Origin of the sequence: Paenibacillus sp. NPDC093718 (assembly GCF_050279985.1) — a bacterium.
Taxonomy (GTDB): domain Bacteria; phylum Bacillota; class Bacilli; order Paenibacillales; family Paenibacillaceae; genus Paenibacillus_AQ.
Genome location: NZ_JBNNUS010000004.1, coordinates 460,723 through 518,393 on the forward strand (window position 1 = coordinate 460,723; position 57,671 = coordinate 518,393).

General features: G+C 48.4%; 49 protein-coding genes and 2 pseudogenes (2 of these 51 only partly in view). 29 read left to right on the plus strand and 22 right to left on the minus strand.

What is annotated here, in order from left to right; genetic code table 11:
* The 4 genes from ACQKPA_RS14965 to ACQKPA_RS14980 all read left to right on the plus strand — a co-directional run.
* On the plus strand, nucleotides 1–20 hold the end of the coding sequence (locus ACQKPA_RS14965) for a glycerophosphodiester phosphodiesterase family protein (protein ID WP_427493414.1). Its footprint begins 967 nt before the window's first position; the window shows 20 of its 987 coding nt (coding positions 968–987); the start codon falls outside the window, past its left edge; the stop codon is at nucleotides 18–20.
* Nucleotides 21–243: 223 nt separating this feature from the next.
* The gene (locus ACQKPA_RS14970; protein WP_427493415.1) at nucleotides 244–984 is read left to right on the plus strand and encodes a hypothetical protein; all 741 of its coding nucleotides are present in this window, start codon (nucleotides 244–246) and stop codon (nucleotides 982–984) included.
* 38 nt (nucleotides 985–1,022) lie between these two features.
* The gene (locus ACQKPA_RS14975; RefSeq protein WP_427493416.1) at nucleotides 1,023–2,318 is read left to right on the plus strand and encodes a polysaccharide deacetylase family protein; all 1,296 of its coding nucleotides are present in this window, start codon (nucleotides 1,023–1,025) and stop codon (nucleotides 2,316–2,318) included.
* Nucleotides 2,319–2,485: 167 nt separating this feature from the next.
* A complete protein-coding gene (locus ACQKPA_RS14980; protein ID WP_427493417.1) occupies nucleotides 2,486–3,595 on the plus strand; it encodes a glycosyl hydrolase family 8 in 1,110 nt (369 codons plus the stop codon).
* Between the two features lie 28 nt (nucleotides 3,596–3,623).
* Here the strand turns inward: ACQKPA_RS14980 and ACQKPA_RS14985 are convergent, their stop codons facing one another.
* The 3 genes and pseudogenes from ACQKPA_RS14985 to ACQKPA_RS14995 all read right to left on the minus strand — a co-directional run bounded on the left by ACQKPA_RS14985 (nucleotide 3,624) and on the right by ACQKPA_RS14995 (nucleotide 5,279).
* A complete protein-coding gene (locus tag ACQKPA_RS14985; protein WP_194540150.1) occupies nucleotides 3,624–4,337 on the minus strand; it encodes a sulfite exporter TauE/SafE family protein in 714 nt (237 codons plus the stop codon).
* Between the two features lie 224 nt (nucleotides 4,338–4,561).
* Nucleotides 4,562–4,642 (minus strand): annotated as a pseudogene (locus ACQKPA_RS14990) (PhnA domain-containing protein); the annotation flags it as partial.
* A 43-nt stretch (nucleotides 4,643–4,685) separates the two neighbouring features.
* Complete coding sequence (locus ACQKPA_RS14995; RefSeq protein ID WP_427493418.1) at nucleotides 4,686–5,279, minus strand: TetR/AcrR family transcriptional regulator; 594 nt, start codon at nucleotides 5,277–5,279, stop codon at nucleotides 4,686–4,688.
* 163 nt (nucleotides 5,280–5,442) lie between these two features.
* Between ACQKPA_RS14995 and ACQKPA_RS15000 the strand changes: the two genes are divergently transcribed.
* Both ACQKPA_RS15000 and ACQKPA_RS15005 read left to right on the plus strand, forming a co-directional pair.
* Nucleotides 5,443–6,330 (plus strand): ABC transporter ATP-binding protein, encoded by an 888-nt coding sequence (locus ACQKPA_RS15000; RefSeq protein ID WP_427493419.1) that lies wholly within the window; start codon nucleotides 5,443–5,445, stop codon nucleotides 6,328–6,330.
* Complete coding sequence (locus ACQKPA_RS15005; RefSeq protein WP_427493420.1) at nucleotides 6,327–7,136, plus strand: ABC transporter permease subunit; 810 nt, start codon at nucleotides 6,327–6,329, stop codon at nucleotides 7,134–7,136. The genes ACQKPA_RS15000 and ACQKPA_RS15005 overlap by 4 nt, the downstream gene beginning before the upstream one ends.
* A gap of 91 nt (nucleotides 7,137–7,227) precedes the next feature.
* Here the strand turns inward: ACQKPA_RS15005 and ACQKPA_RS15010 are convergent, their stop codons facing one another.
* Nucleotides 7,228–8,244, minus strand: a complete 1,017-nt coding sequence (locus ACQKPA_RS15010; protein ID WP_427493421.1) for an SDR family oxidoreductase — start codon at nucleotides 8,242–8,244, stop codon at nucleotides 7,228–7,230.
* 152 nt (nucleotides 8,245–8,396) lie between these two features.
* Between ACQKPA_RS15010 and ACQKPA_RS15015 the strand changes: the two genes are divergently transcribed.
* Together ACQKPA_RS15015 and ACQKPA_RS15020 are read left to right on the plus strand one after the other, a co-directional pair.
* Nucleotides 8,397–8,675 carry a MerR family DNA-binding transcriptional regulator gene (locus tag ACQKPA_RS15015; protein ID WP_427493422.1) on the plus strand — a complete coding sequence of 93 codons (279 nt, stop codon included), beginning with the start codon at nucleotides 8,397–8,399 and terminating at the stop codon, nucleotides 8,673–8,675.
* On the plus strand, nucleotides 8,629–9,078 hold the full coding sequence (locus tag ACQKPA_RS15020) for an SRPBCC family protein (RefSeq protein WP_427493423.1): 450 nt from the start codon (nucleotides 8,629–8,631) through the stop codon (nucleotides 9,076–9,078). Before ACQKPA_RS15015 ends, ACQKPA_RS15020 begins: the two co-directional genes overlap by 47 nt.
* 13 nt (nucleotides 9,079–9,091) lie before the next feature.
* On the opposite strand, the gene ACQKPA_RS15025 is transcribed toward ACQKPA_RS15020, so the two are convergent.
* A complete protein-coding gene (locus ACQKPA_RS15025) occupies nucleotides 9,092–9,790 on the minus strand; it encodes a Crp/Fnr family transcriptional regulator (RefSeq protein WP_427493424.1) in 699 nt (232 codons plus the stop codon).
* Nucleotides 9,791–9,904: 114 nt separating this feature from the next.
* On the opposite strand from ACQKPA_RS15025, the gene ACQKPA_RS15030 reads away from it, so the two are divergent.
* Nucleotides 9,905–10,249 carry a DoxX family protein gene (locus ACQKPA_RS15030; RefSeq protein ID WP_427493425.1) on the plus strand — a complete coding sequence of 115 codons (345 nt, stop codon included), beginning with the start codon at nucleotides 9,905–9,907 and terminating at the stop codon, nucleotides 10,247–10,249.
* A 124-nt stretch (nucleotides 10,250–10,373) separates the two neighbouring features.
* On the opposite strand, the gene ACQKPA_RS15035 is transcribed toward ACQKPA_RS15030, so the two are convergent.
* From ACQKPA_RS15035 to ACQKPA_RS15060, 6 genes are all read right to left on the minus strand, one after another.
* Nucleotides 10,374–10,874, minus strand: coding sequence for a cupin domain-containing protein (locus ACQKPA_RS15035; RefSeq protein ID WP_427493426.1), 501 nt, complete (start codon nucleotides 10,872–10,874; stop codon nucleotides 10,374–10,376).
* A 101-nt stretch (nucleotides 10,875–10,975) separates the two neighbouring features.
* The gene (locus tag ACQKPA_RS15040) at nucleotides 10,976–11,188 is read right to left on the minus strand and encodes a hypothetical protein (protein ID WP_427493427.1); all 213 of its coding nucleotides are present in this window, start codon (nucleotides 11,186–11,188) and stop codon (nucleotides 10,976–10,978) included.
* A 14-nt stretch (nucleotides 11,189–11,202) separates the two neighbouring features.
* Entirely contained in the window at nucleotides 11,203–11,745 is a 543-nt protein-coding gene (locus ACQKPA_RS15045; protein WP_427493428.1) for a DinB family protein, read from the minus strand.
* A 63-nt stretch (nucleotides 11,746–11,808) separates the two neighbouring features.
* Nucleotides 11,809–12,756, minus strand: a complete 948-nt coding sequence (locus ACQKPA_RS15050) for a helix-turn-helix transcriptional regulator (RefSeq protein WP_427493429.1) — start codon at nucleotides 12,754–12,756, stop codon at nucleotides 11,809–11,811.
* A 79-nt stretch (nucleotides 12,757–12,835) separates the two neighbouring features.
* Nucleotides 12,836–13,585: a class I SAM-dependent methyltransferase gene (locus tag ACQKPA_RS15055; RefSeq protein WP_427493430.1), complete on the minus strand. Its 750-nt coding sequence runs from the start codon at nucleotides 13,583–13,585 to the stop codon at nucleotides 12,836–12,838.
* 337 nt (nucleotides 13,586–13,922) lie between these two features.
* A complete protein-coding gene (locus tag ACQKPA_RS15060; protein ID WP_427493431.1) occupies nucleotides 13,923–14,459 on the minus strand; it encodes a hypothetical protein in 537 nt (178 codons plus the stop codon).
* 106 nt (nucleotides 14,460–14,565) lie between these two features.
* Here ACQKPA_RS15060 and ACQKPA_RS15065 point away from each other — a divergent pair, with 106 nt between their 5' ends.
* From ACQKPA_RS15065 to ACQKPA_RS15080, 4 genes are all read left to right on the plus strand, one after another.
* Nucleotides 14,566–15,480 (plus strand): phosphatidate cytidylyltransferase, encoded by a 915-nt coding sequence (locus ACQKPA_RS15065; protein WP_071220583.1) that lies wholly within the window; start codon nucleotides 14,566–14,568, stop codon nucleotides 15,478–15,480.
* A 488-nt stretch (nucleotides 15,481–15,968) separates the two neighbouring features.
* On the plus strand, nucleotides 15,969–17,321 hold the full coding sequence (locus ACQKPA_RS15070) for a glycosyltransferase family 2 protein (protein ID WP_427493432.1): 1,353 nt from the start codon (nucleotides 15,969–15,971) through the stop codon (nucleotides 17,319–17,321).
* 30 nt (nucleotides 17,322–17,351) lie between these two features.
* Nucleotides 17,352–18,443: an acyltransferase gene (locus ACQKPA_RS15075; protein ID WP_427493433.1), complete on the plus strand. Its 1,092-nt coding sequence runs from the start codon at nucleotides 17,352–17,354 to the stop codon at nucleotides 18,441–18,443.
* A gap of 6 nt (nucleotides 18,444–18,449) precedes the next feature.
* Nucleotides 18,450–19,613, plus strand: a complete 1,164-nt coding sequence (locus tag ACQKPA_RS15080) for a glycoside hydrolase family 18 protein (protein ID WP_427493434.1) — start codon at nucleotides 18,450–18,452, stop codon at nucleotides 19,611–19,613.
* Between the two features lie 749 nt (nucleotides 19,614–20,362).
* On the opposite strand, the pseudogene ACQKPA_RS15085 reads toward ACQKPA_RS15080, so the two are convergent.
* Nucleotides 20,363–20,938 (minus strand): annotated as a pseudogene (locus tag ACQKPA_RS15085) (VanZ family protein); the annotation flags it as partial.
* A gap of 208 nt (nucleotides 20,939–21,146) precedes the next feature.
* Between ACQKPA_RS15085 and ACQKPA_RS15090 the strand changes: the two are divergent.
* Nucleotides 21,147–21,542 (plus strand): MerR family transcriptional regulator, encoded by a 396-nt coding sequence (locus ACQKPA_RS15090; RefSeq protein WP_427493435.1) that lies wholly within the window; start codon nucleotides 21,147–21,149, stop codon nucleotides 21,540–21,542.
* Between the two features lie 17 nt (nucleotides 21,543–21,559).
* Nucleotides 21,560–22,408, plus strand: a complete 849-nt coding sequence (locus tag ACQKPA_RS15095) for an SDR family NAD(P)-dependent oxidoreductase (protein WP_427493436.1) — start codon at nucleotides 21,560–21,562, stop codon at nucleotides 22,406–22,408.
* 52 nt (nucleotides 22,409–22,460) lie between these two features.
* On the opposite strand, the gene ACQKPA_RS15100 is transcribed toward ACQKPA_RS15095, so the two are convergent.
* The 4 genes from ACQKPA_RS15100 to ACQKPA_RS15115 all read right to left on the minus strand — a co-directional run bounded on the left by ACQKPA_RS15100 (nucleotide 22,461) and on the right by ACQKPA_RS15115 (nucleotide 26,589).
* A complete protein-coding gene (locus ACQKPA_RS15100; RefSeq protein ID WP_427493437.1) occupies nucleotides 22,461–23,447 on the minus strand; it encodes a phosphotransferase in 987 nt (328 codons plus the stop codon).
* A gap of 252 nt (nucleotides 23,448–23,699) precedes the next feature.
* Complete coding sequence (locus ACQKPA_RS15105) at nucleotides 23,700–25,178, minus strand: protein adenylyltransferase SelO (RefSeq protein WP_427493438.1); 1,479 nt, start codon at nucleotides 25,176–25,178, stop codon at nucleotides 23,700–23,702.
* Nucleotides 25,179–25,370: 192 nt separating this feature from the next.
* Nucleotides 25,371–26,111 carry a Bax inhibitor-1/YccA family protein gene (locus ACQKPA_RS15110; protein WP_100541234.1) on the minus strand — a complete coding sequence of 247 codons (741 nt, stop codon included), beginning with the start codon at nucleotides 26,109–26,111 and terminating at the stop codon, nucleotides 25,371–25,373.
* 115 nt (nucleotides 26,112–26,226) lie between these two features.
* Nucleotides 26,227–26,589: a hypothetical protein gene (locus ACQKPA_RS15115; RefSeq protein ID WP_427493439.1), complete on the minus strand. Its 363-nt coding sequence runs from the start codon at nucleotides 26,587–26,589 to the stop codon at nucleotides 26,227–26,229.
* A 160-nt stretch (nucleotides 26,590–26,749) separates the two neighbouring features.
* On the opposite strand from ACQKPA_RS15115, the gene ACQKPA_RS15120 reads away from it, so the two are divergent.
* Nucleotides 26,750–27,103 carry a helix-turn-helix domain-containing protein gene (locus tag ACQKPA_RS15120; protein ID WP_427493440.1) on the plus strand — a complete coding sequence of 118 codons (354 nt, stop codon included), beginning with the start codon at nucleotides 26,750–26,752 and terminating at the stop codon, nucleotides 27,101–27,103.
* Nucleotides 27,104–27,179: 76 nt separating this feature from the next.
* Here ACQKPA_RS15120 and ACQKPA_RS15125 read toward each other — a convergent pair whose 3' ends face one another.
* Nucleotides 27,180–28,052, minus strand: coding sequence for an SMI1/KNR4 family protein (locus tag ACQKPA_RS15125; RefSeq protein WP_427493441.1), 873 nt, complete (start codon nucleotides 28,050–28,052; stop codon nucleotides 27,180–27,182).
* Nucleotides 28,053–28,256: 204 nt separating this feature from the next.
* Nucleotides 28,257–28,610, minus strand: coding sequence for a helix-turn-helix domain-containing protein (locus tag ACQKPA_RS15130; protein WP_427493442.1), 354 nt, complete (start codon nucleotides 28,608–28,610; stop codon nucleotides 28,257–28,259).
* 141 nt (nucleotides 28,611–28,751) lie between these two features.
* Between ACQKPA_RS15130 and ACQKPA_RS15135 the strand changes: the two genes are divergently transcribed.
* The 5 genes from ACQKPA_RS15135 (at nucleotide 28,752) to ACQKPA_RS15155 (ending at nucleotide 32,473) form a co-directional block, all read left to right on the plus strand.
* Nucleotides 28,752–29,150 carry a HEPN domain-containing protein gene (locus ACQKPA_RS15135; RefSeq protein WP_427493443.1) on the plus strand — a complete coding sequence of 133 codons (399 nt, stop codon included), beginning with the start codon at nucleotides 28,752–28,754 and terminating at the stop codon, nucleotides 29,148–29,150.
* 75 nt (nucleotides 29,151–29,225) lie between these two features.
* Nucleotides 29,226–29,660: a VOC family protein gene (locus ACQKPA_RS15140; protein ID WP_427493577.1), complete on the plus strand. Its 435-nt coding sequence runs from the start codon at nucleotides 29,226–29,228 to the stop codon at nucleotides 29,658–29,660.
* A 259-nt stretch (nucleotides 29,661–29,919) separates the two neighbouring features.
* Nucleotides 29,920–31,365: a DEAD/DEAH box helicase gene (locus tag ACQKPA_RS15145; RefSeq protein WP_427493444.1), complete on the plus strand. Its 1,446-nt coding sequence runs from the start codon at nucleotides 29,920–29,922 to the stop codon at nucleotides 31,363–31,365.
* 106 nt (nucleotides 31,366–31,471) lie between these two features.
* Nucleotides 31,472–31,906, plus strand: coding sequence for a VOC family protein (locus ACQKPA_RS15150; RefSeq protein ID WP_427493578.1), 435 nt, complete (start codon nucleotides 31,472–31,474; stop codon nucleotides 31,904–31,906).
* 9 nt (nucleotides 31,907–31,915) lie between these two features.
* Nucleotides 31,916–32,473, plus strand: a complete 558-nt coding sequence (locus ACQKPA_RS15155) for a YdeI/OmpD-associated family protein (RefSeq protein ID WP_427493445.1) — start codon at nucleotides 31,916–31,918, stop codon at nucleotides 32,471–32,473.
* Between the two features lie 114 nt (nucleotides 32,474–32,587).
* On the opposite strand, the gene ACQKPA_RS15160 is transcribed toward ACQKPA_RS15155, so the two are convergent.
* The gene (locus ACQKPA_RS15160; protein WP_427493446.1) at nucleotides 32,588–34,690 is read right to left on the minus strand and encodes a TerD family protein; all 2,103 of its coding nucleotides are present in this window, start codon (nucleotides 34,688–34,690) and stop codon (nucleotides 32,588–32,590) included.
* A 720-nt stretch (nucleotides 34,691–35,410) separates the two neighbouring features.
* On the opposite strand from ACQKPA_RS15160, the gene ACQKPA_RS15165 reads away from it, so the two are divergent.
* The 3 genes from ACQKPA_RS15165 to ACQKPA_RS15175 are packed head-to-tail and all read left to right on the plus strand — an operon-like array spanning nucleotide 35,411 to nucleotide 38,289.
* Nucleotides 35,411–36,547, plus strand: a complete 1,137-nt coding sequence (locus ACQKPA_RS15165; protein ID WP_427493447.1) for a DUF418 domain-containing protein — start codon at nucleotides 35,411–35,413, stop codon at nucleotides 36,545–36,547.
* Nucleotides 36,548–36,565: 18 nt separating this feature from the next.
* Nucleotides 36,566–37,687, plus strand: a complete 1,122-nt coding sequence (locus ACQKPA_RS15170) for a sensor histidine kinase (RefSeq protein ID WP_427493448.1) — start codon at nucleotides 36,566–36,568, stop codon at nucleotides 37,685–37,687.
* Nucleotides 37,684–38,289: a response regulator transcription factor gene (locus ACQKPA_RS15175; protein WP_427493449.1), complete on the plus strand. Its 606-nt coding sequence runs from the start codon at nucleotides 37,684–37,686 to the stop codon at nucleotides 38,287–38,289. The genes ACQKPA_RS15170 and ACQKPA_RS15175 overlap by 4 nt, the downstream gene beginning before the upstream one ends.
* 196 nt (nucleotides 38,290–38,485) lie before the next feature.
* Here ACQKPA_RS15175 and ACQKPA_RS15180 read toward each other — a convergent pair whose 3' ends face one another.
* Complete coding sequence (locus ACQKPA_RS15180; protein WP_427493450.1) at nucleotides 38,486–39,109, minus strand: class D sortase; 624 nt, start codon at nucleotides 39,107–39,109, stop codon at nucleotides 38,486–38,488.
* 1,101 nt (nucleotides 39,110–40,210) lie between these two features.
* Here ACQKPA_RS15180 and ACQKPA_RS15185 point away from each other — a divergent pair.
* From ACQKPA_RS15185 to ACQKPA_RS15200, 4 genes are all read left to right on the plus strand, one after another.
* Nucleotides 40,211–43,990: an isopeptide-forming domain-containing fimbrial protein gene (locus ACQKPA_RS15185; protein WP_427493451.1), complete on the plus strand. Its 3,780-nt coding sequence runs from the start codon at nucleotides 40,211–40,213 to the stop codon at nucleotides 43,988–43,990.
* Between the two features lie 227 nt (nucleotides 43,991–44,217).
* The gene (locus ACQKPA_RS15190) at nucleotides 44,218–45,723 is read left to right on the plus strand and encodes a dienelactone hydrolase family protein (protein WP_427493452.1); all 1,506 of its coding nucleotides are present in this window, start codon (nucleotides 44,218–44,220) and stop codon (nucleotides 45,721–45,723) included.
* A gap of 274 nt (nucleotides 45,724–45,997) precedes the next feature.
* Nucleotides 45,998–49,417, plus strand: coding sequence for an S-layer homology domain-containing protein (locus tag ACQKPA_RS15195; protein ID WP_427493453.1), 3,420 nt, complete (start codon nucleotides 45,998–46,000; stop codon nucleotides 49,415–49,417).
* 253 nt (nucleotides 49,418–49,670) lie between these two features.
* A complete protein-coding gene (locus tag ACQKPA_RS15200) occupies nucleotides 49,671–50,366 on the plus strand; it encodes an MIP/aquaporin family protein (protein WP_427493454.1) in 696 nt (231 codons plus the stop codon).
* Between the two features lie 201 nt (nucleotides 50,367–50,567).
* Here ACQKPA_RS15200 and ACQKPA_RS15205 read toward each other — a convergent pair whose 3' ends face one another.
* Nucleotides 50,568–52,727, minus strand: a complete 2,160-nt coding sequence (locus tag ACQKPA_RS15205; protein WP_427493455.1) for a serine hydrolase domain-containing protein — start codon at nucleotides 52,725–52,727, stop codon at nucleotides 50,568–50,570.
* Nucleotides 52,728–53,018: 291 nt separating this feature from the next.
* Between ACQKPA_RS15205 and ACQKPA_RS15210 the strand changes: the two genes are divergently transcribed.
* Complete coding sequence (locus tag ACQKPA_RS15210) at nucleotides 53,019–54,812, plus strand: response regulator (protein WP_427493456.1); 1,794 nt, start codon at nucleotides 53,019–53,021, stop codon at nucleotides 54,810–54,812.
* 131 nt (nucleotides 54,813–54,943) lie between these two features.
* Here the strand turns inward: ACQKPA_RS15210 and ACQKPA_RS15215 are convergent, their stop codons facing one another.
* Nucleotides 54,944–57,671: the 3' portion of an isopeptide-forming domain-containing fimbrial protein gene (locus ACQKPA_RS15215; protein WP_427493457.1), read on the minus strand. Its footprint extends 515 nt past the window's final position; only the last 2,728 of its 3,243 coding nucleotides appear in the window; its start codon lies off the right edge, out of view; it ends in the stop codon at nucleotides 54,944–54,946.

Here is a 57,671-nt window from a genome sequence, read left to right on the forward strand (position 1 = left end):
CCATGAAGAAGAATGAATAATCGAAGTGGCCCTATGTCATTCAACTCATCCATAAGGGCATGTTGAAAACCCGCATAAACTGGAACATCCACCCGCTAAAAAGCTCCCGCCCCGCTGCGGGGCTTTTTTTATTTTCACGGGGTGTAGGGCAAAGTTTTTGGGACGTTTTTACCGATTACTATTAATAGGGGTCTTTTAGCCTAATTTCATAATAGAATCATTGAATATATAGGAGTTGATATTTTGGCCAGGGAAACAGAGAAAAAAGGAATGGCGTGGTTTAAGAGTACCCGCTCGAATCAGAACCAGCCCGAGAAGAACAGTACCGAACAAGAGGATATCGCTGTAACGGGAGAAGAAGAGGCGGCTTATTCCGCGGAGCCTGAACTGCCCCCTGCAGAAGGCAACAAACATCTATTCTCCAAGGATAATCAGGACAAGATCGGCCTCGATGTCATCGTTTCGATCGAGAACATGCTGAAGGAACGGCAGCTACTGACCTATAAGAATAGAGGACTGGAGGATCAGCTCTTTACAGCGAACGAGACGATCAACCGGTATAAGCATGAGCAGATCAAGAGAGATCAGCTGGTTCAGGAGAAGAACAAGGAAATCCGCGAACTCGAGAACGTGCTGACGAACAAACAGATGGCCTACGATCAGCTGCTGGAGGATTACAAGGAATACCAGTTAACGTCGAACCTGGCGTATGAGAAGCTCTCCAACCAGCTCGAAACCGAGACCGCCAAGTACAACAAGCTCTATGAGGAGTCTAACAACACCCAATATCAGAGCATGCTCAAGATCAACTCGCTTGAAGAGAAGGCCCGGGAGCTGGAGATTGCCAACCAGAAGTACGCGGAGCAATACCAGAACATCCTGGATGATAAAGCCAAGCTGATGCAGACCATCAATGATTTTACCGAGAAGATGTCCTTCTCCTTCTCACCGAAAACCACGGCTTCCAATACACCATCGGAATAATCTTACCCGCATAACAGCTAGAGAAAGGGGGGGCCATCATGTCAGAATCCTATGGCAGAATCATAGAGCTGCTGGCGATCGAGAGGGATACCGCAACATTCGGTCTACGAATCAAGCTATCCCTAATAGAATCGGCGGAGCTATTATGGCTAACCGATAACGAGAACATAGCGAATATAGCAGCCGTGGCGGAGTTCGACGGGGTTCATAAACACCGAATATCCTTACATACCGCATGGGATGCAAACAAACAGCAATACATAGGTTCCATTACGCGTACATATCGTGAACATAGTGAGCGGTTTTCATTTGCCTGCTCCGTTCCGTTCAGGAACGAATTAGAGTCAATCAAGAAGATCCGACATGTAGATGACTTGCCTACGTTGCCTTTCCTCTCCACGCATCGATCCGAAGCGGATCTGCCCAAAGAGATACCAGCCGCCGAAGGAGACCTGAAAACCAATCGTTTCGCAAGGAAACGGCACCATCTTCCGCTTAAGCTGGTAAGCGCCATCATGATGAGCTTGATTTTTGTTGTATTATTAAGTTCATTTAATTACTCGTATCCCGGTGACATTAAGCCTCACCCTGCAGTAACGGCCACTGCGGAAGCAGAGACCGTTATCCAGTTGCTTGCCGAGAACCGGAGCACCATGATCGCGAAACCCGTGGCAGCCTCAAAGGAGGAAGCAGCGGAGAGCAGACCGAAGGAGAGTAAACCGAAGGATAACAAACCCCCTGCTTCCCTTCCACAGCTGAAGCTGGAGGAGTTCATCTCGTTTAGCCTTCCCAAAGGGTATGTAGCCCTTACATTTGATGATGGCCCATCCAAGCACTCTATCGATATTATGAATGTATTAAAAAAACACGAGGTTGGCGGAACGTTCTTCTTTGTTGGCACCAATGTAAAAAAACATCCCGACTATGTCAGGGCCATCCATGCGAACGGATACCCTGTCGGCAGCCATTCCATGACTCATAGCCAGCTGACAAGCCTTACCTATGAACAGCAGCAGGCAGAGTTGACCCGCGTGTCCGACCTCATCGAGCATATTACTGACGAGAAGCTGGTACTCTTCCGTCCGCCCTACGGTGCCTTTGACGATCGGACCGAAGCGTTAAGCCAACAGCAAGGCAGTAAGATGGTGCTCTGGAACCGGGATCCCGAGGATTGGCTGACCCGCGACGAGGATAAAATCCTCGAGTATGTCCAGCACATCGAAGCTTCCGGCTCCATCATCCTCCTGCATGAATCGCAGGCGGTTGTGGACGCCTTGCCGAAGATTATTAAGCACCTGCAGGATCAGGGACTCACTATTGTCAGTTTGCAATAGCGAACCTACCCTTTAAGCGAATGCCGTATCCGTTGTTCTGCAAACATCGGGTACGGCATTTTTATGGATAAACACGAACGATGGGGCCGAGAAGCTACATTTATTCGTTCGGTCTTCTTAAAGGCTTTAGGAACGCAAGCGTAGAATAGTATGTTCGAGGTGAACCTATGACAACCCGGATTTCCCGCAAGAAAGCCATTCTTGCGATCATCGCCCTTCTTGCTCTAATCGGCGTCGTCTTCATCGCCTACGCTATCATCCATAGCAAGGAGAACCCCGACGTGACAGCAGCGTTTATCGAAGAGCATATGACCAACGATAACGGTACCATTGCTACCTATCTCAAGCCCGCTTCTTCTGAGAACCCGGACATCGTTGCCGGGAGAGAAGCGTTATCCGAGTCGCTCGGACTTTGGATGCAGTATGCTGTCTTATCCGGTGATCGAGCCCGGTTCGATGATAGCGCCCAGCTTCTTACAACCTACTTCCTCCATAATGGTCAGGAAACCTATATCCGGTGGAAGCTCAGACCAGACGGTCAATCCGAGGTAACGACCAATGCACTGGGCGATGATCTCCGAATCCTCGATGCCCTGCTGAAGGCGTACAAACTCTGGGACCGGGATGAACACCTTCAATTGGCGAAGGAGATCGGCTCATCATTGCAAGCAACTGCCCAAACCCAAGGATACTTCGTGGATTATCATGATTTTGAACGGAATGCATCGGCAGCCGTGTTAAGCCTGGTCTACGCTGACATATCGGCACTGCGCGAAATGCAGAATAACGGAATCCTGTCCCGCCAGGAGTATGAACAGTATCAGGACCTGCTCTCCCACATGCCTTCTGACGGTATCTTCTATCCCAAAACCTATCAAATCGGCTCCGGTCAATATGAGTATGACACATCGGTCAATCTAATCGACCAGCTGATCATTGGCATCCATCTGGCGGAGATGGATCATCCGCCGAAGGAGCTCATACAATTCTTGAAGGGAGAATTCCAGAAGAATCAGCAGTTGGCAGGGCGCTACAACCGGAAGACGCGTAAGCCTGACGCGGCATATGAGTCGCCTGCCGTTTACGGCCTGGCTATTATCCTGGCGCTAAAAATGAATGACCTCCCTTGGGCCCGGGAGCTGCATGATCGAATGATCGAATTCCGAGGCCAAGATCCCGCTTTTCCGGGAGGGTATGTGTTTGATGGGAATACGCATGCTTTTGATAACCTGTTTCCTCTGCTCGCGGAGACGCTGCTAGAACCAACCGTGAAATAATCCGTCGTTGCTGCAATCTTTGGTCTCATTACAGACTCTCGATGAGCATATACACACCCGTAAAGATCAAAATGATATAGGTGAATATCTGGAATACTCTCTGATTAATGACTATGAATAGTCGCTGTCCGATCAACAGCCCGACGAACACCAAGGGAAGCGCAATTCCACTCGATACCCAGACCGTCTTGCTCGTTCCCGCTACGATAACCTGAATGATCAAACTCAGGGAATAGATGAACAAATAGAAGGCGAGTGTCGTCCCTCTGAGCTTTGCCTTCTGCGTGTCGGTCCCCGAGAAATATAACAGCAGGGGCGGACCCGGCATTCCAATGCTGGTCGTTAGAGAGCCTGAGAGCCCTCCTACCGCCAGATCCCTGCCATGGCTCTGACGGATTCTGAATTTTAGCATCAGCATGACGGTTAATGCCAATATGATCAGACTAACGCCTAACTTCAGATAACGAATATCGATAAACGAAAAAATAACGATGCCGAGAGGGAGTCCAGCCGCACTTCCGATCACCAATCGCTTGAGGATGCCATAGTCGATGTCCTTGCGTATCCTCGCGATTAGAGCAGCCGAGATGACAAGAGAAAGAATCAAATTAATCTGAATAGCCTCGTTAGGCTGGAACAAGAGCAGCAGAAACGGCGTAGCCAGGATAGAGAACCCAAACCCGGTGCTGGTCTGAAGAATGGACGCCACGAAAATAATGACCGCAAACAGTATAATATCCACGCTGCACCTGCTTTCTTCACGTATTGCGGGAGACTCCTATTTGAGGGCAACCCCATCCTGTCATTGTAACATAATGGAATCATCGGGACGGGTAAGTTGCGTGCTTAATTTGTGCTTGTTGTGCACCAGATGTAAGACGCGTGCCTTGGTTAGATGAGAACAACCCTCCACGATTGGAGGGTTGTTGTTACCACGTATACACGATGATATGCAATAAACGCATCTTATATCTTTTTTACAAATTCCGATTTCAATTTCATAGCCCCGAATCCGTCGATTTTGCAATCAATATCGTGATCGCCATTAGAAACCTAAGCTGGCCAGTATCAATACTTCGGTTACCGAGGATTAAGCCTTTCCGCAGACACCGTAGAAGAACATATGAACCATTCCCTCCAGGAAGCCGTCCATATCATCACTTTGCTGGGCCATAGCCAGAATCGATTCATATTGATTCATGTACAGCTGGATAAAAGCCAGGACGTGCTCTGTCGATACCTCAGGTGAAATCTCACCGCTGGCCTTGCCCTCCTCAATAATCTGAATGGTGAGCGGAATGGCTTTGTTCCTGTACTGCTCCTCCATATAACGGGCCAATTCTTCGTCATCGATTAACAACTCTTTAATCAATCCTGGCGGAAAATCACTGTAGGATTCCTTCTCCAGAAAAATAATGTGCTCGATCTTCTCCTTCAAGGAGTGACCTTCGCTCATATATTCCTCAAAATCCCGAATCGCCTTATCAAAATAGTTGCGAAAAACCTCGCGCAGCAGCTCCTCCTTGCTGCCGAAGTAATTATAGATCGTCACCTGCGATACCTTGGCTGCCTTGGATATGTCGGCAATCCGAATCCGCTTCAGCTCCGAGGTGCGCACCAGTTCCAAGGTGGTTCTCATAATCTTCTCTTTGATCAGACTCGCTCTTTTCTCAAAACCGTTCATTTCCCTTCATCCTAACTCCTAAGATTAATTATGTAATTTATGAAATTTATACATAAATTAATTTCACTAAATCATTGACGATGCCACAAGCTAGGTATATCATAACATATGAAATATCCGATATATAATATTTCATTTCTTCAATTATTCCGGAGGTGGCGGTATGTTAACCGTTCAACATTTGACGAAGACATTTTCCAACGGAAGGGGCATCTTCGATGTATCGTTTTCGGTGGAGCCGGGCGAGGTTTTTGGTTTTTTAGGGCCGAATGGTGCCGGAAAATCAACGACCATCCGGCACATCATGGGTTTTATGAAGCCGGATCAGGGATACGTCAAGGTAAATGGGCTGGATACCTGGAGAGAACAAGGGAAGTTCCAATCGGATGTAGGTTATCTGCCAGGTGAAATTTCCTTTATCGAAGGGATGACCGGAAAGACCTTTTTGGATTTCATGGCCGACATGCAGGGAATTCGGGACTTGTCCAAGCGGAATCAATTGATCGATCGCCTGCAATTCGAGGTTCAGACCCCGATTCGTAAAATGTCCAAGGGAATGAAACAAAAGGTCGGGATCGTCGCTGCCTTCATGCATGATCCGAAAGTCATTATTCTGGATGAGCCCACTTCGGGACTCGATCCGCTGATGCAGAAGGTGTTTATTGAGATCGTTCTTGAGGAGAAAGCCCGCGGCACAACATTCTTGATGTCATCCCACAGCTTTCAGGAAATCGAGAGAACCTGTGACCGAGCCGCAATTATCAAGGACGGGGTCATCATTGCCGTCAAGGACATTCATGAATTGCAATCCATGCAGCGGAAGCTGTTCGAGGTCAACTTCGTGCATCCAAGCGATGCCGAGGCCTTCCGGAACTCAGGGCTGCTTATCGAATCTTATGAAGGCACTCGGGTGAGAGTAGCCGTCCAGGGCAATTACGATCAGTTTATCCAAGAGACGGGCAAATACCCTGTGCGCAGCATCGATGTCTTCACCCAGAACCTCGAGGATATTTTCATGAATTATTATGATCGGAAGGGGATATCGAAATGAATGTCACCTTATATAAACAGATGATGAAAGTAAATATGAAAAGCTTGATGAATTACGCATTCGGGTCCGCTTTCTATATCCTCCTGATGTTCTGGTTATATCCGAGCATCGCCAAGAACACAGAGGCCATCGACGACCTGGTCGCGTCGATGCCGGAGGGCGTCGGAAAAGCCTTCGAGCTCAATGGCTTCGGTACAGCGGAAGCTTTCATCTCCGGGGAATATTACGGATTAATTCTGGTGCTCATCCTGGCTATCGTCTGCGTTCAGCTGACGACCCAGCTAATGGCCAAATTGGTCGATCAAGGCTCGATGGCCTATTTGCTGTCGGCCCCGACGACAAGAGGGAAAGTGGCACTCACGCAAGCCATGGTGATGACGAGCGGGCTCTTCCTTATCCTGGCGGTCACGACGTTGGCCGGATTCGCCGGATACGCTTGGCTGCTGGGGGATTCTTACGAATTCAATACCGCTCGATTCATCCAGATGAACGTAGCGGCTTTCCTGCTCTTTTTTGCCATCTCCAGCATCTGTTTTCTCGTGTCCTCGCTATGCAATGACGAGAAGAAGGCACGGAGTATCTCCGGGTTGATTACATTCGGATTCTTCAGTCTGGATTTGATCAGTAAATTCAGCGATAAGATTGAATGGATACGCAACCTTACCCTCTTCTCCTTATATCAACCCGGGGAAATTGTAAATGGGACGGGAGATTTCATGGTAACCTCCCTTGTGCTTGCCGCCATCGGCGTGATCGCATTCGGCCTGGCCGTCGTGTTATTTCGAAAACGTGATTTGCCGTTGTAATTCATTCATGTTGTTAGCTAAGAAAACATAGAGGGCACCCGGATTGGGTGCCCTCTCTTATATATTCCATTCGTTCTCTTCCAAAACCCACCTACCCCGTTATGATCGACTTCGCCTTCTCCAACGCCGAAACAACCTTGTCACACCACACATCAAACTCTTCATCTTCCCGTTGATGCTCCGGATGGGATAGGATATAGTTCACCGTTTGCCTGATTCCTTGATCAGCCCGGGTGGTTGCCACAAATTCAGGGACAAGCCGCTTGAGCTTGGCGTTATCGAACACAACCGTATTCGCTTTGTCCCCCAACAAAGAACCTCTAAAGTCCTGCGTGCTGCTTGCATCCAAGAATTCCGAAGACACGTGCACCGCATTCAGCTGTACGCCCAGTGCATCCGCAATGATTTGGTAGATCTGATTCCAGGTGAGCGACTCGTCAGAGGTAATATGCACCGACTCCCCGATGGCATGAATGTTGCCCATCAGACCGATGAATCCTTTTGCAAAATCGCTGTTGTGCGTCAGCGTCCACAGTGACGTCCCGTCCCCATGAATAATGACCGGTTTATTCTCCAGCATCCGCTTCACGACCTGCCAGCTTCCCTGGCTGCCGTGCACGCCGAGTGGAATGGACCGCTCATCATACGTATGGCTAGGCCTTACGATGGTTACCGGGAAGCCATGTTCCCGATACTGCTTCATCAGATAGTCTTCGCAAGCTATTTTATTACGGGAATACTCCCAGTACGGATTGGATAAAGGTGTACCTTCCGTAATGCGATAATCGGATAATGGCGTCTGATAGGCGGAAGCGGAGCTGATAAAGATGAACTGCTTGGTTTTTCCGTTGAATAGACGATAATCTCTCTCCAAGTGGGCCGGTTCGAATGCTATAAAGTCGGCCACAATATCGAAATCGAGATGCTCAATAAGTTTCGCTACTCGGTCTTCGTCATGAATATCGGCCTGCAAAATATGTGCGCCCTCGGGCAATGTGTCGTTTCGGTTCCCTCGGTTGAGCAGGTATAACTCGTTTCCCTGTTCCAGCAGCTGCTTCGTAATCGCCGAGCTGATCGTTCCGGTTCCTCCAATAAACAACGCTTTCATAAACTGCACCTCCGCTAGCAATAATGAGAAGACCTGCAACTTTGACCTTCTATCCTTTACGATAGCATGGGCACGGTTGCCATTACAATTTCCAAAAAGAGTTGACCCTGTGGTGCACCCCACGGTTTATGATGACATCAGGGAGGAGAAGCATGTACAGAATCAGTGAGTTCTCTCAGATTACCGGATTAAGCAAAGAAACGTTACGTTATTATGCAGAAGTGAAGCTTCTGGAGCCCGCTTATATTGAACCATCAAACAACTATCGCTATTACGATGTTGGGAGCTACTTTTTTGCGAAAAAAGTTAAAGATAAATCGACGATCTACTTCAACAGACTAAGGAGATCGACGAATTCCTTGCATCGGGTAAGGAGCAGAAGCGATGATTCAATGGAAAGAAGATATCACGATTGCAGCTCATATCGATAAGGTATGGGAATTATTTTCAGATCAGCATATCCGGCGAATTATGCCTAAAGTGGAAGAACACGCGCTGATTGAAAAAAACGAAATGGAAGCCGGGGCTAAGCACCGGCAAACCTATCGCGAAGGCAAGCGAGCGGAAACTTATATCGTGGAAACGTTAGTTTACGAGGATCTTCAAGACAAGAAGCGAAAAAAGATCCGCTTTGTGCTGGGGAATGCTTTTGAAGTCACGCTTAGCTTCACCCTGCACAAGCTGGACCCTGCACACACCCAATTCATTTATGAAGGCCAGAATTTAGGGGTTAATTTTGTCGGCAGGGCCATGTTGAAGCTCGGCAGCCAGAAAAGCAACAATCAATCCGTACAGGATTTTCTGCAGAGGGTGGAGCAGGAAGCAATGAAGTAAACCGGGAAGCTGTTTATTTACAGTCCGCTAATGCAGCCTCCAAACGGCCCTTATGTATCGAGTAAGGTTTTCGTGCCCCTTCTTTACGCAATACGCCTTCAGACACCAGTTGACTGATGATCGGCGTTACAGTTTCCCGGATACTCCCTGCCATGCTTGCCAGCTCCTGATGGGTCAGTTCAATCTCTAGAGGTATCCAATCGTGCATACGCTGCGTACCCGACGGGAATTTGGCGGCCAGCTTACGGAACAGGAAAAGCAGCCGCTGCCGCACGCTCCCGTAAGCCATATAGCCTAACAGTTCTTCAACCTCCTTCAACCTGGCCGTTACGAGCTCAATGTACTTTAAGGCAAGGTCCGGCTTTTCACTGATGATCTTTCGGAATTGCCAACCCTCCATTTCACAAATGACGGAGTCTTCCATCGTGACAGCAAACATGGCAGCGCCCGCATGAAAGGATGTCATCTCCCCAAACAGATGACCCGCGCCCAAAATATCAAGCGTCAGCTCCTTCCCTTCTTCCGTCAGCTTGTAGAGACGCACCTTTCCTGATTTTACGATGTACAGCACTTTTGGCTCCATATGAGGAGAGGCCACCACGGTACCCTTGTTTCGAGTTTCGAGCGGCGTTACATGATTCAACTTCACCAGCTCTTCCTCGCTAAGCCCGTTAAACAGATCCATTCTGGATAAGTACTTTACCATCTCCATACCGCTTCCCCCTTTCCCTTTGTATTCTGGACTACATACTCCAGCGTTTCTTGGCGTGTAAACTAACCCTGAAGCGGCATCAGCCGCCAGAGAAAACAAAGGAGTGATGTTCAAATGGAGCCGCTATGGATCATTTTGCTACAATGTATATTGATCGGAATGTTTACCCTTTCCGCATCGTTTAAGTTTCTTCGTACCCGTTCGATGGTAGCGCACTGGACCGAATACCGGTATCCCTCTTGGGGTATGTTCGCTATTGCCGGTCTGGAAACAGCAGGGATCGTCCTAATGATATCAGCATTCTGGGTGCCAGAGTACAAGATTTATGCTGCTTCTCTATTTACGGTTCTGATGGTGGGGGCTATTCATGCCCATCTGGTGCGAGCCAAGCACAAACCCATCATGGCCCTGAATGCATTGCTCATGCTGGTGTTGTCTGTTATCCTTATTTTTCAATAGCGGTACGGTTGAATTATGAATACAGCCCCTTAGGCTTCTGTACATACGCCGACAAAAAAGAGGCTCCCCATCTGTTGTTACAGACGGTGAGCCTCTTGAGTTTCTTCTAATCGCTATCTTTATATTATTTCACCCATTTATGCAGAAGCGGCCCTTCCTCTCCAAAGACAGGATCCGTATCCGGAACAGGCACGCTTCGGATTTCGTTGATCGCCTGCGCGCGATCCGTCGGGTTCCGCTCCCTCATATTCGGCGTATTCCCTTCAGGATAGGCACCGATCACTTCAAAATCAGGGGTGCTCGTGAGTTTCATATGTGCAGTGCCTGCCGGCAAGACAATCACATCGCCTGTGGCAAGCTCCAGCCGTTCTCCCGCATCGCCGCCCACCAGGACGGTTGCGCTTCCGGACCGCACACCCAGGACTTCGTGCGTATTGCTGTGATAATGATGGTAATCGTATACGCCGCCTGCCCAGCTCCCGCTCCAGTGATGCCGGTTGAAGGCTGCCTCCAAGCCGCTCGGGTTATCCGCGAACACCCCATTGTATACAATGACCGGCAGATCGGGATTATTGGGAACCTCTCCATCGTCTTTCACGAAAAATGATCTGACATGTACCTCCACGGTCATCCGCTCCTTTCTACTCATTGATGCACTCGTAGTACCAGTACCCGGGGCGAGCCGTTTTCAAACCGAGTGTTCAAAAATAGTATTATGAAAGAAGGTTAAAGCGATTTGACCGTTCTTTGTTGTATCATGTCCGAGCCGCCCAGCATAGCCTCCGCAATCACCAGAAAATCCTCTCGTTTGATCTCAAAATGCCCATAACGAAAGGCATACCCCCAATTTCGATTCCCTCGCACATGGGATTCGGATACCACTCCAATCCAATAACGGGTCCGTTCTTCTGATTGATCAAGCATATCTTGATAGTCCATGTCCTGACGTCTCTTCATACACGCTGCTGCTCTAATGCCTGTTTCAGTCGGTCTAGCTGCCGGAGATGATGCCGATAGTGCATCTCGATAAGCAAAAACCACTCTTGTGCATGCAATCCTCCGAACCTCGGATGGGGGACAGTTAGCTGCAGGGATGCCTCTCCAAGCATCGGCTCAGTTTGTCTCATTCGTTGGATGACGGTATCCAAACCTTGCATCAACTGCTCTTTGGTTGCTGGCTGCTCCGGTGTATATTGGGGAGACGGCGGAACCTGAATGCGAATGGGCGGGAAACTGCCCTGTTCGAATATCGCCATACCTTGTTCCGTTTTTCCCGTTGGAGAGGCCGGAGCATCCCCAGTCGGGTTTAAACATAACTCAATATTTCGCAGATGCATGAATAGCGCCGATTGAATCAAGTGCTGATACATTTGCCCGATCGACCACTCGTCCTCTGCCTGTCTGTACTTTAATTCCTCTATGCTAAAGCCGTCCAGCTCCTGCACATAAACTCTTACCGTCTCTTCAAACCGGTGCAATGCTTCTGTTGTACTCATATCAACCACTCCCTTAAATCGTCTTTGTACCGAATATACAAAAACGCTACTGACAACGTCATGTCAGTAGCGTTTTAACATCTTTTCCGCTTCGTCGCGGACTCGATCACGGAACGAATCGGGTTCAAGGACAACGACATTCGATCCCCAGCCGAGCACCCATTGCATGATCTCCTCCGGCCGGCGAACACGAAAGCACACAAGCAGCCCGTCCTCGCATTCTTCCACTGTCTCCATATAATAACTTCCTGCTTCCTTAACTCGATCCGCAATCTCGGGATTTACCAGAATCCGAACCCGCAGGTTACGGTCATCCGGAGGTCGATAGTCCTCCAAGTCAAAATCGGGCGGCATCTCAAAACGCTCCTCAAGAACCCTCAGTTCCTTCATGCGGGACAGCCGAAAATGACGAATGCCTTGCCGAAGGTCACACCAGGCAACTAATGTCCATGAGCCTTGAAGAAATGCCAGTCCATAAGGAGCTGCCGAGCGAAAGCTCTTTCGGTCGCCTTGGGAATCGGACATTTTCTTCAAATAATGGAATTCTACCTTCCGCTCTTCCAGTATGGCTTGGCGAACCATTCCAACATAATCCTTCTCTTCTCCTGAAGTTGCCTTGTTACCGGGAGTTATCAGCCGCACGGTCTTCCGAACCCGGGAAGCATCTGCACGGACAGGCTCCGGTAGAATAGACTCTATCTTTTTACGGGAAGCCTGAGCTTTCAAACCATATCCTGCGTCAAAGCGTTGTTCGATGAAATCCGTTCCAATGAGCAGTGCCACGGCTTCCTCCGCCGTGAACATGACCGGTGGCAGAAAATACCCCGCCATTAACGAATACCCTTGCCCGGGAGCTCCCATCACGGGTACGCCCGCTTCGCTAAGGGCCTGAATATCCCGGTAGATGGTCCGGACGCTCGTCTCGAATATGGATGCCAAATCTTCTGCCCGCACAACCTTTCGCTGCTGCAGCTCAAGCACGATAGCCAGCATCCGATCTGTCTTGTTCATGCTGCTGTACCTCCCGTTCCATGATTAAAGCCGGTACTCTATTATTCTGCAAACAGCGCAACCGATCAAGATGGTCAGCTTACACCTCTCCCCAGTACACTTTCGTCTCATAATCAAAAAACACGCAGCCATCCTGCTCATTCCGTTCAAATATCGTGCGCAGCTCGTTCATCATCGGATCGTAGTTCGGATGCCCCGGCAGCGGAGCGTAAGAGGACGAGTGCAAACGGCCGCATAATCCCTCATAATCAAACGTCTGCCGATTGAAGAATTTCGCTTCCTTCATGTCCCCTCCCCGGAAAAAAGCAGCCAGCGTTTCACGCGAAATGTTCTTCTGATCTACTTCTTTATAATCGGTGCCATAGGTTAGGAGCAGCTGCTCATACGCTTCCAGAAACGGCGTTCCCTGCGTGAGCCTGGAATTCCATATCAGGGCAACCTTTCCGCCCGGTCTCAGGATCCGCCGGAACTCCGATTGGGCGGAAACACGGTCAAACCAATGAAAAGCCTGGGCGCTCACGATATGATCCACCGATTGATCAGGCAGTCCCGTCACTTCGGCTGAACCCGAGACTACTCGAAAGCCGGGCTCGCCTCCAAGGTCCGACTCGGCAGCTTCACGCATCGCCTGATTGGGCTCTACGGCCGTTACGCGGCTCCCCCGCTTCAGCAGCAGCTTCGTGAAGATCCCCGTCCCGGCGCCAATATCGGCTATCTCGCCGTCCAATCCTACCGTATCATACAAATAATCCATGACCTCTTGCGGATAACTCGGGCGATACTTCGTGTACGAATCGACGCGATTCGAAAACCGTTCCTTGCTGTTCATCCTAAACCACGCTCCCCTCCAAGATATAAGCGAAATCCAGACACGACGATTTTGGTTTCATTAGATGAAACCTAATTTCATTTTCAACTCCATTTTATAGCAACACTTGCTTATTAGCCAGCTTTTGTTGCCTAACACCTAACCAGATCGGCGAAACTTTCGTGCGGGCACTTGCGATACAGATAACCCCGCATTCGCCTGGGGAGGCAAACCGGGGTTATCTGGGATTGCAGGACTGGAACGGACGTCTGTCGAGCTGAGTCGTCATTGTCGTTGCCGCCACCTGCATTATATGTTACAACAAACAGGCTGCCGGAACCTGCCGGTGCAGTTGTATCTAAGGCTCATACTCGCTCAGCTTCCCTTCATAGATCAGTTGCAGGCGCTCGCTTTGGCGAAAATCGTCCGGCGTCACCAAGGCCGGAAGCTTATCCCAAAGCCTGACTCCGGACCGCTTCAGAATCTCCGCCACGAATTGCGAACAGAAGTAGGAATTGCTGAATTCGATCGGCTCCTTCAGCGCAATGCCCAGGACGCCCAATATATTATAAAAATACTTTTTGTCCTTTCGTATGAAAGCCTGCAGGACCCGCTTCATTTTCGCGATGTCGCGTTCTGATACCTGAAGCTCATAGATGACACACGTCGTGTTGGGATATTTGCTGAACGTTCCCGTCTTCAAATCCTCCTTCACGAACCCGCCGTTCAGAGGATTGTTCGGATTCTTTCTCCCGAAGCTATATAACTCCGACAGCTCCCGATTAAAGGAGATCGAAGCATGGTTGTAAGGCGCTCTCGTGTATCCCTGAATGACTTTCGTAAAGAGCGTTCCGGTATTGGTAAGCAATATAAAGACCGATTGATCCTCTACCATTTACGAAATTTCCCCTTATCCGTATTGAATTATTCCTTCATAATAACATATGATTCCTTTAGTAGAACAAGAATGATACCCGTGATAAGTTGGTGATGACAGGCATATGGACAGTTCGCTTTTAACCTTAATTCTAATATTCTCCGTCTTATCGGTCATCCAGCTGCTCTATTATGTCATGAGCAAGACGCAGCCGAATATCGACTATACGGAAGTCGGATTTCGCATCAAAACTTGGTGGGGCATGCTGGTCATCTTCTGCTTGGCCACACTTCTGAATCCCGTGGTTTCCCTGCTATCCCTTATGGTGTTAACCTTCTTTACGCTCAAAGAATATTTCTCGATGATCAAAACACGAAAAGCCGATCGTCGTTTGTTTCTATGGGCGTATTTAACCATACCGGTCCAATTCTATTGGATCTACATCGAATGGTACGGGATGTTTATCGTGTTTATTCCGATCTATGTATTCCTGGTGCTGCCGCTTCCGCGGTTGATTAACAAAGGCACCGTCGGCTTTATGCGCAGCGTCAGCTCCACCCAATGGGGTCTGATGCTCATGGTGTTCGGTCTCAGCCACCTGGCCTATTTCCAATTTGCCACGCCTCAGTATGGAGCAGGGCTGGTGCTGTTTCTCGTCGTCTTAACGCAGCTGAACGATGTGGTCCACACGATCGCCTCCCTTTATTTTGGCAAACGAAGAATCGTGCCCACCTCGAACCCGAATCTGACTTGGGAAGGCTTTGCCTGCGCGTTTATCGTAACCACCGCGAGCTCCTATCTCATCTATCCCTATCTGACGCCGCTCAGCCCTACATTTGGCCTTCTGTCCGGCATGCTGATCAGCCTCGCCGGCTTCTTCGGCAGCTTGACGGTTTCAGTGCTGAAGCGCGATTTGTTAATCGGGGATGACGGACGGTTCGATGCCTTGAAGAAAAGCTATCTAAGCCGGGTCGACAGCCTGACCTATACCTCACCGATCTTTTTTCATTTCATCCGTTACTTTTACGACTTTATGTAGAAGTGCCAGACAACCCCTCAGGTACAGCACGGGGCGATGCAACCTTTAGAAGCCATAACCATGCGAGCTAGGCTCAACTTGGTTATGGCTTTTTTCAATGCATGAAATCCTATTAGTTCGAATACCCTTGAATCCTCGCTCCAAAAACCGTGCTGCTACCATGCCAAGTCGCTTTAGCCGCCTAAAATATAGAAAGTCTAACCAAAACAGAGACTGCTCTCGAAAAGCATCTATGTATTCGTTTTCTTGCTACATAGAGCGGTTTTACATTTATGAGCCAATTACGATAGTTTATTACATAGAGTGTCATGTGGATTTATATGTAATTAAAGGTTTTAAATGGATGATATTATCCCTTAATGCCTTGATTTTATCCCTTGACATTGCTTGCTATAGAAAAAGCGCATACCTAATCCAAGTCCAATAGAGTAGGCGCACCATACTGGTCTTCATCACAAAGAGAGACAGAGAAGTGAGGAGTGAGGAGTTTGCAGTACTTTTTTTATGGATTAGCCGGCGTATTTCTCGTGTTTCAAACCCTGTATACGTTCATCCCGCTGCTATGCAGCAAGGTGAAGAAGCTGAATCCCGATCTCGCCGAAAAATCAATCTCGGTGCTCGTCCCCGCTTACAACGAGGAGCTGACGATTCGGAATTGCATCGATGCCATGGCGGGCTTGCGTTACAGCAACTATCAAATCATGATCATCAACGACGGCTCCAAGGATGGGACCCTATCCGCGCTTGACGAACTCCTGGATTTAGAGTCCGATGCCAGGATGGCAGACAACAGACTGACCTATAAACCGATAAAGGGATTCTATCGCTCGAACCGCTACCGCCATATTTACGTTATCGATAAGGTGAATGGTGGAAAAGCGGATTCGCTGAATGCTGGAATCGATCATGCCGCCTCCGATATCGTCATTACCCTGGATGCGGACAGCATGCTGGAAGCCGACTCGCTCAAGTATGTGAATCAATATTTCCACGATGATGACATCATTGCGCTGGGTGGTACAGTCAAAATCGTGCAGGGCGCCGTGCGTGACAAGAGCGGTGCCATCGTTGAGAAGTTTCGCGGAAAAGGGCTTATTAAGAGCCAGATCATCAATTATACGCACGGCTTCTACGTCCGCAAGCTGACGCAATCGTATTTTAATTCGATCGTGGTGATTTCAGGCGCTTTTGGCGCCTTCTATAAAGACGTTCTCATTCATGTCGACGGCTTCCGCAGCACGGTGGGCGAGGACATCGACATTACGCTGAAAATCCATGAATACATCAAGGCCAATCGGCTGAAGAAAAAACTCGTCTACGCCCCCGAAGCGGTATGCTACACCGAATGCCCGGAGAATCTACCCAACTTCTATAAGCAGCGCATCCGCTGGCAAAAGGCCTTTATTGACTGCATCCTCATCTATTGGTCCAGGCTGTCTCGAAAATTCAGCGTCAGCGTGAGCCTGTTCTTTGCGATTGACGGGTTTATGCTGGGGACACTCTCCGCGTTTACTACGATTTTTTATCTGGGGCAGACCCTGATTGTTGGCGGAAACCTCCTGCATGCCATCATCTTCCTGCTGATGAGCGTGCTGCTGAATGCGGCACAGATCATGATCGCCCTGTACTTATGCCGCAAATATGGCAGTACGTATACATTTTCAGATTATATAAAGATGTTCTTGTTCAGCCAAGCGGAGCTGTTAACCTACCGAAATTTGCTGCTGTACATTAACATTGCGGGGACATTCAAATATTTTGACAATGATGAAGGCTGGGGCTTCGTGGAGCGCAAAGGCGTGGCCGCCATTAGCCAGAACATCGCCGCAGGATCGAATTAACTTAAGGTGAAGGAGGCTGCCTGAAGCAGCATGGTTTCCAATAAAAGAATTATCTATGTCGATATCCTAAGAATTCTATCCATTGTTGCCGTCATCATCCTGCACTACACAGCGGAGGTGCTGACCCGCACGAATGATTTCCATTCCTCCTCCTGGTGGATTAGCAACGGGTTCAACTCCATATCCCGCTTCGCCGTGCCGGTTTTCTTCATGATCAGCGGGGCGATGATCCTGCGCACGAAGATTACCTCCTACCGGGAGTTCTATGCAAAGCGCGTCGTACCGCTGCTCATTCCCCTTCTGACCTGGTCGCTCATCTATGGCTTGTACAATCAATACTATCTGATACGAAGCAAGCTGAATGCCTATGAGTTTGTTGTTGACTTCGGGTATCGGCTGCTGACCGACCGGAATTATGTGCATCTGTGGTTCCTGTACGCCATTATTGCCATCTACATGACGGTGCCGCTGATGAGCAAATTTATCAAATCCTGCAGCGAGAAGGATCTCCGGTATTATCTGCTCCTCTGGTTCATCGTCAGTATCGCTTATCGCTTCATCTCGGATGCCGTATTTCGTGCAACGGATCAATACATCAACATTCCGATCATGAACATCCCGTTCTTCATGGGCTTCCTCGGCTATTTTATACTGGGGTACTATCTCTTCCACTTTGAGCTGGCGCTCAAAACCAAGAACATCCTATACAATTTGGGCTTCATCTCGTTTTTTATTACGCCGGTGGCCACCTATTTTGTCTCGCTGCGCAGCGGTGTCCTGGATGAAATGTTCTACGGCAACCATTCCGTCAACACGTTCTTCATGGCTGTCGGGTTGTTTATCTTCTTTAAGGAGAAGGAGGCCCGAATTCGCGATCAAGTGAACCATAAAATCCAGAAATTGATCAGCTCGGTCTCCCGGGCGAGCTTCAGCATCTATCTGATTCACCTGCTGGTCGAGATGATGTTATCCGGCCGAACCGAGGTTGAGGCCACGTTTCTGGAGGCCTCCCTCAGTCTGATCGTGAATATCTCCATCATCTTCGCCATCAGCTACATCACCGTCAAGGTGCTGAACCTAAGCAAGACGGCAACCTACATTCTATTTGGCGGGCGGGGTTAAAAGACGATGAGAATAACGATATATACGAAAATATTCATTGTGGTGCTGCTTGCGGGCATGGGTCTCTATTTCTATCAGATCTCCGCGGCAGAGGACCGGAAAATCACGGCAGTCTACGTGGAGGCCTGGCAGGATTACCGAAACATCAAGTTATCGGAGAAAGGCGTGGACATCGCGTTTATCGCTTTTGCGAAGATCAAGGGAACGGATCTCTACTTCCATGAAGACAGCACGACCAACAACCAGATCAAAGAAAACATCAAGCAGTTGAAAGCGGCGAATCCGAAGACCCAAATGGTGCTGGCCGTAGGCGGCTATGGTGCGGATGGGTTCTCCGACGCTTCGCTGGACGGCAACCGGTACCTTTTCACCGAGAGCATCATCAACCTGGTCAAGGAGCTGGATCTGGACGGCGTGGATATCGACTGGGAGTATCCGGCGTTCCATGCCTGGAATACGCAGAAAGCGCGCCCGGAGGATACGAAGAATTTCACCAGTCTGATGAAGGAGCTGCGCGAGAAGCTGTACAGGCTGCCTCACAAGAACAAGAAATATCTGCTGACGTTCGCCTCCGGAACCCAGGACTGGTATTTCCAAAACGTCGAGGTCAAAAAAGTGGAGAAATACGTCGATTACATCAACGTCATGACCTACGACCTGACAGGCAAGTGGTCCGACACCACAGGCTTTAACTCTAATCTGTATGTGGACAGCCAAGGGAAATCCAAGCACTCCATTGATGGCATTATCTCGATGTACCTGGACCATGATATCGACAGCAGGAAGCTGCTGCTCGGCGTCCCTGCTTATTCGTACGGCTGGAAAAACGTGAAAGAGGCCAAGGGTACCAAAGACGGACTCTTCGCACCCGGAACGCCCATCGACATCGACAAGGTGAACCTCAATTATAAGCAGATCGAGAAGGCCTACCTAAACAAAAACGGCTTCACGCGTTATTACGACAACAAAGCGAAGGCCGCCTACCTCTATGACGGTAATACCTTTATCAGTTACGAGGATCAGGAAGCCTTGAAGGAGAAGGTGACCTACATCCAGAGTAAGAATCTCGGAGGCGCGATGGTATGGCAGTACTCCCAGGACGCGGAGGATGGCATCGTGAAGTATCTGGCGGAGCATTTGAATGAGAGACAGCAAGACGACAAGCGGTAACATTCAGTACCTTTTCTAAAGCTATCCTTGACAGCGTCTTTACTGGGGTACACGCCTGACGTCACCATGCCCCTACCGCAAAAAAGCCGATGATACCTCGCAGTCGAATGCGGATCATCGGCTTTTTTTAATATTTTCTGGCAGACTCCCGCAAGTGCCTGGTGCGGCCGTTTAAAGAGCTTGCCTGATCGCTTTTCACCCGTAATTCTAACAGCCTCTATGTGACTGTATCGATTAAAGTAAAGAGCTTTGTCCTTTTTGATCCATCTAATCACGATATGGCAGAAGATAAAGAACCATAACAGTCCTGTAAGGAAAGCCACTCCAATTGCAAAAAGGTTGGCTAGAAGATCTTCACCCATATGATTAGAAAATATCTCCGATAAGGCTGAACACAATAAAGGCAAATAGACAATGGCGTAACGTCGGCTCAAACTTCCTATCCAATTCCCCTTTTCCGGAAGTAATCTCATGCGAACGATCTTGGAACCCACCGTATTTCCTTTCCAAATCACAGGGATAACGACCATCAACACAAAGAAAACAATGGCAAAGATGATCTCGTCAACAAGTAATCCTGGACTCTTCAGCAACCCGAATATAAAGCCGGTTATCACTCTGGCAATAATAATATTTAGAAGAACCTCCATGAGCTGGGCACCAAAGGTTGCTTTTCTCTGATTGTGAAAGAAGTGGCTTTGCTCACTAAGGGTTTCCCGCGATGGTATTAACACCAAAAACATGGGCGCGAGTATAAAGCCAAGGACGGTCCCAACCGTATTCGTCAACAAATCATCTACATCAAATATACGATAGGGGCATTCATAAAAGCCAAACAAAGCGGTTCGTTGGGTTATTTCAAAGAAAAGCGAAACACCAAAGCCAATAAGAGCAGCATGAAACCATTTCGCTTTGCCCTTAAAAAAATACCTCAGAAACACACCTAATGGAAACAAGAGCAAAACATTAAAAAACATTTGATAAAAGGCCCGCGTTGTTAACAAATGGATATAACTCGAAGGGGCCGTCCAATGAAATCCGCTTTCTCGTTGAATATCCCGTATAAATTGAAAAGGACGAAATTGAGTGAATATCGTGCCGGGATCCATTGAAACACAATTATTCCGAGCGCTGGGGAGTGGAAAAATCACTAAGAAGAAAGCACTTAATCCATAAAAGATAAAACTTAAGATAAGTAATGTTCTCCAAAAGCTAAAGTACCCATGTTTACGATACTGATAAACCGCCCAAGGGAGCGTCAGAAAGGACGCTAATACAAAACAAATGGATAAAGCAATGAAAACAGGCATTACATAGGCTTGCATTTCATTCTCCCTTTCTGGAAGCAGCTAGTCTTTAGTGTTTATATAAGTGTTTCCAAAAGATTGATCTGGCAATACTTTATGATCCAGTTCATCAAAGGGCACATAGACGTACATGATCTGTGAATAAAAATCGATATTGACTTGGTGTTAACACCAAGTTGTACGATAATAGGGCAAACCAAGCGCTGCTGCAGAAAGAGGTGCCAACATGGGAGAGTCATTTTCCATCAAACAAGTATCTAAACGAACCGGCTTGACTGAGGATGCCATTCGCCATTACGAGAAGATCGGTCTCCTTCCTCCTCCCAAAAGGAAAGATAATGGCCATCGTGTCTATCACATAGAGGATGCCGAGATTATGGAACTGATCATATGCCTGAAGAAGACAGGAATGTCGCTGGAGGATATGAAAGCATATGTACATCTTCCCTTTAAGGAAAATATTCAGTCCGTTCCGGAGCTGAACGCTATGCTCCAGAATTACCGTCAGAAAATTACCGATCAAATTTCGGACCTAAAGCGCATTCTGCGGTTCATCGATGACAAGTTGATCCATAATCAGTCCCTGCTAAATCCCGATAGGGCGACCAGCGAAGAATCTTAAGTATAGGAGAATGACACATGACACATAAAAGAAATAATCGAGTCGCCTTGATCACGGGCGCAAGCTCCGGCATTGGCTTGGAGCTAACCAAGCGATTGTTATCCGAAGGCTGGCAAGTCCTCGCTTTGATCCGTACTGCCTTTCCAACGGACGATGCACGGATTCAAGATGCACTGCGATTGCAGCAGCTCAGAACGTACAAAGCCGATTTGTCGGACTTCACGGATCTCCAAGCCTCGCTGAATCAGATCAAAAAACACGAGGATCATATCGACCTGCTGTTTAATAACGCAGGTGTCTCCTTTGGCGAATTATCCTACTCCAAACAAGGGCGCGAAATGCATTTTGAAGTAAACTCCGTGGTGCCTTATATCATCTTGATGGAAATGAAAGAGCTCCTGGCGAGAGGCAGCTACAAGACGGTAATCAATACGTCCTCCAATGCGTTGTTGTATCTCAAACAGTTCGATTACCATACGTTGGCTTCCCCTACCGTGTTCAAGAAGCTGGTTGGACCTTATGCCGCGAGTAAATTAGCGCTATCGTTGTGGACTCAGGAGATCGCCAATTCCATACAGAAGGATGGCATTATGATCCGGAGTGTCTGTCCGGGAGCAAATAAAACAACCATCACCAACAACGCCGGAATGCCAAGATTTATGATCCCGATCCGCCACCTGTTCTTTTCCCATCCCAGTGAAGGAGCTTCACGTCTGTATGAAGCAGCGCTAGGCAGTTCCCCACAGTCGACGGGAGTCTTTCTCAACAAGGGGAAAGTAACCCCTTTGAAAATCTCGAACCAAGGTATGGAGGTGCTTGGCATGGTAGAACGGATCTATAGGCAGGAGTTTACCGCCATTTCTTAAACCCATGCAGCAGAATAAAAGGTGTTCGGCCCATCTCATGAAGGCCCTGTTATCAAGTTTGCTGCCATTCCTCGATGAAACGGATCGTGTTGCGTGCGTGATAATCTGCCAAATTTGATGCAAATGCCTGATCCGGGAATCCACGGTGAAGCAGCTTCAAGCCGCCAGAGGCTAATGAGATATAGTGATGCAGACGGTAAAACAACATCCGATTCAAATCGAGCCCGTTTTGGTGCAAGTAACGGTAATGCTTCCCGAAACGCAGCTCAAGAAACGTATGCTCATGCTCGATGTCAAAGTATTGCGCACCTTCAATATCAATGAGATAGGGCTCTAAACGGTCTGTGACCAGGATATGGTCAGGGCCCAACTCGCCGTGGATAAAGCCATAACGCTGACGGGAATCGATCCTGGATTCAAGCTCATGCAGTATAGCGAGCAGCCTGTCGTGATTCTTCCGGATACGCTCGTTATGCAGGATGATGTAGGACAGCTGTTCCCTAGCATTTTCCAACTGCACAAGATGGCATCGCTCCCGTTGATTCCCGCTTTGATCAGGCTTACCATAGTTCTGTCTTTGGTTTGCATGCATGCGTGCGATCATGTTGCCCACCCGTTCAAAGACCTCATCCGAAACCCGTTGATCCGGATGCTGAAAGTAGGCTTCCGCCTTTTGTCCCTCCATATATTGGACTAATACATAGTCAAAAGGGTATCGCTCCCGTTCCGTGTGAAGATCATATAGAGCAGGCGTCGAAATATCATGCTCCTTTAACCATCTGTTATTGATTTCGAACGAATGCCCGCCAAAGGATCGTTCATGCACACCTTCGTCCCCTATTTCTTCCTGAAAATAATTCTTCGTCAAGTCCCACACATACAACACGCATGAGAATCCATTTTGACACTGGATCTTATAGACAACCTTTTGCGCCCCGCCATGTATCCTCGTGACATCCGCCACAACATAACCGGTACCCAAAACTTTTCCGACATACTCCTGTACATCTGTTTCATCCAGGTGACAAGTCCAACTCATGAAACCACGCTCCATTTCGTTTGGTTTTGCCGGCTTCCCCACTCTATGGCATTTCCGGGCAAAAATATAGACTGTTTCTTTCGGCTCTGCTATGATGTTGAATAAGGTCTCGAAAAAAATTGCCATACGATCTATAGCCCTTGGACACCGGTCCACGGGCTTTTTTGATGCATCTCTATCATAAGTGATGAAAGGCCAAGCAAGGTAATTCTTGCTTGGCCTCGTTGAGGTTCTTGGATCATTCCTTCATCCTTACGTCCCGCAAAAGGTTCGGTAAGGACGGGACAGCTCAGGCACGATCGCATACTCCGCTTGTTCGGGGGAATGCGCATATGGATCGGACAGCACGTGGAGCAACTGCTCCATTACGGTGTAGTCTCCCTCCTGCTCCGCTGCTTCCAGCGCTTCCTCCACCCGATGGTTCCGGGGAATGACCGCCGGATTGCTGCTGCGCATTAATTGATGGGATTGTTCCTTTGATTCCTGCTGGCTGCCAAGTCTTGTTTGCCAGCGCTCATACCAGGAAGCTAACTCCGGCGTGCCGTTTAGAGGCGTATCCTCCAGCTTGTCAAACGTTAACGCACGGAAGGTATTGGTATAATCCGCCTGATGATCTTTCATCATCTTAAGGAGATCTTCGATCAAGGATTCGTCATCCTCCTCTTCATGGAAGATCCCCAGCTTGGCTCTCATGCCTGCAAGCCACTGCTCGTGATACAGATCGGTAAAGGTTCCGATCGCACCCTCGGCCAGCTTGACGGCCTGCTCCTCTTCTTCATGCAGCAGAGGCAGCAGGGATTCGGCCAATCTTGCGAGATTCCAAGCCGCAATATACGGCTGGTTGACATAAGCATAGCGGCCTTGTGAATCGATGGAGCTGAATACCGTATTCGGGTCAAAGGTATCCATGAAGGCACAAGGCCCATAATCAATCGTTTCGCCGCTGAGGGTCATATTATCGGTGTTCATCACACCATGGATAAAACCAACGAGCTGCCACTTGGCGATGAGAGCAGCCTGACGCTTGATGACCTCCTGAAGCAAGACCAGATAACGGTTGGCGCCGTCACCATGGTCAGCCTCCGGGTAATGCCGCTGCAGGGTGTAGTCCGCCAGAATCCGCAAATCCTCGGTTGTGCCCGCTCCCCTTACATATTGAAACGTCCCCACTCTCACGTGACTTGAGGCCACGCGGGTCAGAATCGCACCCGGCAGCTCTCTCTCACGAGTGACAGGCTGGCCGGTGGATACCACCGCCAGGCTGCGGGTGGTCGGAATCCCCAGCGCATGCATAGCCTCGCTGATGATATATTCGCGCAGCATCGGACCCAGAACCGCTCGACCATCGCCTCCACGGGAGTACGGCGTACGGCCTGAGCCCTTAAGCTGAATATCCATACGCTCACCCTGCGGCGTGATCTGTTCACCCAACAGGATCGCACGGCCGTCGCCCAGCATCGTGAAATAGCCGAATTGGTGCCCGGCATATGCCTGGGCGAGCGGCTCGGCCCCCTCGGGTATCTCGTTACCCCCGAGCATCGCTGCACCCTCTGGGTTCTTCAGCCCCTCGGCGTTTAAACCCAAAGATGCCGCCAACGGCTCATTAAGGATTACCAACTCCGGTGAGCGCACAGGCGTGGGATCTTGTTTGGTAAAAAAGGACTCCGGCAGCTCGGCATAACTGTTGTCAAAATTCCATCCTATATCGATCATGGCTTTCTTATGGGTCATGGGATCTCCTTCTTCATGCAGTGTGATGATGACAGTATCTACTTATTATTTAAACACAAGTCGCTCTTTGTAGGGTTTACTGAAGGAAATTTATTATTCGACTGTTTCAAAGGCCATATACTTTCTGATATCTTAAAAAAAATCGCTGTCGAGAATGCCTCGACAGCGATGTTAATCATACTAATCCAGATATTAATCCCGATTCGCCAGCTTCGCCAGCAACCGGATAATTTCGATATACAACCATACGAGTGTTACCAGCAAACCAAAAGAGCCGTACCATTCCATATATTTGGGTGCACCTTGCTGTGCTCCCTCTTCGATAAAGTTAAAATCGAGTATGAAATTCAGGGCAGCAATGATGATGATTACAACCGATATTCCGATGCCGATCGGGGTGCTGTCATGCAGGTAAGGCACCGCCACACCGAACAGACCGAGAACCATACTAAACAGGTATACAAGTGCAACGCCGATGGTTGCTGCAATGATCCCCTTTTTGAAGCCTGCGGTTGCCCGAATCAGACCTGTTTTATAAGCGAGCAGCATACCCAGGAAAATGCACATTGTCAGTAAAGCTGCTTGCAATGTGATTCCGTAATACAGATATTCGTAATGAGCGGATAATGCCCCGAGGAAGAATCCCTCCACTATCGCATAGATAGGCGCCAAGTAAGGTGCCGCCTTCGGCACAAAGCTGATGATCAGCGCCAGAACAAAGCCGCCTATGGCTCCCCCGATCATGAACGGGAACACATCATACCCGTTAAAATACATAACCCAAGAAATGACCGCTGCCCCGATCAGCAGCGCGAGCAGCATGAACGATTTGTTGACCGTTCCGCCAATCGTCATCGTTTCCTGGCCGTTGTAATACCCACTCTTCTCAAATGTTTCTTCGTTTAGTGTCGGATTTCCACTGCGCCCTATCAATTAAATGCCTCCCTAACTTTCTTTTTTTTATCCATTTTAGCACAGGTTGGAATATTTTAGGATACGCAAAATATTACATTACGGATGAATTGGATATGGGACCAATTCAATAACTCTATTGATGAAGCTGATAAAATCCATAGATCTGAAAATCATGAAGATCTTCTTCTGCAATCCACACCATTAGTCTTTTTTGTCCTACGCATCGAACTTCCTTTTTGTTCCCGCAAACATCCATGAATGCAAGGATGGCTTCGTCCACTAGGTAATTTACATTAACGATAAACAAATTGACGTGAAGGCTCCCGTCGATGCTATTCATCAGACGATAAATCTCCTCACGAAGCCTTTGATTGACCTCCCCAGCTTCACCCTGAATAGCTGTAAGCAATACATAATCGATTACTAAGCGCTCCCCATAGAAGTATGCCTGATTCTCATTATCCAAAGATTTTAACAATACATTCAGATACTGCATTCTTTGTCCACCTGATCCTTTAGCTAAAGTTAAAGTTGGAGACACTTGGATTAATAAGATTATTTTAGTGTATATAAGCACTATTTACAATTAAATATCGAATATTATATTCTGTTTGTTCCCATACTACTTCTTTAATCTGGAATAGAGGTGGTTAAAGATGCTCCTAAAAATGATAGGCGAACGTATCAAGCAGCTCAGAAAAAAACAGGGAATGACACAGGAGGAACTAGCAGAAAAGGCTGGGATAAACGCCTCTTACATAGGAACGGTAGAACGCGGGGAACGAAATATATCCATTGAAACACTGGAAAAGATCATCGAGGGACTAGGAGTATCGTCAGCAGCTATGTTCCAGTTCCACGAGACAGATAGTCTGGATATCGCAAGTGAGAAGGCAGAGGTCCTAGAATCCATCAGCTCGCTGCTTTATTCTCGTACATTGTCTGAAAGCAAGCTGCTCTTTCGTGTACTTAAAGACATCGTGGATACTATGGATCATCGGGAGAACTAATATAACCCCCATCTTTACATATACAAAGAAAAAGCATCTCCCACTCAGGAGATGCTTTATTCATTTCATGCTTATGTTATTGCTCCAGGCCGCCAACAAAAGCTTCGAAATTCGTAGCAAGACGGGTTATTTTGTAATCATTGGCCTTGTCCACATGGATGACTTCGGGCTCCCCGTCATTTCCGGATGAACGGTAGTCCAGCATCACGACCTCGGACTGGGAAGGACAATCGCAAATGACCACGCCAATCTCTGGGTATCCGCCATTCTCTATCATATAGCGGCTGCCCAAGCTTCCGCACAATGATTTTTTCTTCTCTCGTCCAATGCCCATAATACCTGTAATTTCAATATAATCCTGCGCTCCATCTCCGATAGGAAATTTCCGGTAGCGGGGAATTCCGCCATTATGTAATTTCATTGCTTGAATATAAGAGGCGGGAAGCTTGAAGACTAATGCTTCCTCCACAGATTCAATCAATTCATCCGTAGGCGGAGCCGACACGTATTGGTCTGCCTCAAGCGCGCCATCATCCCAGAAATTCAGCACATCGGGGTCCGTATAAGACACTGCAGTTGACTCAATAGCAGGTTTCGGAGCGGTTTTGTTGCGAATCCACTCCAGAAACTCCAACGTATCCTCATCGCCGGGATCCAAGTGATCGGCTACTTCAAATGCTTTGCGAGCATCTTCATACCGCTCCAAATAGTAATAAGCAAGGCCTATGCGGTAATGCCACAAGGGATCATCCTTGCCCTCTTCTTTAATGGATAGGAATTGCTCAACCGCCTCTTCATAACGTTCGAGATTGTTCAACGCTCTGCCCAAGTGACTGATCAGCTCATAATCCCGCTCTTCCTCAGGAATCTCCGTAATCGCATCTACAATCTCTTCAAATTCATCCTCTTCATGCCACTCTTCCAGCTGCTCTATTAGCTCCTCACTCATCGTTTCACGCCTCCCACACTAATCCATCCTTTCTGAGATTATACCATTCCGGCATGTCACTCTCCAGCATGGAAGACTGGAGCACTTGTAATGCAGATAAACTTCATGATGCTTAGGAATTTGTTCAAAGGCAGTGTTACGGGAAGAGCACGCATCATAGTAGTTCAACCCACATTAACCGCCAGCATGGAGTCGAGAAATAATCTATGTAGATGCGTTACCTTTTAAAATTTCTCTCAGCACATTTTTGGCCAAACGCAGCTTCTCATCATTGGCTTCATGAAGTAATCCAACAATATCTTGAATATCGCTCTCCGTAGAAGTAACCAAGAACTCTTCATCCACATATGCAAATAGCTGAATCAAACTGACATCAAGAGCCCCAGCAATCTTATACAAATTTAATAACGATACATTCTTTTCACCACGTTCAATCTGTCCTATATATGAAAAATGAAATCCACCCTTCTCACCAAGTGCTTCTTGCGACAAGCCCTTCTCCTTGCGTAGAGCACGTATTCGGGTTCCTACAAGCTTTAATATTCCCTTATCTATCACGGCATTCACCTCTTCATGTCAAAAGTGTAGACAAGTTTTATCGAGGCAAACACCAAACAATAAATATTATTATTTAAATTAATATCTATAAGTATTAAAATGTATATAACACTTCCCTTTTTCCGTTAGGAGGCAGCCGTTATGGAGAATAGTTTGCATCATATAATAAAAGATTATTGTCAACTTGCTAAATATCATATGAAATTAGCTCGTATCATGAGAAATCACAATCGGTTCATGACATCCCTCATCCTTTGTCATTCTGCTCTCATGGCCATGATCCGAGCTCTATTTATTTATGAGAACAAAACACTACCCAGCTCAGAGCTGACACTAGTTGATCTTTTGCAACTATTACATACGGACTATAACCCCGGGCTTGAAATCGTGGTATTTGTTGGAAAGCTAAATTTTATAATTTATGAGGATCAACAGAGTTTAGAAGTCATAAAGGAAGAAGATAAGGATCGGCTGATAAAAAGAACAGAAGAGGTTTTAAGGGAATTATGTAGGAGAATAAAAGAAAAACCAAAACACTGACATAATGCCGTCAGTCATCGCAGCTCATAATAGCTATACAACCAACCATAACGGGTTATAGGAGGAAAATAAATGATGAGCACACACCCAACATTGCGAGGATTTGCGACCATCAGTTACTGGGCGGACGATATGGAAGCGGCAAAGGCTTGGTATTCGGATCTGCTGGGTATAACACCTTATTTCGAACGTTCGGGACCCGACGGTCAACTGGCCTATGCCGAATTTCGAGTTGGAGACTACCAGCATGAGCTGGGTCTCATCGATCGCCGTTTTGCCCCTGCACAACCAACTTCGGGACCCGGAGGAGCAATCATGTACTGGCATGTCGACGATATAGAAGCCACCCTCAGCCAATTAAAATCCATGGGTGCCGTAGAGTACGAACCTCTCGTACACCGGGGAGAAGGATTCATCACGGCATCGGTCACGGATCCTTTCGGCAACGTGCTGGGAATTATGTACAATGCTCATTATTTAGAGATAGTGAATTCACGAAGCCGGGGGTGATCCAAAAACATGGAAATCGATAAGACGGTACACGTGCAGACTTGGCGGGATTGGCGGAAGTGGTTAAGCGATCACCCGATATGAAGACCGAATCTTTTATACGTTGTGTATTCATCAACCGATTTACGGTTATAGTTATCTAAAGGCTTTTTTCGTTCATGAATGTACTGATCCATATCATTGGATTCAGATTATAATGGATGTTGTACGGTGGAAGTCTGTATATAGGTATTCGAATATAGCGTAGAAGAGGTTGAAGATGAGCAGGAAACATTTTACAGACTATCAATTAAGCGAAGCGATTGTGAAAGCGTTGAATAGCTTGGGCTATGATACACCGACAGAGGTACAGACGGAAGTCATTCCCGTTGCGCTTGAGAAAAGGGACCTTGTGGTCAAATCGCAAACAGGTAGCGGCAAAACAGCTGCTTATGGTATCCCGCTCTGCGAGCTGGTGGATTGGAATGAGAATAAGCCACAGGCATTAATCCTGACGCCAACCCGCGAACTGGCGTTACAGGTCAACGAAGATCTCACGAATATTGGGCGTTTTAAACGAATCAAAGCAACACCTCTTTTTGGGAAACATCCTTTCCATATACAAAAAGCCGAGTTAAAGCAAAGAACGCACATGGTTGTGGGTACGCCGGGACGTGTGCTGGACCATATTGAACGCGGATCGCTCTCGCTGGAGCGGATTGCTTATCTCGTCATTGACGAAGCGGATGAGATGCTGAATATGGGCTTTATTGAGCAGGTTCAGTCGATTATTCAACGGCTGCCTCGTGACAGGGTCACCATGTTATTCTCCGCTACGTTTCCTGAGGATGTGGCCAATTTAGCCCACAAATATATGAACCATCCTGTCCACATTGAGATTCAAGCAAGTGGTATAACAACTGCCACGATAGAACACGAGCTTATTCAGGTGATGGAGACGAGGAAGCTCGCCCTTCTTCAAGATCTGCTCATTGTTGAGAGCCCGGAGAGCTGTATTGTGTTCTGCCGTACGCAAGAGCATGTGGATAAACTATTCAGATCATTGGCTGATCTAGGCTACCCATGTGATCGTATTCACGGTGGAATGGAACAGGAAGAGCGTTTCGAAGTCATGAATGCATTCAGAAGAGGACAATTCCGTTACTTGATAGCGACGGATGTAGCCGCCAGAGGTATCGATATCACGAATATCACCCATGTGATTAATTACGATATCCCGCTTGAGAAGGAAAGCTATGTTCATCGCACGGGACGTACGGGACGCGCAGGCAAGACGGGTAAAGCGATTACTTTCGTCACACCGAGGGACGACAGAAGATTAGCCGACATTGAAGAGTACATTGGGTTTCCCATACCAGTAGTGAAAGCTCCCTCCAAAGAAGAAGTCGATCACCGGCGAGAAGCTTTCGAGCACAAACTAAGAATCCAACCTGAACTGAAAAAGGATAAGCGTGAGCAATTAAACAAGCAAATTATGAAGCTTAACTTCAATGGCGGCAAGAAAAAGAAGCTTAGAGCCGTTGACTTTGTCGGAACGATTGCCAAGCTTGAAGGGGTAACCGCAGACGATATTGGGATTATTACGATCCACGATTTTGTGACGGATGTTGAGATCCTGAATGGCAAGGGACCTCTTGTGCTTGAAATGATGAAAAACACGACGGTAAAAGGCAAACTGTTAAAGGTGCGCCAAGGGAATAAATAAAAAAATAAATAAAAACTTGCAACAACACTGACATAACGCCGTCAGTCATCGCAGCTCATACTAGCTATAACACCAATCATAACGGGTTATAGGAGGAAAATAAATGATGAGCACACACCCAACATTGCGAGGATTTGCAACCATCAGTTACTGGGCGGACGATATGGAAGCGGCAAAAGCTTGGTATTCGGATCTGCTGGGTATTTCACCATACTTCGAAAGGTCAGGCCCCGACGGGCAACTGGCATACGCCGAATTTCGGATTGGAGACTACCAGCATGAACTGGGTCTCATCGATCGCCGTTTTGCCCCTGTACAATCAACGTCCGGCCCCGGCGGAGCGATCATGTACTGGCATGTCGATGATATTGAAGCTACCCTTAGCAAATTAATATCCATGGGTGCAAAAGAGTACGAGCCGCTCGTACATCGGGGAGAAGGATTCATCACGGCATCCGTCACGGATCCATTCGGCAACGTCCTCGGTATTATGTACAATGCTCACTATCTAGAGATGCTGAATTCACGAATCCGGGGGTGACCCAAAAACATGGAAATCGATAAGACGGTACACGTGCAGACTCGGCAGGATTGGCGGAAGTGGTTAAGCGATCATCACCGTGCTGAAGATTATTGCTGGTCGATCATTACGGATCCTTCTGTAAATTATTTGGACTTGGTTGAGGAAGCCTTATGTTTTGGCTGGATTGACAGCACACGCAAAAAAATGGATGCCACGCATACAGCACAACGATTCTCGCCCAGGAAGAAAAACAGCAACTGGTCAGAGCTCAATAAAGAGCGTGTCCGACGGTTAGAGCGATTAGGATTAATGACTGAAGCAGGAAAGAAAGTACTGCCCGATATGAGGACCGAAGCTTTTGTAATTCAGGAATCCATATTGATGGAGTTGCAGCAGGATGAAGTGCTATACCACAACTTCAAAGCCCTGCCAGAGCTATATGTTAGAGTCAGGATCGACAACATCCAGTCCGTGCAGAGCGACGCAAGTCTGTATCATACACGATTGGCTAAATTTATAGAACATACTCGTATGAATACAATGTATGGAAAATGGAATGATGATGGTCGTCTTTTAGGGAAGTAAACCTCCTCAAAGCCGAAACTATGCTTCACCTTCCATGCTACTTACGCTCCAGCCCCAAAAGGAGCAGCTTAAGCTGCTCCTTATTCATCATGACCTCCACCATTACATCCACTTTTACACCACATATTCCGCCATAATGTGCTCGATATCGAATGGAGTAACCCCATGTTCCACCGAAAAGATCGTTTCAGCCTGATCCACTGTATCTACCGACTCTCCTCTTGCCTTCGCATGCAGCATGAAAAGATCGTACAGGTCAGGTTTCCGTAAGGTTGTCATCGCTTTGCCCATCAAAACCATCCCCTTCTGATTCCCTTCTACGTTGTTGTAGAAATGAGGATGTCTCGTCAGGGACAAATCCGTCCAGATAACCGTACGTTCCACCAGGTCCAGGATGACGGGGATGGCGATCTGCGTATCTGCGGCAACATCGATTTTATTAGCCACCGTCGAGGGCTCGAATATTTCACCGGAACCGGGTTTCTTGCGCATCATCCAGCCCACGAAGCACTCGGGCAGATTGCAGTACGGTTGATTCGTATACGAATGAAGAGTCGCCACAATATAACGTCCGCCGTACTGGACGATGGATGGAATATGCAAATCAATGAATTCGCATGCTCCTTGAGGAGCCGACACGATATCTCCGCTGTGTACGGCCTGGTATTTGGAAGATCGCAGATTCGTGTAAGAAATATGCTCGACATACTGCCAATCTTGATCATACATGACGGCGGACAGGTCAATATCCACGCGGCCTGTAGGCTCCCCGTCAACGCGTCCTTCCTTCCACCAGCTGAAGAAACGGATGGTATCCCCCTCCGTCATCGGCACACGGCTTCCCCGAACAATCGTATGCAGCGCTTTGCTTGCCGATCTCTGGGAGAACGGCACATGGTAGTCCTTCAAGCGCTCATCGACATAGGCCTTCCCTAAGGACGGCAGTGCGGCGAACCGCTGGATCAGCACTTGTTCGCATAGCTGCACGATGTCACGACATGCCGCTTCATCGATCTCAGGGAGCGTATCGGGCACGGCAAAGGCTTTGGCCACATTTCCTTTCGGGAAAAAGACGCGCAGCTCTTGAGACTCACGGCGGCGGGCAAAATGGTTCTTCACTTGCAGCAATACCGGCGTCGATACTTGACTTGCGACTTCGCCAAAGGCCAGTACAACATACTCCGTATGTTCGGTGGATCGCAATAACTGATCCAATCTGCGGGCAAATTCCCCCGGACGCTGCATCAACAGATCGATCAAATTCCAGACCTGGTTGTACTGAAATGCAAACTCCACACTCCCGTTATACGTGGTAAAGGGCTTATTATTGCGTAAAATATCAAACGCTTCCTCGCAGCGTATATACCGATGCTTATATTCGGATGGATGCAGAATTTCACCCAAACGAATCCAGAGGTCTTTAAATCTGAGCATATCCTCCGTTATCGGATGACAGCGTTCCAGCAATCCGAGCAGCAGCCGTCTTTCACGCCGCTTAAATTTGCGAAACCGCGTGGCTTCCGCCAAACTGACATCTCCGTCTGACCACGCCACAGCCAGGCGAAGGACATCGGTTGCGGTTTTGAAATAACGCCCAATTCGCTCGACATTCCCCTTGTCATGCTTCATTAACGCAGCTGCCACGAATCCCGCATTCTCCTTGAACGGAATTTCGGGAGGAAGAATGGCATCCAGTTCATCCGGATCTGCTAACTCGATAACGGTCTCAATATCCTCTTTATCTGTTTGGGAGATGGAGCCTTTAGCCTGGATAAGCTGACGTATCATGGTATAAAAATCCGTTTTGCTCCCCAGTTCAATGACTTTCAATTTGACTTCGTCCTGCAGCGGAGGTCTCTCCTCAAGCTCATACTCAGGCAGATCCCAAGTAAGGTAATGATAGATGGCATTCAGATAGAGCTCCGCGTCATCCTCCTCCATCACCTGCATCGGGAAAGCAGGATACATCGGCTCATATTTCACATGCGCACCTACCAGCAGCCTTAAATCGGCAATCAGTGGTTGGTAAAATGCTTCAAACTGTTCCTCGGATAAGGTACGAACCGCGTGTAATAGTGGATATGAGAACGCAAATCCAAGGTGTTCGATATTGTTTATGGCCGTTGCCAAATAAGCTTTCGATAGCCGACCGGGCCCTTGGCCTTCATTTATAATCAATTTGTTCGCTCTTCGCAAATAGATGGTATTCATCATCATAAAAGAGTCCAGGAAAGCCATATCCCTAATGTCATTAAAGGAATAATAGAAGGAAGGAATATGATAGCCTGGACGCCTCCTCTCTTGAATAAAACTCCCTCAGGAAAGCTGCGACCCTAGGTTCGCCAATTGAAATAGAAGGAAGGATCGCAATAGCCTGAAGGCCAAAGGTTCAAAGTCCATGACCTCAAATCTTTGATGAACCCATCATCCCATACCCGATAGCCGGCCAACAGGGCGAAAGTATTACGACTTTGGAGAACAGGAACATTTTTAAGCCTTATTCGAATATAAAAAAGCGACTGCCGTAAGTCCGGCAATCGCTTTTTAGGTAAGTACAAGCCTTCATGGATGGCGTCCGCTTTATCGTCAAAATAGGCAGGTGCATTGCTGCCAATCCAACTAGCAGCATGCTCAGAAGGACTGGGGCTCGCTGATACAGGATACAATCTGTTCTTTCATCCAACATAGTCGTAAGATTCATCTACAACTCTCCCTCAAGAAACCGGATCAGGTACGATTCAGGCTGCGCGAGGAACTCCTAACCATTTTTCCAAAATTTTAAATGGTGACGATATCCCCTTTTCCGCTCGCTCGATTTCCTTCCCCCACATTATGACACGTGTCATACAGATCTCTTTACAGGTGTGAATGTTGCGCCGGACGGATCGTTCCTACAATAAAGTGACAAGAGAACTTAGAAGAAAGAAGGAATGGGAAATGGAACAACGAAAGGACAGGATTCGCCTGCTGGACATTTTGCGGGGGTTCGCGATCCTGGGAACGCTCGGGACGAATATTTGGATCTTCGCGCATGCGGGGGACCTTCGCCACATTACCACCTTTAATCAATCTGGCTGGTGGGGAGCGAATGATCTTCTCCGGATGATCGTCTTATTCCTGGTGAACGGGAAGCTGCTCGGACTGCTGACCATCATGTTCGGCGTCGGCCTGGAAATGAAGTATCGGCAGGCCAAGCGCAAGGGAAAGCCGTGGCCTGGCGTTTATTTGTGGGCGGTCCTGTTTCTGATCCTTGAAGGCCTGCTGCATTTTATACTGGTCATGGAGTATGACATCTTAATGAGTTATGGAGTCACCGCCATCATTGCGGCCTTTATCGTAAAGGGCGGCGACCGGCTCATCGCCCGCACGATGAACGTAATCGGCATCGTCTTCGCCATTGCGATTCTGGCCCTCGCGGGACTGATGCTGGCGAGCGGTGCAAAGGTATCGCTGGGCAGTTTTTATGATGTCGCTGTTCTTTATCAGGAAGGCACTTGGTTGGAGCAAGTTCAATATCGGCTGGCGAATTTTCTCCCGCTGCGAGCGGAGGCCATCCTCGTCATCCCAACGAACGTGTTTCTGTTCCTGCTGGGCGTTCGCTTCATGCGCGCAGGCGTATTCACTCCGGACGAGAACGGCAAAAGGCTGCGGAAAAGGCTATTCAAGCTGGGCATATATGTCGGCGTGCCGCTCAACCTGCTCATATTCGTTCCCGGCGGCGCTTTCGATTTACCGGTGCGCTATTTATTCGCCCCGCTGATGTCCATGGGGTATATAGCAATCATCGCGAGAATGATACAATATGCGAAATGGGAGTGGCTGTGGCGCCGTCTGGAAAATGTCGGAAAAATGTCGCTGAGCTGCTACGTGCTTCAGAACATCATCGCATCCGCCGTCTTCTACGGCTGGGGCTTAGGGCTTGCCGGCAAGCTGAATTCGGCCGCGATTATCGCCGTCTGGCTGCTGATCTCCGCACTTCAGCTCGGCATGGCGTCCTTGTGGCTTCGCGGCTTCAAGCTGGGGCCCATGGAGACCGTCCGCAAACAGGCAGTAGGCTTATTCGAATCAAAATAGCCGGATTGGGGGCTAGATATGTTCTATAAGTTGTACCCGAGGGACCAGATCAAAAATTATTTGCTCATCGATGTCGTACTGACCGTATTTTTATGCTACCGTGTGTTTCGTTCAGATACGGCGCTGGGACTGTGGGGCAGCCTCTTGCTGCTCCTGCTGTACTTCGTTTCGTTTTATGTCGCGCTGTGGCGCCGCGGCGGCCTGCTGCTGGCAGCCGTGCTGTCCGGTCTGTCGGCGATTGCCGTGTTCGGGGTGTATATCGGGCCGAGCGTCCTGATGTTCGGGATCGTTTTTGCAGACTTGCTGGGCCGGTCCAAGTCCAAGGTACATATTTCCATCGGCAGTGGGGCCATTGCCCTATCGTACCTGCTTGTGTTCCTCATCCGGCAGGAACCGCTGCTCGAAACATCCAACGCCATGTACCTTCCGGTCATGATCATTCAGACGGTATACCCCATCGTCATCTACATCAAGGAGAAAGCAAAAAGCCTGCAGGGGGAGCTGGACGAAGCCAACGAGCAGATCGCAAAGTATATCCAGCAGGAGGAGCGGCAGCGGATCGCAAGGGATCTTCACGATACCTTGGGACAGACCCTCATGATGATCAAAATGAAGAGCGAGCTGGCGACGAAATGGGTGGATAAGGATTCTGCCCAAGCCAAGCGAGAGCTACGCGAGATTCTGGATACCACCAGAACCGCCCTGAAGCAAGTGAGGGAGCTGGTATCCGATATGAAGTTCGTCTCTCTGCCAAGCGAGCTGGAGCATTCAGCCAAGCTGCTGCATACGGCGGGAATTGCCCTGAGTATCGAGGATCTGGAGAAGCCCCCGCTGTTATCCAGCGTGGAAGAAACGATGCTTGCGCTCTGCATCCGGGAAGCCATGACCAATATTATCAAGCATAGCCGGGCCAAGCGATGCACCATCAGGCTGGAAACGAAGGACCATGTCTACGGAATCCATATTGCGGATGACGGCATTGGGCTTAAGGGCCAAAGCGACGGAAACGGCATCCCGTCAATCATGGAGCGGATGAAGACGCTGGGCGGGTCCTCCACCATCGCCCCGACGCCTGAAGGGGGCACTGTGGTGTCCCTGAAACTCCCGCTTCGCCGGCATGAAAAGGAGGACGCTTCATGATTCGAATTGTCATTGCGGAAGATCAGAAAATGCTTCGCGGCGCATTCGCCTCATTGCTTAATTTCGAAGATGACATTGAGGTGGTGGCCGAGGTGCCCGACGGGCAGCGAGCCTGGGACGCGATCCGGCAGCATCAGCCGGACGTGTGCCTGCTCGACATCGAGATGCCTCATATCAGCGGCCTGGAATTGGCCGAGTCCATACGTCAAGCGGGTCTGCCCTGCAAAATCATGATCGTCACGACCTTCGCGCGCCCGGGTTATTTGCAAAAAGCGATGGATGCGCAGGTAGAAGGCTATCTGTTAAAGGACGAGCCGATCGATTTCTTGATCGAAGCCATCCGGCGGGTCATGAAGGGCGAGCGGGTTGTGAGCACCGATCTGGCGGCTGCGCTCTTCATGAAGGAAGAGAATCCGCTCAGCGAACGGGAAATCGAAATGCTTCGCTTAACCAAGGAAGGCATGACCACCAGCGATATTAGCAAAGCGCTGTTCCTGACGAGAGGAACCGTACGCAACTACCTGTCCTCCGCCATACAGAAGCTGGAGGCGGATTCCCGGCAGCAGGCCGTGGCGATTGCGGAGGATAAAGGATGGCTGTAAACATCCTCGGACACAGTGCACCTTGTTTATGACTTGAAGGAGGAGATACCACTTGGCTTTAAGTCGGAGGTCTTTATCAGTCATTATTACTTCAGTCTCTAGATGCTAAAACAACGCAGCCTCATAAGCTGCGTTGTTTTTGTAGAGTAAGAAGGAGTACGCATCTACAAGGGAAGTGATCAGTCTGTGTCCCAATCTATCCATGATCACCAACCGGGTAAGCATAGAAAATATAACGCTCTGGCGCATTTCCCAAATAACGAAACGGATAACAGGTCGAAACAACTAATACCTCGGTTCCCATTGAACGAATAACCGTTGTATCGTCTTTATCTACGATAGCCGTGTTTCTAATCTCGTATTCAAAGTTACCATAAGGCAATTTTACGATAAAATGATCCCCTACCGACAACTTGTCGAAATCTCGAAACACCGTGTCCCGATGTCCAGACAGCAGGATTTGCTCATCTTCCATGGGAAATGCGGTGCCGCTGTAATGTCCGACTCCTCTCTCAAGCATCTCTTCCTCCGTGCCTTCAATGATCGGAAGTTCAGCTTCCAGCTTGGGAATCTCAAGCATTCCAATCACATCGTTCGGTTTCGGATCAAACTTGGATTTGTCGATTAGGTGATCACGATAGGATACAGGATCCGCACGTTGTTCATTCGAATCAACTGTTGTGTTTGACTGGCGAATCAGATCGCTTGCTTCCGCCATAGCTTCCTTCAAGTTTGCCTGATGTTCGACATATTGAATGCCAGCGAAAGTCAGGAAACCTGCACCAACGAGCAGCAATAATGCTCCTATTATTCTCCGCATATTCTCTCCTTCCCATTCGCTCAAATATATCAATCGATGTTTACCGGTTTAAAAGAATAGCAACAAATGTCCTTTGATTAACTATATTTTTACAATCATATCTTACTGTTTCTTAACCTTAAAATCCAGCGTAATACCATATTCGCCTTCCACAATAAGCCAAAAGTAATATATCCATTTAGTAGAAACAGACCCTCTGGTTTATATTTTTGCTTCTCTTGAGCCATTATTGGGTTTGCAAAAAGCCCTACCGCTGATCCTACGTCGCTATGCAATTCCAGCGAAATATTAATCAAAATTTTAGATAACAGCCCTGCCATAAAACAGTCGGTTTATGAGCAGGGTTTGTAGTTTTTTGTCGAATAATGGTATGGGCCAAACGTCCAATTTTTGCTGGTTATATATGGTACCACGGGAATATTGTCGATAAATGGTTGCTAGCTTATACTTGACGATAAATTGTATAAATTTGGAGGTGAAAAGGAGTGGTGCCGGAAACAGGAGATGAGCATATCGCACTAATGCTCCGGTGATCCGAAAACATAACGATTGGAGGGAGACAAATTGCACTCAGCCCGCTCGGCAAGATCAAAGGTATTAAAGCGGATTTTCATTAAATTTTCAATTCTATTAGTTATTCTAAGCGGGTTACAGCCTGTATTAACATTACCGGCTCATGCTGCAGGAGCCGAGAACACGGAATCCAATGATGCCGCATTGAGGGCTACGTCCGGGATTACTCCTCTAGCCGCGTGCCCAGAGCCAGTAGCGCTGATCAATGGCAGCTTTGAGGAGCCGGCATATACGCCTGGTGATCCAAAAACGCCTACGGGCCCGGGGTATACATATCCACAGGATGAGAATGTGCCGGGATGGCAGACAACCGACTCAACAGGGCGATTTGACATTTTTGTTAAGAGCTTAATGGATCAAATCCCACCTGGTTCTCCTAATGGAAACAAACATGAGGTAATTCATGGTCAGCAGTTTGCAGAAATAAATAGTTGGGAGAATGCAACGTTATTTCAGGATGTTGAGACTACTCCTGAACAAACCATTTATTGGCGCCTAGCTCATAAAGGTAGATTCGGAGTAGACACCATGTCTGTAAATATTGGTTCAGGCAACACGGCTCCGGGAGATCTTCCGAGTGTTCAAACAATGTCAACCGATAAAGACGCATGGAAATACTATTCGGGATCTTATACCGTTCCGGCTGGCCAAACGGTAACACGATTTGGATTTGAAGCCATATCGTCTGCTAACGGAAATATTACCGGTGGTAACTTCATTGATGATATTTTCCTGGGAACAGAACCTTGCGTCGTCGCTGACAAAACGGTTTCTCCAGAGGGAGAAGTATCTGCCGATCAAGTATTAACATACGAAGTAACCGTTAAGAACAACGGCGGCGACACTGCAGCAAATGCAGTTTTCGAGGACAGCATTCCTGTCGGAACCGAATTTGTTCCTGGCTCCATTCTGGTGGACGGCCAACCGGTCGACGATTCTCACTATGATAGCAGCAAGGATATGATCGTGATCGATTTGGGCGATGTGCCGAATGCCACCCAATTGCCTCAAGGGAAAACCATTCAATTCAAAGTTAAGGTATTGTCTGGGTATGGAGGCGTCGTCACGACAAACCAGGCTATTATCAAATATGAAAACCTATTGACAAACAAATCAGAAGAAGCAGCTACAAATGAAGTGAGTACCTCAATAGGCAGCGAAGCCAATGTGTGCCCGGCTCCGGTAGCGATGATTAACGGCAGTTTTGAGCAAGGCGCTGTCAAAGGTTCTGCTGTTAATGGATCCGGACTCTACTACTATGAATCTGAAGTACCCGGGTGGAAGACCACGGATGATGCTAACGGTTATCCGGTCATTGAGTTATGGGACTGGGAACAAAATATTCCTTCAGTTGTCAAGAACTGGCCAGCTCCCCCGGATGGCGACAAATGGGCGGAATTAAATGCTTTTGAAAACGGGATGCTCTATCAGGATGTGAAGACAACCCCTGGACAAACCATTTATTGGCGCCTATCACATATGGGGCGGCAAGGGGTAGATACAATGCAGCTTCGTATTGGAGCAGCAACAGCTAACCCTTACGATACCGTAGTCCAACGACAAATGACGGATGGTAACACCGCTTGGGGAACCTATACGGGTACTTACACGGTCCCTGCAGGACAAAAGGTTACTCGCTTCGGCTTTGAGGCGGTGAGTACAGCAAGCGGAAGTATCGGAGCAGGCAACTTCATCGACGATATCTTCCTTGGAACGGCACCATGCGTGACGGCCAACAAGACCGCATCTCCACAAGAAGTGAATGCCGGCGATGAAGTAACCTACGAGATTCAAATCAAGAACGAAGGCGGAGACATCGCCGCCGATACAAGCGTGACGGATCTGATTCCGACAGGAACAGAGTATGTCCCTGGTTCCATGAAATTGATCCAAGGCTCGTCCACCAAGGACCTGACGGATGCGGACGATACCGACGAAGGCCGCTTTGACGGCAGCCAGGTCAGCATTCAGCTAGGCGACTTGGCCAATACGAGCCAATTGGCAGATGGCGTTACTGTGCAATTTAAAGTCAAGGTTTTAGCGAGTGCCGCCAATCAGCAAATTAAAAACAAAGCTCAAATCAGTTACGAAAACTTATTGACAGGCAATACGGAACAAAAGGAATCGAACGAAACCACAACACCGGTCCGTTTCAATCCTCCTGTTCTGGAGTCCAACAAAAAAGCAATCCTTCAAACGAAGGCCGCTGGAAACACGGACCCTAGCAATCCCGAACCAGGCGATACGCTGCGGTACACGATTCAGGCACGGAATACAGCCCTTAACAGCTTTGTCAGCAGTTTGGTTATCTCTGACGATCTACCGGCTGGACTGCAATATGTACCTGGCAGCCTGAAGGTAGACGGTGTTTCCGTCACCGATGACGAAGGCGATCAAGACGGCGGTTTTTACACCGATGGTCAAGTGATCGGCTTGGTGGGGGACATCACGGATACCGAGTGGCATACGCTTGAATTCGACGCAGTCATCGAATCTGGACAAGCTGGCAAGAATATTCGCAATATCGCTGTTGTTGGCGGCGAGAATGTGAGCACGCCGAGCAAGTCCGAGGAAGAAGTTAAGGTTTATCCGCGCCATCCGGTTGTAGAATCGGAGAAAATCGCAGAGAACCTGGACGCGGGCAAAGCCAATTTTGAAGTCGGGGATACGGTTGTGTACACCATTCGGGCAAGAACGGTGACGCAGGATGCGTATATCTCGAATTTGAAGATTACGGATACCCTGCCGGAAGGACTGGAATACTTACCGGACACCTTAACCGTGGACGGCAAATCCGTCTCCGATGCTGAAGGCGACGATGAAGGCCATGTGGTGACCCGCTCCGTGTACGGCGGATTCGGCGATATATGGGACGAAGATTGGCATGAGCTTCAATTCCATGCGATCATCCAATCCGGTCAAGCCGGTAAGGATATTCGAAATATTGCCAACGTCAGCGGCGACAATTTCGACGTTCCAAGCATGCCGGAAACCGAAGTCAAGGTCTATCCGCGCAACCCGGTCGTCGTTTCGGAGAAGTCTGCAGCGAACCTTGAAGCGGGCAAGCAGACGTTCGAAGTCGGGGATACGGTTACCTATACGATCCGGACAAGAACGGTGCTGGACGATACGTATATGTCCAACCTGATCATATCGGATACGCTGCCGGCCGGTCTGGAATATATTCCGGGCAGCTTGAAGGTAGATGGCGTTTCGGTTACCGATGACAAGGATAGCGACAAAGGCCATTATGATTCAGGTCAGGTTGTCGGAAATGTCGGGGATGTATGGGATACGAAATGGCATACGCTGGAGTTCCGGGCGAAGATCGTAGCCAGCGCAGGTCAATCGATCCGAAATACCGGCGAAATTACCGGGGACAACATCGACGAGCCGAGCCGGCCAACGGAAGAGATTGTGATTGTGGACGGCGGCACGCCGCCGGTGGACCCACCTGTCAATCCGCCGGTCACGCCTCCAGTGAATCCACCGGTAGATCCGGATCCACCAGTCACACCGCCTGTAACACCACCGACTCCGCCTTCCCCAGTCCTCGAGTCACGGAAGACGTCACGGGATATCAATGGCGGAAGCATCGCGGTCAGCGATACGATGGAGTATACGATTTCCGCGCGGAATACCATTTCCGGCAGCCATGTATCAAACCTCGTAATTGCTGACATCCTTCCAGAAGGGCTGGCGTATGTATCAGGCAGCCTGAAGGTGGACGGCGTCTCCGTCACCGATAACACGGATGGCGACAAAGGCCAATATGTTGGCGGCAAAGTCAGCGGGAACTTTGGACGGATTACAGACACCGAATGGCATACGATCGAGTTCAAGGCAACCGTCAAGGCGGGACAAGCCGGTAAAATGATCGAAAACATCGGTGAGGTCACAGGAGATAACGTGGCAAGATCAGAGAAGCCGTCGGATGCCATCGTAGTATCGGACGATGAGGACGATAACAATTCGAACCCGGGTGGAACGGGAGATTCCGACGGAGATTCGAATGAAGACCCGAACGGAAATTCGAACGATGACTCGGACGTAGATTCAAATGGGAACTCGAATGGAGATTCCGACGGGGATTCGAACACCGGGGCACAAACACCGGACGATCATAACGATTCAACACTGGGTGTATCGGACTCGAATCCACGAGATCCGGCTGAATCCGGAAAACCGGAAGCAACGGAGAATGGACCTAAATTACCTGATACGGCTACGAATATGTATAGCTACATGTTAGCGGGAAGTATCCTCCTGCTTGCAGGATTACTTTTGTTGAGAAGAAGAAAAGTATAGACTAACAATAACTACTCCTCAAGTGCACCATACTTGAGGGGTAGTTTTTTTATTTCCCGATCTCTTGAGTTAGCCCACCATTCTGATCTGTCACCGCTCTCCCCTCCTCAATGCTTATAAGCGGAGCAGCAACACCAAATTTAAACCATTTTTAACCAGAACCGTCCGCTCGTTTTAACCTTGATCCGTTACTATAGAAGAAATTGGAGCAACAAGGGAGAGAACGTATGCGAGTATTGGAAATGTTGTTGGTGGCATCCTCCGTTTTGGTGCTGATGGTCTTACTGTTCCGTAACACAATCAACCGGAAGGTTAGCGTTATAGCCGGCATTTCTTGCGGTTTACTGTTGGGCGCGCAACTGTTGTTTGAGGGGTATAGGTGGCAGATGATTCCGGCCTATATCGTCGCCGCTTTGCTCCTCGCCTTTGTTTTATTCAGGCGCAGAAATGTCGGAAAACCGCTGCGTTACACGATATTGGCCCTATCTGTTGTTTTGCTGGGCGTATCCGTTGCCTTATCGATATTGCTGCCGGTCTTTCATTTACCAAAGCCTTCAGGCGAGTTCAGTGTGGGAACGGAAACGTTCCATTTTATCGATGCCGACCGAGAAGAAACGTTTACCGAGCAGAAGGGCGACAAGCGAGAGCTGGTCGTTCAGGTATGGTACCCTGCTGCGGAATCTGGACGGAGCGCCGAGAAAAATTCGGTGTTCCCTAAAGACAGAGGGCTCTTCCAAGCCTATATGCAAGCTTATTCCGGATATCTAGGCCTTCCCGCTCCTGCCCTCGACTACTGGAAATACAGCCGGGCCAACGCATCTATCAATGCCGATCTGCATCCCGCGAACCATCCGTATCCGGTGGTGCTGCTGTCACACGGCATGGGGGTCGGCAGAATTTTGCATACGTCTCAGGCTGAACATCTTGCCAGTCACGGCTATATCGTATTCGCCGTCGATCATACTTATAGTACCGTTATGACCGCTTTTCCGGACGGGCACGTGACCGGATTCCTTACGGAGCAGTCTCAGGAGCGATTATTTGAGGACAGCCGCGCCATTTTAGATGTGTGGAACAAGGATACAGCATTCATTGTGGATCAGTTAGAGAAGCTGCATTCAGGCGCCATCACCAGCAAATTCGAAGGAATGATAGATATGGACAACATCGGCATGTTGGGTCATTCCTTCGGTGGAGCAGCAGCTTTTGAAGCCGTTTATTCCAACCCGCGAATCAAGGCCGGCGTGAATATGGATGGCACGTTGTTCATCACGAAGAACCGGGACGACATGAAGAAACCGTTTATGTTCATGGAATCCGAAGATTTTATGAATGTGAACGAGCAGCAGGCCAAGTACCGCAAAACTCCGGCCACGGATGCTGAGCTCAAGGAGCTCCGGTTAACGCGAGAACAATTCGACACCATTCTGGCGAATCGGGAATTGGAACTGAAGCTGATGGATCGTTTATCGCAGCAAGGGTATGGACGGACCATTTACATTGAAGGAGCCGGACATTATAACTTCACTGATCTCCAGCTGTACTCTCCGCTTATCGGACTGACTGGCATGACCGGAAGCATGAATGGAGAAAGGGGCGCAGAAATCGTCAATCGCTATGTTTTGGAGTTTTTCAACCAGCATTTACGCGGAATCGAGAGTAAGCTTCTGGCCGGTCCCACGGAGGACTATCCGGAAGTGAAGTATCCGAACTCGGTTTTTCAAGGAGAATAGATTGAAAGAGAAACGCTCTTCATATAACGGAGGGCGTTTCTTTATGGGTTTAGCTTTTAACAACCGCCTTCCCCTCCCATCATTCGTCCGGATTTTCATTTATGTGAGCAATTCATGCAAAATGCAACAGCCCATGTAGAGTTCTTGTAGAGATCTGCGTGATACAATTTCCATCAAATTCAACCCTACCTTATGGAGGAAAAATAACAACCAAGTAAAAAGACTATTAATTCCTTTAATAAGGTTAGAGATCAGAAAAGAGAGGATGGGAAATTTGATCAAGCTTTTTAAGAAAAAACAGGCAGCGTTATTCCTGAGCAGTATCCTGGTCATTGGTGGTTTACCGGCAGGACTAGCTCCCAATGTAGTGAGTGCTGCTGAACCGCAGGAGGCTTTAATCACCACATCTAACGGTAACACCAGTTATGATCTGATTGACGGAAAAACGACTCCCCCGGTTATTGTAGATTCAGGAGTTACCGTTCAAGATTCTGTCTACACGAAAAACTTGAATGCTGCAACAGTGGTTATTGAAAATTTCGTAGCTGGGGATACATTGGAGGTTCCTGCAGCAAACGGAATAACAGGAACTTATAATCCTGCTAATGGTATCCTGACATTGACCGGTGCTGCTTCAGTTGAAGACTACAAAAAGGTATTGTCTAGCGTTACCTTTTCAACAACCTCCAGCGTAACAACAGAAAGAACCATCAAATTTACGCTCGGCGATGCCCTTCCTTATGAAGTTAATGGACATTTTTATAAATATTTGAATAAAGGCACCTCAATTACTTGGGCTGCAGCAAAGGACGAGGCCGAGAACAGTGAATATTTTGGACGTAAAGGGTACCTCGTAACGATTACAAGTCCAGAAGAAAATACCTTTGTACAGGAAAAGACATTAGGTATCGGTTGGATTGGTGCAAAAGATATTGAGAGAAATAGCCAAAGCGATCAGATAGTAACTGGTGACTGGCGCTGGGTTACGGGGCCGGAAGGTTTGGAGGACAATGGGAAAGGCCTGAGGTTTTACCAAGGCTATATAAAGAGTGGCCTCACAGGAAAGCCGGTAAATAATATGCATACCAACTGGGATGCTGGCGAGCCAAATGACTCCGGTGGAACAGAATTCGTTGCGCATATTTTTGGTCCCGGAAATAAAGCTGGTAAGTGGAACGATTACTCTCCCAATGCTTCAGTAACAGGATACATTATTGAGTACGGCGGCATGCCAGACGACAACAATGTTGTAATCAGCGCCGAGAAGACCCTTTCTTTTGTAAATGTTACCGAGCTTACAAAAGCAAAAGCGGCAGCTGATCAATTAAAAGAAGAAGACTATGCTGAGACCGAATGGCTTGAATTTGAAAAAGCTTTGGAAGCTGCCAATACGGTCCTTAAAAATCAAAGTAAAACCCAAGGCGAGGTAGACGCAGCCCTGGAAGCGCTGAAAGAGGCGCAAGAGCAGCTGAAGCCCCGGGTTACAATCACAGAACCGAGCGGCGATACGGTTTATGTGGCCAAGCCTGAATTCAAAGGTGAAGTTGTTAAAGGTGCAACCGTCACCGCAGCTGTTTATGATAAAGACGGCAAGCTTATCGGTACTCCTCAAGTCCAAATGAATCCGGATGGTACATGGAGCTTTGCGCCTGACCAAGAGCTGCCTGATGGCGACTATGTCGTTGAAGTGACTGCTGAAAAGGACGGCAAGACAAGCTCGGAAAAGAAAAATGTGACAGTCGATACGACAAAGCCGAATGTACAAATTACTGAACCAAGCGGTGAAAAAGTCAACGTGACCAAACCGGAGTTCAAAGGTGTCGCTGATAAGGATGCAAAGGTCATCGTTGAATTGACAGATGAGAGCGGTAAGGTAGTTGAGTCCCGCGAAGTGGACGTAGACAGCAATGGAAATTGGAGCTTCACTCCGTCCGAGGACTTAAAAGACGGAAAATATACAGTCAATGTAACGGCAGAGAAACATGGCAAAGTGTCCACGGACACCAAGAACGTTACGGTAGACGCAACAGACGAATCACAGCTATCAGGTCTTGAGTTAAAGCGTGGGGATGGAACACCGATTGCGATCTCTCCGGCTTTTAATGGAGGAATAACCGATTATCAGGCTTCGGTAACCCAAGATGTTTACAATACAACCGTAACGCTGGCGACTTATGACCCGAACGCCACGATCGAAATCTCGCTTAATGGCGGGGTATGGCAAGGAATTCCTAACGGCTCTGAAAGTGATGAATTGCCGTTAGCATTCGGCACCAATACGATTGTTGTGAAGGTAACGGATTCCCAGGGTAATGTAACGGAATATACGTTAACCATCACCAGAGGTTCCAATGACAATAACAATAATAATGGAGACAACGGTGGAGGCAGCACTACTCCTTCAACGCCGCCTACGACTCCATCACCTTCAGTAGACTCTGGCGTGAATACGTCCGTGAACGGTAACAACGGTGGGTTTGCCACAGGGAAGACAACCACCACTTCTGAAGGTAACAAGCAAACTTCTGTGCAAGTAAACAGAGATAAGCTGGGAGACATATTAGCGAATGGAACAGGTCAGAAGCTGTCCATTCAATCTCCGAATGAGGGAAATATGGAGGTTGATGGTTTAACGGCTGCGGACATTCGTTTGTTAGCTGATAAGGGAGCAAGCCTTGACATCGGGAATCCGTTAGCTATCTTCCCGGTACCTAGCAAGCAATTGGACTTGAATTCAGTGTCCGGGCAGCTGGGAAATGCGGCACTCAACGATATCGCTGTTCATATCGATATTAAGCGCTCCTCGGAGACTTTGAGAAACAATGCCAAGAATAAAGCAACATCGGCAGGCTACCAGCTGCTGGTTGATCCGGTCGACCTGGAAATGACTTTTAGCCAAAACGGTAAAACCGTAAAATCCGGGCAATTGAACGGATACGCTCCGAAATATATCGCTTTGCCGGAAGGCATCGACCCGAATCGAATTACAACAGGCGTGGTGGTCAATCCGGATGGCTCGGTATATCATCTGCCAACTGTAGTTACTAAGATCGGGGATCGTTACTACGCGCAGATTCATGATTTGCGCAGCAGTGGTTCGTACTCGGTTATCTGGAATCCGCAGGATTTCGATGATGTGAGAACGCACTGGGCTCAAACGGAAGTGAACAATATCTCTGCTCGCCTTGATCTCCAAGGAAATGGTGGCAATACGTTCGCTCCAAATCGAAATGTGACTCGGGCTGAGTTTGCAGAAATCGTTGTATTGGGTCTTGGACTGATGCGTCAGGAAGAGCCAAAAACAACATTTGACGATGTTACGGCAACTGCCTGGTACCGCAATGCGATCTCGATTGCCAGTGAATTCGGCATCGTGCTCGGTTATAGCGACGGCGCATTCCGTGGTAACCAAACGATTACAAGAGAAGAAGGAATGGCGATGATCGCTCGAGGTTATCAATTGATCAAACCAGGCCATGCTATTAGTGAAGCAGAAATTAGCAAACTGCTCGCAGGGTATGAAGATGCGACCCAAGTAGCCAGATGGGCCCAACCTTCCGTAGCAACCTTGCTGTCAACAGATATTGTCCAAGGAAGCGGAGATAAGGGCTTGACTCCGAAATCCACGATGACGCGGGCTGAAACGGTAGCCTTGATGGAGCGTCTGCTGAAAGTTACCCATTTCATCGATTAGATCCATAAGTATGAGTCAATGACCCGTTAAGAAGCACTTTGAAAAAAGTGATCTCTTGCGGGTCATTTTTGTTCGATCATTTGACATCTGGATCTCGATCTCACAGATTGAGTGAATTCTGATTGCTTTGGATAATGATCTCCGGTTCGGTCATTCTCGGAAAATGTCCACTCCGCGAAGCTCTATGTTCAGTTTTTGTCTATTTGCCTCATTTATAATGAGAATCGATTTTAAATTATTTAGGAGGTAGATTATGAACGCGTCATTCAAAAAATACGCTGCCGAATTCATTGGAACCTTGGTGCTGGTTCTGTTCGGCTGCGGCAGTGCCACTACGGCGGGAGGAGAGCTCGGTTATTTGGGAATCGCATTGGCATTCGGGCTGTCTATCGTGGCGATGGCCTACGCCATCGGCCCGATTTCAGGATGTCATATCAATCCGGCGGTTTCACTTGCCATGCTAATTAGACGTAAGCTAACGGGTACCGACTTCATCGGGTACGTTATTTCGCAAATCGCCGGTGCGATTGCGGGCGCCGCTATTCTTTACGCCATCATTGTCTCCGCGGGCATGCCCACGACGGGGCTCGGTCAGAATGGTTTCGGCCCTGGGTACGGGATCGGGATTTCAACCGCTATGGCATTCGTTGTCGAAATCATTTTAACCTTCGTATTTATTTATACGATTCTGGGCGTAACCTCTACGGAGAGCAACGGAAATGTAACCGGCCTTGTGATCGGACTGACACTCGCTTTTGTACATATTTTAGGCATAGCCTTAACGGGAACATCCGTTAACCCTGCAAGAAGTCTGGGACCGGCACTTTTGCTTGGGGGGCAAGCCTTATCTCAAGTGTGGGTGTTTCTTATCGCTCCGCTTGCCGGCTCAGCGCTGGCCGTTGTTGTATACCAGCTGCTGAACAGCAAGCCTAAGGGGAAACAAGTGTAACATCGTTAACCATAAATGGTGCCTTTGCAAGGCGCCCCTCCGGTTCCGTTGTTCATGGCGATCGTGTTCATGTCAGGTATCTATTTGGATGTCGTTATTCTGTTTGCAGGACCATGCGTTCCCAATTCCATGAATAGACGGCAACACGACAAGAAAGCCGGCATCGGCCCTCGAATAAAGGGCGCGATGTCGGCTTTTAACTTAACGTCCAAACTCCTTATTGAATATTTTATCGTGTGCCTCCGCGACTTTCGGAGCTACCGAGTTGATGGCTGTCACCAAAATATGCTTCCCGCCCACAGGTCCGAAGGCTCTCGTCTCAAATCCGAAAGTTCCGCCGGCATGCCCCCAATAGGATTGCCCGTCCGATGTTTTTCCTTCATAAATCCCTAGGCCGAATTTACCGATAGGTGAATCTACTGCCGTGAACATCTGGTCCATCATCTCTTGATTCAGAAGCTCGCCGCCCAGCAGCGCACTGAAGAAGGTGGTCAGATCCTTGACTGTTGAAACCATGTCACCGGCAGCATTTGCCCATGATTGATTCATTTCAGTCAAATCATACATATGACCCGATCTGTCCATATTATATCCTCTGGCATGCTTACCTGGTATATAGGAGCTGTTTTCCATAACGAATGTATCCGTCAGCCCGAGCGGCTCGATGAACCGTTTCCTGATCTGCTCCGCATAAGTATCTCCGGTGACCTTCTGAATAATTTGACCGGCTAGCAATGTATTAGTGTTGGAATAGTTCCAGCCTTTCCCTGGCGCATATACAGGCGGCTTGGCAAGTGCCAAGTGGAGGAGTTCGTCAACGGAATAATAACGGAATGGATTTTGAGGCAAGGTCATGTCTCGCATATCATCATCTGTATAACTCGCAATCCCGCTTGTATGGTTCAACAACTGACGAATCGTAATTTGGTTCCCGTCATACCCGTTACCCTTTACGACCCCCGGCAGCCATTGTTCGACCGAATCATCTAGGCTTAATTGTTTCTCCTCAGCCAACTGCAATACAACGGCAGCGGTGAACGTCTTCGTAATGCTCCCAATCCGGAATGAAAAATCCGGCTCTACGGGGCCTGGTACCTCGTAACTGGCTGTACCGGTGGCATATGACCAACGTTTCCCGTCTTTTAGCCCGCCTCCCACCACACTTGGGACTTGTTTATTGGTTACCACCTGATCCATGACGTGTTTGACTTCTTCCCTTCGCTTGCTTTTCTTTTCCTCCTCCGTGAGTTCCTTTTTGGCTTCTACTGCGAATTCCGACGCTAAAATATCAGGGATATATTTATCCGCATCGCCCAGTACATTGATATTGATTGAAATGGTATGTTGGCCGCCTTCGGTTCCGCCTGCAAAGTTGGTAAATCCGGGAATGCCGCCGCCATGTCCCCATACAATGGTTCCGTCCTGCAGCTTTGTTTGGTGTATGCCAAGTCCATACTTTCCAAGAGGGGAGTCGGCTGTGCTGGTCAACATTTCCTTCAGCATCTCCGTTGGCAGCAGCTTTCCGCCCAATAAGGCGCGGAAAAACGTGGTCATATCTTCCCCGGTCGAGATCATTTCCCCGGCGGCATTCGTAAACGAGGGGTTCAGTGTGGTAATATCCACTAATTGATCCCCTGTGTTCAGGTAGCCGCGAGCATTTTTTTTCGCAATATCCGCCGAGCTGCCGGGGAGGAACGTTTCTTTAAGTTGAAGCGGTTCAATAATTCTTTTCTTAATCTGCTCCGTATACGTTTCCCCGGTGACCTTCTGGATAATGAGCCCCATAATAACCGTATTCGTGTTTGAATACGACCAGCCTGTTACAGGCTTTAGCTCCAAGGCGCGGGCAATCAACTGTTCGGCTGTATAAGTATTGCCTGGATTTGCAAGTAATTGAGTCCTGAGCTCGGGAGTCAAATAGTCTGGAAGCCCGCTTGTATGATTCAACAATTGGCGAATCTTAATCTTACTTCCGTCATACCCATTGCCGTGCAGAAATCCCGGAAGCCATTTCTCCACCGTATCATCGAGACTTAGCTTCTTTTCGCCGGCAAGCTGCAAGGCAACCGTAGCAACAAACGTCTTCGTTGTACTTCCGATCCGGAAAGCGGAGTCGGCGTCTACCTTATGGTTCCTTTCGATATTCGCTTCACCGGAGGCATATGACCAGCTCGCCGTTCCTTTCTTTACGGTGACAATAACGCCCGGAATATGGTCGGCATTGGCAGCTTTATCGATTGCTTGTTGGGTTGGTGTCTTAACTGCCGCATGTACTGTTCCATAAGCGGGGAATACCAGTGTACCCGCCAACATGGCAGTTAAAGTAAGCACAGCTCCTTTTTGCGTGGTGAATGATTTCATAATGCATCGCTCCTATGTTTTTGGAATGTTGTGTTGCTTCACTCCTTCACCCTACCTCCGAAGTTGTTAATTCGGACAGTGATAAAACCGCCAAGCTTTGGATGACATCATACCTGGACCTGTCACATATCCCGTATGACAAAGTGTCAACGGTTCATGTGACGTGCTGGCTGCAGCCAAGTTCTATCAACCTCCTCCATTGCTTGACGGATCGAGATGTTATGGTGCATGATAGGTCTGAATTATTTGGAAATTGGTTTGCAAATACATACAAGCAGGTGTGCATAATCCGTGTTCTCCATAATGAAAAAATGGTTCTGGTATGATGGGTTACTTGTGGCCCTACGAACGCTGTGGCTGGTTATTATCGTAAGCACTGCTTTTGTCAATCCGTCATTGATCGATGCGCCGGTTGGGGCTGTACTTTCGCTTGCTTTGGCCGTTTACCTCATTCCGCTAACGGTCCGCTACAAAAAAGAAGAACGTTATCTTGCAGTCGAAGTCGCAACAGCGGGCTTGTTCCATCTCTATTTAGCCTACGCAGCGCCGGGATTGTTATGGTCTTTCGTTCTATTCGTGATGATTATCAGCTTGACGAGCAGTCGAAAAAGCTATGTGTGGACAGGAATCCTCTGTGGAATCATATTCCCGATCTTGAACGGTTGGATTGCTGATCGCCTCCCGTACGAGTTTATCGTTAACTGCAGCCTTGGATTTGCCATCGGCTTCGCGTTTAATATATTAATTCAGTCCCATAAGCAATCCCGAATTATTCAAGAACAGAAGCTGCTGCTGGAGCAGCATATTAAGCGGATCGAGGAGCTTACGCTGATGGAGGAGCGCAGCCGACTGTCACATGAGCTGCATGACACGATTGGTCATTCGCTTACCTCGCTCATCGTCGGCGTCGAATCACTGCGATCGTCCGTGCCGGATTCACAAACCGAGAGGATCGATTCGCTCATCGGTATCGCACAGCATAGTCTGGATGATATTCGAAAGCATCTGCACAAGCTCTCTCATACCACATTAAGCCATTCCTTAAGTGAATCGCTGTGGCAGTTAAGCGAAGCGTTTATGAAATCGACAGGTATAACCGTCCATTTCCGTGTGATTGGCAGCGAGACTCTCGTTATGCAAAAAATAAACTTTAGTCTATATCGATGCCTACAGGAGTCTCTAACCAACGCCGTTCGGCACGGCCAGGCGAGCGTGATAACCGTCCAGCTGCATTTCGATAGTCAGCAGCTTCGGTTACAGATCGAAGATAACGGCATTGGAATTGATGACATCCAATTCGGTTTTGGGCTTCATGGGATGAAGGAACGACTTGAGCTGTTTAACGGCACGCTATCCGTCCATTCCGGGTCTGGGCAAGGCACTATCGTCATATGTAATATTCCGCTGCAGAATGAGCCAGTGCATGACACGATCCGCCTGCTAATCGTTGATGACCAGACGATCATTACGGACAGCTTAAAGCATAATTTGGAACAGCATGCCGAGTTTATCGTCGTGGGTAAGGCTGGGGACGGACGGGAAGCATTGGAGCATTGTGAGCGAACCCAACCGGATATCGTGTTAATGGATATTCGAATGCAGGGAATGGGCGGACTTGAAGCTTTACTTGAGATGAAACAGCGATGGCCTAATATGAAGGTTGTGCTCATGACTACGTTTGAGGATTCCTTGCAGGCAGCAACTGCATTGGAGCACGGGGCGGAAGGCTACATCCTGAAGTCGATTCATCCGCGGGAAATGAAGGAAGCCTTGAAACTTATTTATAACGGAGGAACCTGGATTGACCAATCGGTCGCCGCACAAGTATTCGAAGAGATGAAGCGTCAACGTGAGCAGCTGGAACGAATCGGCTCAAGTCAGGAAAACTACCCGTACGGGCTTACGAAACGCGAGATGGAGATTCTGGAGAATCTATCGAGCGGACTGCGCTACAAATCGATCGCCGCCAAGCTATTTTTATCGGAGGGTACGATCCGCAACTACTGCTCGATTCTCTACTCCAAGCTAGGTGTCAACAATCGGGAAGAAGCCATACAAATGGCGCGATCCGAGAATATCGTATGAGCGCTGGATGGAGTAATTAAATCCATATATAAAACTAAAAGGGCCCGGATTTCCTCCGGTCCCTTCATATTTATTCAAGTACCAACAACCCCTAAGATTACTTAGGGATTGTTGGTTTCAACTCTTTCTCTTTATGCTTTTTTTCTTCTTAGCAGGAATAATCCTGCAATTAGAATGATGCACCCAGCCACTACATAGTTGTACATATTCGTAGCTGTATCCGGCAACTTGTTACCTGTGCCTTTGTCCCCGGACTCTACATTCTTCGAGTCATTCGAAGTATCGGATTGGCCAGATTGGCCAGGTTCCTCCGATTCACCTAATACATCCGTTTCATCGGATCCACTTGATCCGCCGGGTTGGCTGGAATCTGGAGATTCAGTATCCGAATCTTCCCCACCCGGATTGTTCGGCTTATCGGAAGAACCATCATTCGTATCTCCTGGGACACCTGGATTACTTCCGTTTCCACCACCTATGATGATGTCTTCATATGGATGATACGGTTCGACCAAGTTATCCCCGCTTACTTCACCTACGTTGCGGACCGTCTCGCCGGCTTGCCCCGCAATCACCTCAGCCCGGAAAACGATGGTATGCCATGCGGTATTCGTAATGTTGCCGAACTGTCCGTTAACCTTACCGTCGACATAGGAGCCTTTATCGCCATCCTGGGCATCCGTTACGGATTGGCCGTCCACTTTCAGGCTGCCTGTCACATATTTCAGTTCACTCGGGAGCTCATCTGAGATCTTCAAATTCTTTACAGCGTTCGGGGTGGTGTTGCGCGTCCGGATCGTGTATTCGATCACGTCGCCAACTTGAATCGCTCCACCGTTCAGATCCTTCGCTTCTTTCCCGGATTCCAGGACAGGAGCCGGATCAACAGAAGTCGGATCGTTGATTGTGATCTCTTCGCTCGGGCGGCTCGGAACATTCAGGTTGCTTCCGCTCACTTCACCTACATTCTTGATGACGTCCCCATGTTCGCCCTTGATAATCTTCGCCTGGAACACCAGCGTATACCAAGCATTATCCGTTACGGTTCCAAAGCTTCCTTTAACCGTACCGTTCACATATTCGCCTCTGTCACCGTCAGCGTTATCCGTTACCGAAACACCGTTTACTTTCAATGTACCTGCTACATACTCCAGTTCAGCAGGCAGTTTGTCCGAAACCACCATGTTCGTTACTTGGCTGCCGGAAACCGTGTTGCGGGCACGGATCGTATACTCGACCGTATCCCCGACTTCAATGTTGCCTCCGTTCAAATCCTTTGCAGCTTTCTCGGATTCAACGACAGGAGAACGCGGCACTTCGCCTGAACCGCCTCCGCCTCCGTTACCCGGATCTACCGGCGGGGTAACCGGCGGATCGACTGGATCGACTGGCGGGTCGACAGGTGGCTCTACTGGTGGTTCTGGGTCTACTGGAGGATCGACCGGCGGGTCAACCGGTGGGTCGACTGGCGGATCTACCGGCGGTTCCGGCTCAACGACAATTTTCTCTGTCGGCTCGCCTGGCTGAACAATATTGTCACCCTCCACTAGCGCCGTGTTTTGGATCGTCTGACCGCCTTGTCCCGTTTGAATGATAGCCTGGAACTGCAGCGTATGCCAATCCGTTCCCTTAACATTGCCAAATGAGCCGTACACTTCGCCTGTTACAGAATAACCGGCATCGTTGTCATTCTCATCGGTGACGGATACACCGTCCACCTTTAAGCTATTCGGCACGTATTTCAAGCCTGCCGGTAACGTATCCGTAATCGTCAGATTCTCCAGATAAGTATCGTTGACCACACCTCTCACACGAATCGTATAGGAAACGGTGTCCCCGACTTCATACGTAGCCTTGGTTACATTCGAGTTCGCTACAAATTTTTCCGATTCGATATACGGATTCCTCGGGTATACTTCCACTTCAACTCGAGGTCTGTCCGGCGTGTTGATATTATCGCCGCCTACAGTCGCGATATTGATAATATCCTTACCCGCTTGTCCTGGTTCTACGATCGCTTTAAATTGAACCGTATGCCAGTTCATATCCGAGACGCTGCCAAATTCGCCGACAACTCGGCTTGATGCATAATAACCGCTGTCGTCTCCTTTGGCATCCGTAACAGATACTCCATCTACGGTTAAACTACCTGGTACATATCTCAGCTCTGCAGGAACTGCATCAGAGATAATGAGATTATTCACCGTGCTATCTGTGATCGTGTTTCGGGTCTGAATGGTATACAGCAGCGTATCTCCCACTTCGGCATGCTGCGCGTCCAAGTTGCCTGGTGCTTTTTCCTCAATGCTTACTGTCTTGCCCGACGCTAACAATGGCTTCTTATTAACGGTGAAGTCCGTTTCTGCCGTTACTGGATCTAAGCCACCACTTTTTACATTGGCGACATTCTTTATCGTTTTACCAGCTTGACTATCTAAAATTTTCGCTTCAAACGTAACCGTGCGCTCGTCAGTATCAGCTACATGACCGAAGTTCACCGTAATTTTCCCATTATTGCTTTCGGGAACTGCTTGATGACTTGCGTGTATAGTTCCATCGATAAGCTCTAACCCTTCAGGTATTTCATCTTCGATGGTTACATTCTTCGCCACGGTGCCATCTACCGTATTTTTCGCAACAATTGAATATACAACCCTGTCACCGACTTCATAATAGGGCTTGTCTTCTTTGTTTTTTACATTCTTGCTCACTACTAATTCAGGAGGAATGACTTCTAATGCAACTCCCCAAAAATGCGGGAGGTACGCATCGGTGCTAGTGCTATTAGAATTTATAGGTTCTGCGGTAAACGTATGATCTACACGATCTAACCCTGCTGGAAAAAAGGGCGAACCGTTA

What these genes read in the sequence shown, in the direction of transcription:
- ACQKPA_RS14980 (WP_427493417.1), top strand. Translation starts at nt 2,486, where the DNA reads ATGACAACCCGGATTTCCCGCAAGAAAGCCATTCTTGCGATCATCGCC.
- ACQKPA_RS15175 (WP_427493449.1), top strand. Translation starts at nt 37,684, where the DNA reads ATGATTCGAATTGTCATTGCGGAAGATCAGAAAATGCTTCGCGGCGCA.
- ACQKPA_RS15060 (WP_427493431.1), bottom strand. Translation starts at nt 14,459, where the DNA reads ATGGTAGAGGATCAATCGGTCTTTATATTGCTTACCAATACCGGAACG.
- ACQKPA_RS15150 (WP_427493578.1), top strand. Translation starts at nt 31,472, where the DNA reads ATGAGCACACACCCAACATTGCGAGGATTTGCAACCATCAGTTACTGG.
- ACQKPA_RS15020 (WP_427493423.1), top strand. Translation starts at nt 8,629, where the DNA reads ATGATTCAATGGAAAGAAGATATCACGATTGCAGCTCATATCGATAAG.
- ACQKPA_RS15050 (WP_427493429.1), bottom strand. Translation starts at nt 12,756, where the DNA reads ATGAACAAGACAGATCGGATGCTGGCTATCGTGCTTGAGCTGCAGCAG.
- ACQKPA_RS14975 (WP_427493416.1), top strand. Translation starts at nt 1,023, where the DNA reads ATGTCAGAATCCTATGGCAGAATCATAGAGCTGCTGGCGATCGAGAGG.
- ACQKPA_RS15160 (WP_427493446.1), bottom strand. Translation starts at nt 34,690, where the DNA reads ATGATGATGAATACCATCTATTTGCGAAGAGCGAACAAATTGATTATA.
- ACQKPA_RS15125 (WP_427493441.1), bottom strand. Translation starts at nt 28,052, where the DNA reads ATGAGTGAGGAGCTAATAGAGCAGCTGGAAGAGTGGCATGAAGAGGAT.
- ACQKPA_RS15040 (WP_427493427.1), bottom strand. Translation starts at nt 11,188, where the DNA reads ATGGACTATCAAGATATGCTTGATCAATCAGAAGAACGGACCCGTTAT.
- ACQKPA_RS15030 (WP_427493425.1), top strand. Translation starts at nt 9,905, where the DNA reads ATGGAGCCGCTATGGATCATTTTGCTACAATGTATATTGATCGGAATG.
- ACQKPA_RS15145 (WP_427493444.1), top strand. Translation starts at nt 29,920, where the DNA reads ATGAGCAGGAAACATTTTACAGACTATCAATTAAGCGAAGCGATTGTG.
- ACQKPA_RS15105 (WP_427493438.1), bottom strand. Translation starts at nt 25,178, where the DNA reads ATGACCCATAAGAAAGCCATGATCGATATAGGATGGAATTTTGACAAC.
- ACQKPA_RS15155 (WP_427493445.1), top strand. Translation starts at nt 31,916, where the DNA reads ATGGAAATCGATAAGACGGTACACGTGCAGACTCGGCAGGATTGGCGG.
- ACQKPA_RS15005 (WP_427493420.1), top strand. Translation starts at nt 6,327, where the DNA reads ATGAATGTCACCTTATATAAACAGATGATGAAAGTAAATATGAAAAGC.
- ACQKPA_RS15135 (WP_427493443.1), top strand. Translation starts at nt 28,752, where the DNA reads ATGGAGAATAGTTTGCATCATATAATAAAAGATTATTGTCAACTTGCT.
- ACQKPA_RS15055 (WP_427493430.1), bottom strand. Translation starts at nt 13,585, where the DNA reads ATGAACAGCAAGGAACGGTTTTCGAATCGCGTCGATTCGTACACGAAG.
- ACQKPA_RS15190 (WP_427493452.1), top strand. Translation starts at nt 44,218, where the DNA reads ATGCGAGTATTGGAAATGTTGTTGGTGGCATCCTCCGTTTTGGTGCTG.
- ACQKPA_RS15115 (WP_427493439.1), bottom strand. Translation starts at nt 26,589, where the DNA reads ATGCAGTATCTGAATGTATTGTTAAAATCTTTGGATAATGAGAATCAG.
- ACQKPA_RS15185 (WP_427493451.1), top strand. Translation starts at nt 40,211, where the DNA reads ATGTCTGTAAATATTGGTTCAGGCAACACGGCTCCGGGAGATCTTCCG.
- ACQKPA_RS15075 (WP_427493433.1), top strand. Translation starts at nt 17,352, where the DNA reads ATGGTTTCCAATAAAAGAATTATCTATGTCGATATCCTAAGAATTCTA.
- ACQKPA_RS15015 (WP_427493422.1), top strand. Translation starts at nt 8,397, where the DNA reads ATGTACAGAATCAGTGAGTTCTCTCAGATTACCGGATTAAGCAAAGAA.
- ACQKPA_RS15095 (WP_427493436.1), top strand. Translation starts at nt 21,560, where the DNA reads ATGACACATAAAAGAAATAATCGAGTCGCCTTGATCACGGGCGCAAGC.
- ACQKPA_RS15090 (WP_427493435.1), top strand. Translation starts at nt 21,147, where the DNA reads ATGGGAGAGTCATTTTCCATCAAACAAGTATCTAAACGAACCGGCTTG.
- ACQKPA_RS15140 (WP_427493577.1), top strand. Translation starts at nt 29,226, where the DNA reads ATGAGCACACACCCAACATTGCGAGGATTTGCGACCATCAGTTACTGG.
- ACQKPA_RS15010 (WP_427493421.1), bottom strand. Translation starts at nt 8,244, where the DNA reads ATGAAAGCGTTGTTTATTGGAGGAACCGGAACGATCAGCTCGGCGATT.
- ACQKPA_RS15045 (WP_427493428.1), bottom strand. Translation starts at nt 11,745, where the DNA reads ATGAGTACAACAGAAGCATTGCACCGGTTTGAAGAGACGGTAAGAGTT.
- ACQKPA_RS15205 (WP_427493455.1), bottom strand. Translation starts at nt 52,727, where the DNA reads ATGAAATCATTCACCACGCAAAAAGGAGCTGTGCTTACTTTAACTGCC.
- ACQKPA_RS15180 (WP_427493450.1), bottom strand. Translation starts at nt 39,109, where the DNA reads ATGCGGAGAATAATAGGAGCATTATTGCTGCTCGTTGGTGCAGGTTTC.
- ACQKPA_RS15165 (WP_427493447.1), top strand. Translation starts at nt 35,411, where the DNA reads ATGGAACAACGAAAGGACAGGATTCGCCTGCTGGACATTTTGCGGGGG.
- ACQKPA_RS15100 (WP_427493437.1), bottom strand. Translation starts at nt 23,447, where the DNA reads ATGAGTTGGACTTGTCACCTGGATGAAACAGATGTACAGGAGTATGTC.
- ACQKPA_RS15120 (WP_427493440.1), top strand. Translation starts at nt 26,750, where the DNA reads ATGCTCCTAAAAATGATAGGCGAACGTATCAAGCAGCTCAGAAAAAAA.
- ACQKPA_RS15080 (WP_427493434.1), top strand. Translation starts at nt 18,450, where the DNA reads ATGAGAATAACGATATATACGAAAATATTCATTGTGGTGCTGCTTGCG.
- ACQKPA_RS15000 (WP_427493419.1), top strand. Translation starts at nt 5,443, where the DNA reads ATGTTAACCGTTCAACATTTGACGAAGACATTTTCCAACGGAAGGGGC.
- ACQKPA_RS15200 (WP_427493454.1), top strand. Translation starts at nt 49,671, where the DNA reads ATGAACGCGTCATTCAAAAAATACGCTGCCGAATTCATTGGAACCTTG.
- ACQKPA_RS14995 (WP_427493418.1), bottom strand. Translation starts at nt 5,279, where the DNA reads ATGAACGGTTTTGAGAAAAGAGCGAGTCTGATCAAAGAGAAGATTATG.
- ACQKPA_RS15065 (WP_071220583.1), top strand. Translation starts at nt 14,566, where the DNA reads ATGGACAGTTCGCTTTTAACCTTAATTCTAATATTCTCCGTCTTATCG.
- ACQKPA_RS15025 (WP_427493424.1), bottom strand. Translation starts at nt 9,790, where the DNA reads ATGGAGATGGTAAAGTACTTATCCAGAATGGATCTGTTTAACGGGCTT.
- ACQKPA_RS15170 (WP_427493448.1), top strand. Translation starts at nt 36,566, where the DNA reads ATGTTCTATAAGTTGTACCCGAGGGACCAGATCAAAAATTATTTGCTC.